Source organism: Nocardia sp. NPDC058705 (assembly GCF_042749305.1).
Classification (GTDB): domain Bacteria; phylum Actinomycetota; class Actinomycetes; order Mycobacteriales; family Mycobacteriaceae; genus Nocardia.
The window spans coordinates 1-55,995 of sequence record NZ_JBHYRN010000026.1 but is presented as its reverse complement, the minus strand read 5'-3'; the positions used below and the strand labels follow the sequence as shown (position 1 = coordinate 55,995).

56 protein-coding genes and 2 pseudogenes (1 of these 58 only partly in view) are annotated in these 55,995 nt (G+C 68.1%); 17 read left to right on the top strand and 41 right to left on the bottom strand.

What is annotated here, in order from left to right:
* Positions 1-507, top strand: partial view of a hypothetical protein gene (locus ACFW6D_RS25200; RefSeq protein WP_379331990.1) — the 3' portion only. The gene continues 15 nt to the left of window position 1, outside the view; 507 of the gene's 522 nt are visible here — the last part of the coding sequence; the start codon falls outside the window, past its left edge; the stop codon is at positions 505-507.
* A 63-nt stretch (positions 508-570) separates the two neighbouring features.
* On the opposite strand, the gene ACFW6D_RS25195 is transcribed toward ACFW6D_RS25200, so the two are convergent.
* From ACFW6D_RS25195 to ACFW6D_RS25165, 7 genes are all read right to left on the bottom strand, one after another.
* Entirely contained in the window at positions 571-783 is a 213-nt protein-coding gene (locus tag ACFW6D_RS25195) for a 4-oxalocrotonate tautomerase family protein (protein WP_379231975.1), read from the bottom strand.
* A gap of 96 nt (positions 784-879) precedes the next feature.
* Positions 880-1,620 (bottom strand): SDR family NAD(P)-dependent oxidoreductase, encoded by a 741-nt coding sequence (locus ACFW6D_RS25190; protein ID WP_379331988.1) that lies wholly within the window; start codon positions 1,618-1,620, stop codon positions 880-882.
* Between the two features lie 79 nt (positions 1,621-1,699).
* A complete protein-coding gene (locus ACFW6D_RS25185) occupies positions 1,700-2,290 on the bottom strand; it encodes a TetR family transcriptional regulator C-terminal domain-containing protein (RefSeq protein ID WP_379331986.1) in 591 nt (196 codons plus the stop codon).
* Between the two features lie 104 nt (positions 2,291-2,394).
* Entirely contained in the window at positions 2,395-2,997 is a 603-nt protein-coding gene (locus ACFW6D_RS25180) for an energy-coupling factor transporter transmembrane component T family protein (protein WP_379331985.1), read from the bottom strand.
* Positions 2,994-3,674 carry an energy-coupling factor ABC transporter ATP-binding protein gene (locus tag ACFW6D_RS25175; protein WP_379331983.1) on the bottom strand — a complete coding sequence of 227 codons (681 nt, stop codon included), beginning with the start codon at positions 3,672-3,674 and terminating at the stop codon, positions 2,994-2,996. Before ACFW6D_RS25175 ends, ACFW6D_RS25180 begins: the two co-directional genes overlap by 4 nt.
* Positions 3,671-4,273 (bottom strand): biotin transporter BioY, encoded by a 603-nt coding sequence (locus tag ACFW6D_RS25170; RefSeq protein WP_379331981.1) that lies wholly within the window; start codon positions 4,271-4,273, stop codon positions 3,671-3,673. The genes ACFW6D_RS25175 and ACFW6D_RS25170 overlap by 4 nt, the downstream gene beginning before the upstream one ends.
* A 135-nt stretch (positions 4,274-4,408) precedes the next feature.
* A complete protein-coding gene (locus tag ACFW6D_RS25165) occupies positions 4,409-5,317 on the bottom strand; it encodes a LysR substrate-binding domain-containing protein (protein WP_379331979.1) in 909 nt (302 codons plus the stop codon).
* 80 nt (positions 5,318-5,397) lie between these two features.
* Here ACFW6D_RS25165 and ACFW6D_RS25160 point away from each other — a divergent pair, with 80 nt between their 5' ends.
* From ACFW6D_RS25160 to ACFW6D_RS25150, 3 genes are all read left to right on the top strand, one after another.
* Positions 5,398-5,985, top strand: a complete 588-nt coding sequence (locus ACFW6D_RS25160; protein ID WP_378551676.1) for a peroxiredoxin — start codon at positions 5,398-5,400, stop codon at positions 5,983-5,985.
* Positions 5,986-6,029: 44 nt separating this feature from the next.
* Entirely contained in the window at positions 6,030-6,569 is a 540-nt protein-coding gene (locus ACFW6D_RS25155; RefSeq protein WP_378905620.1) for a carboxymuconolactone decarboxylase family protein, read from the top strand.
* Between the two features lie 112 nt (positions 6,570-6,681).
* Positions 6,682-7,383 (top strand): PhzF family phenazine biosynthesis protein, encoded by a 702-nt coding sequence (locus ACFW6D_RS25150; protein WP_379331977.1) that lies wholly within the window; start codon positions 6,682-6,684, stop codon positions 7,381-7,383.
* Here the strand turns inward: ACFW6D_RS25150 and ACFW6D_RS25145 are convergent.
* Both ACFW6D_RS25145 and ACFW6D_RS25140 read right to left on the bottom strand, forming a co-directional pair.
* A complete protein-coding gene (locus ACFW6D_RS25145; RefSeq protein WP_379331975.1) occupies positions 7,380-8,771 on the bottom strand; it encodes a hypothetical protein in 1,392 nt (463 codons plus the stop codon). The genes ACFW6D_RS25150 and ACFW6D_RS25145 overlap by 4 nt on opposite strands.
* A 58-nt stretch (positions 8,772-8,829) precedes the next feature.
* Complete coding sequence (locus ACFW6D_RS25140; protein ID WP_379331973.1) at positions 8,830-9,432, bottom strand: DUF5134 domain-containing protein; 603 nt, start codon at positions 9,430-9,432, stop codon at positions 8,830-8,832.
* A 141-nt stretch (positions 9,433-9,573) separates the two neighbouring features.
* Between ACFW6D_RS25140 and ACFW6D_RS25135 the strand changes: the two genes are divergently transcribed.
* The 3 genes from ACFW6D_RS25135 (at position 9,574) to ACFW6D_RS25125 (ending at position 11,799) form a co-directional block, all read left to right on the top strand.
* On the top strand, positions 9,574-10,071 hold the full coding sequence (locus ACFW6D_RS25135; RefSeq protein WP_379331971.1) for a GNAT family N-acetyltransferase: 498 nt from the start codon (positions 9,574-9,576) through the stop codon (positions 10,069-10,071).
* A 97-nt stretch (positions 10,072-10,168) separates the two neighbouring features.
* Positions 10,169-10,558: a YciI family protein gene (locus ACFW6D_RS25130; protein WP_379331969.1), complete on the top strand. Its 390-nt coding sequence runs from the start codon at positions 10,169-10,171 to the stop codon at positions 10,556-10,558.
* The gene (locus ACFW6D_RS25125) at positions 10,558-11,799 is read left to right on the top strand and encodes an RNA polymerase sigma factor (protein ID WP_379331967.1); all 1,242 of its coding nucleotides are present in this window, start codon (positions 10,558-10,560) and stop codon (positions 11,797-11,799) included. Before ACFW6D_RS25130 ends, ACFW6D_RS25125 begins: the two co-directional genes overlap by 1 nt.
* Before the next feature lie 15 nt (positions 11,800-11,814).
* On the opposite strand, the gene ACFW6D_RS25120 is transcribed toward ACFW6D_RS25125, so the two are convergent.
* The 4 genes from ACFW6D_RS25120 to ACFW6D_RS25105 form a co-directional block, all read right to left on the bottom strand.
* Positions 11,815-13,728 (bottom strand): hypothetical protein, encoded by a 1,914-nt coding sequence (locus tag ACFW6D_RS25120; RefSeq protein ID WP_379331965.1) that lies wholly within the window; start codon positions 13,726-13,728, stop codon positions 11,815-11,817.
* Positions 13,674-14,732 carry an AAA family ATPase gene (locus tag ACFW6D_RS25115; protein ID WP_379331963.1) on the bottom strand — a complete coding sequence of 353 codons (1,059 nt, stop codon included), beginning with the start codon at positions 14,730-14,732 and terminating at the stop codon, positions 13,674-13,676. Before ACFW6D_RS25115 ends, ACFW6D_RS25120 begins: the two co-directional genes overlap by 55 nt.
* 100 nt (positions 14,733-14,832) lie before the next feature.
* On the bottom strand, positions 14,833-16,056 hold the full coding sequence (locus ACFW6D_RS25110) for an aspartate aminotransferase family protein (RefSeq protein WP_379331961.1): 1,224 nt from the start codon (positions 16,054-16,056) through the stop codon (positions 14,833-14,835).
* 54 nt (positions 16,057-16,110) lie between these two features.
* Positions 16,111-16,752, bottom strand: coding sequence for a Pr6Pr family membrane protein (locus ACFW6D_RS25105; RefSeq protein WP_379331959.1), 642 nt, complete (start codon positions 16,750-16,752; stop codon positions 16,111-16,113).
* 308 nt (positions 16,753-17,060) lie between these two features.
* On the opposite strand from ACFW6D_RS25105, the gene hrpA reads away from it, so the two are divergent.
* The gene (gene hrpA, locus ACFW6D_RS25100) at positions 17,061-21,356 is read left to right on the top strand and encodes an ATP-dependent RNA helicase HrpA (RefSeq protein ID WP_379331957.1); all 4,296 of its coding nucleotides are present in this window, start codon (positions 17,061-17,063) and stop codon (positions 21,354-21,356) included.
* A gap of 90 nt (positions 21,357-21,446) precedes the next feature.
* Here hrpA and nrdR read toward each other — a convergent pair whose 3' ends face one another.
* The 3 genes from nrdR to ACFW6D_RS25085 form a co-directional block, all read right to left on the bottom strand.
* Complete coding sequence (gene nrdR, locus ACFW6D_RS25095; RefSeq protein ID WP_379331955.1) at positions 21,447-21,917, bottom strand: transcriptional regulator NrdR; 471 nt, start codon at positions 21,915-21,917, stop codon at positions 21,447-21,449.
* 57 nt (positions 21,918-21,974) lie between these two features.
* Positions 21,975-23,201, bottom strand: coding sequence for a hypothetical protein (locus ACFW6D_RS25090; RefSeq protein WP_379331953.1), 1,227 nt, complete (start codon positions 23,199-23,201; stop codon positions 21,975-21,977).
* A 155-nt stretch (positions 23,202-23,356) separates the two neighbouring features.
* Positions 23,357-24,034 carry a hypothetical protein gene (locus tag ACFW6D_RS25085; RefSeq protein WP_379331951.1) on the bottom strand — a complete coding sequence of 226 codons (678 nt, stop codon included), beginning with the start codon at positions 24,032-24,034 and terminating at the stop codon, positions 23,357-23,359.
* Positions 24,035-24,266: 232 nt separating this feature from the next.
* Between ACFW6D_RS25085 and lexA the strand changes: the two genes are divergently transcribed.
* Positions 24,267-24,977, top strand: coding sequence for a transcriptional repressor LexA (gene lexA, locus ACFW6D_RS25080; RefSeq protein WP_379331949.1), 711 nt, complete (start codon positions 24,267-24,269; stop codon positions 24,975-24,977).
* On the opposite strand, the gene ACFW6D_RS25075 is transcribed toward lexA, so the two are convergent.
* The 7 genes from ACFW6D_RS25075 to ACFW6D_RS25045 all read right to left on the bottom strand — a co-directional run bounded on the left by ACFW6D_RS25075 (position 24,974) and on the right by ACFW6D_RS25045 (position 31,871).
* Entirely contained in the window at positions 24,974-25,714 is a 741-nt protein-coding gene (locus ACFW6D_RS25075) for a pirin family protein (RefSeq protein WP_379331947.1), read from the bottom strand. The genes lexA and ACFW6D_RS25075 overlap by 4 nt on opposite strands.
* A 101-nt stretch (positions 25,715-25,815) precedes the next feature.
* Positions 25,816-26,709 (bottom strand): lysophospholipid acyltransferase family protein, encoded by an 894-nt coding sequence (locus ACFW6D_RS25070; protein ID WP_379331945.1) that lies wholly within the window; start codon positions 26,707-26,709, stop codon positions 25,816-25,818.
* 97 nt (positions 26,710-26,806) lie between these two features.
* Positions 26,807-28,240 (bottom strand): GTPase HflX, encoded by a 1,434-nt coding sequence (gene hflX, locus ACFW6D_RS25065; protein WP_379332054.1) that lies wholly within the window; start codon positions 28,238-28,240, stop codon positions 26,807-26,809.
* A gap of 172 nt (positions 28,241-28,412) precedes the next feature.
* Positions 28,413-29,294 (bottom strand): diaminopimelate epimerase, encoded by an 882-nt coding sequence (gene dapF / locus ACFW6D_RS25060; RefSeq protein WP_379332052.1) that lies wholly within the window; start codon positions 29,292-29,294, stop codon positions 28,413-28,415.
* Positions 29,295-29,338: 44 nt separating this feature from the next.
* Positions 29,339-30,175, bottom strand: coding sequence for a TrmH family RNA methyltransferase (locus ACFW6D_RS25055; protein ID WP_379231933.1), 837 nt, complete (start codon positions 30,173-30,175; stop codon positions 29,339-29,341).
* On the bottom strand, positions 30,172-31,110 hold the full coding sequence (gene miaA, locus ACFW6D_RS25050; RefSeq protein ID WP_379331943.1) for a tRNA (adenosine(37)-N6)-dimethylallyltransferase MiaA: 939 nt from the start codon (positions 31,108-31,110) through the stop codon (positions 30,172-30,174). The genes ACFW6D_RS25055 and miaA overlap by 4 nt, the downstream gene beginning before the upstream one ends.
* Complete coding sequence (locus tag ACFW6D_RS25045; RefSeq protein ID WP_379331941.1) at positions 31,107-31,871, bottom strand: hypothetical protein; 765 nt, start codon at positions 31,869-31,871, stop codon at positions 31,107-31,109. Before ACFW6D_RS25045 ends, miaA begins: the two co-directional genes overlap by 4 nt.
* Before the next feature lie 263 nt (positions 31,872-32,134).
* On the opposite strand from ACFW6D_RS25045, the gene ACFW6D_RS25040 reads away from it, so the two are divergent.
* Positions 32,135-33,505 (top strand): DUF349 domain-containing protein, encoded by a 1,371-nt coding sequence (locus tag ACFW6D_RS25040; protein WP_379331939.1) that lies wholly within the window; start codon positions 32,135-32,137, stop codon positions 33,503-33,505.
* Between the two features lie 129 nt (positions 33,506-33,634).
* On the opposite strand, the gene ACFW6D_RS25035 is transcribed toward ACFW6D_RS25040, so the two are convergent.
* Together ACFW6D_RS25035 and miaB are read right to left on the bottom strand one after the other, a co-directional pair.
* Entirely contained in the window at positions 33,635-34,246 is a 612-nt protein-coding gene (locus tag ACFW6D_RS25035; protein WP_379331937.1) for a hypothetical protein, read from the bottom strand.
* A 157-nt stretch (positions 34,247-34,403) separates the two neighbouring features.
* Entirely contained in the window at positions 34,404-35,942 is a 1,539-nt protein-coding gene (gene miaB, locus ACFW6D_RS25030) for a tRNA (N6-isopentenyl adenosine(37)-C2)-methylthiotransferase MiaB (RefSeq protein WP_379331935.1), read from the bottom strand.
* 242 nt (positions 35,943-36,184) lie between these two features.
* Between miaB and ACFW6D_RS25025 the strand changes: the two genes are divergently transcribed.
* From ACFW6D_RS25025 to ACFW6D_RS25010, 4 genes are all read left to right on the top strand, one after another.
* A complete protein-coding gene (locus ACFW6D_RS25025; protein WP_379232314.1) occupies positions 36,185-36,913 on the top strand; it encodes an amino acid ABC transporter ATP-binding protein in 729 nt (242 codons plus the stop codon).
* 37 nt (positions 36,914-36,950) lie between these two features.
* Positions 36,951-37,787, top strand: a complete 837-nt coding sequence (locus ACFW6D_RS25020; RefSeq protein ID WP_379331933.1) for a glutamate ABC transporter substrate-binding protein — start codon at positions 36,951-36,953, stop codon at positions 37,785-37,787.
* Between the two features lie 90 nt (positions 37,788-37,877).
* Positions 37,878-38,549 (top strand): amino acid ABC transporter permease, encoded by a 672-nt coding sequence (locus tag ACFW6D_RS25015; RefSeq protein WP_379331931.1) that lies wholly within the window; start codon positions 37,878-37,880, stop codon positions 38,547-38,549.
* Positions 38,546-39,436: an amino acid ABC transporter permease gene (locus ACFW6D_RS25010; protein ID WP_379331929.1), complete on the top strand. Its 891-nt coding sequence runs from the start codon at positions 38,546-38,548 to the stop codon at positions 39,434-39,436. The genes ACFW6D_RS25015 and ACFW6D_RS25010 overlap by 4 nt, the downstream gene beginning before the upstream one ends.
* A 249-nt stretch (positions 39,437-39,685) precedes the next feature.
* Here the strand turns inward: ACFW6D_RS25010 and ACFW6D_RS25005 are convergent, their stop codons facing one another.
* The 10 genes and pseudogenes from ACFW6D_RS25005 to ACFW6D_RS24960 form a co-directional block, all read right to left on the bottom strand.
* Positions 39,686-40,666, bottom strand: coding sequence for a glycine betaine ABC transporter substrate-binding protein (locus ACFW6D_RS25005; RefSeq protein ID WP_379331927.1), 981 nt, complete (start codon positions 40,664-40,666; stop codon positions 39,686-39,688).
* Positions 40,663-41,436, bottom strand: coding sequence for an ABC transporter permease (locus tag ACFW6D_RS25000; RefSeq protein ID WP_379332050.1), 774 nt, complete (start codon positions 41,434-41,436; stop codon positions 40,663-40,665). Before ACFW6D_RS25000 ends, ACFW6D_RS25005 begins: the two co-directional genes overlap by 4 nt.
* A gap of 97 nt (positions 41,437-41,533) precedes the next feature.
* Positions 41,534-42,703 carry an ABC transporter ATP-binding protein gene (locus ACFW6D_RS24995; RefSeq protein ID WP_379331925.1) on the bottom strand — a complete coding sequence of 390 codons (1,170 nt, stop codon included), beginning with the start codon at positions 42,701-42,703 and terminating at the stop codon, positions 41,534-41,536.
* Positions 42,696-43,346 carry an ABC transporter permease gene (locus ACFW6D_RS24990; protein ID WP_379332048.1) on the bottom strand — a complete coding sequence of 217 codons (651 nt, stop codon included), beginning with the start codon at positions 43,344-43,346 and terminating at the stop codon, positions 42,696-42,698. Before ACFW6D_RS24990 ends, ACFW6D_RS24995 begins: the two co-directional genes overlap by 8 nt.
* A gap of 174 nt (positions 43,347-43,520) precedes the next feature.
* Positions 43,521-43,679, bottom strand: a pseudogene (locus tag ACFW6D_RS24985) (recombination regulator RecX); the annotation flags it as partial.
* Between the two features lie 228 nt (positions 43,680-43,907).
* Positions 43,908-44,354, bottom strand: a pseudogene (locus ACFW6D_RS24980) (regulatory protein RecX); the annotation flags it as partial.
* A gap of 508 nt (positions 44,355-44,862) precedes the next feature.
* A complete protein-coding gene (recA, locus tag ACFW6D_RS24975; RefSeq protein WP_379331923.1) occupies positions 44,863-45,900 on the bottom strand; it encodes a recombinase RecA in 1,038 nt (345 codons plus the stop codon).
* Positions 45,901-46,072: 172 nt separating this feature from the next.
* A complete protein-coding gene (locus ACFW6D_RS24970; protein WP_379331921.1) occupies positions 46,073-46,522 on the bottom strand; it encodes a nuclear transport factor 2 family protein in 450 nt (149 codons plus the stop codon).
* Positions 46,523-46,544: 22 nt separating this feature from the next.
* The gene (locus ACFW6D_RS24965; protein WP_379331919.1) at positions 46,545-47,426 is read right to left on the bottom strand and encodes a pyridoxamine 5'-phosphate oxidase family protein; all 882 of its coding nucleotides are present in this window, start codon (positions 47,424-47,426) and stop codon (positions 46,545-46,547) included.
* Between the two features lie 41 nt (positions 47,427-47,467).
* Positions 47,468-47,929: a VOC family protein gene (locus tag ACFW6D_RS24960; RefSeq protein ID WP_379331917.1), complete on the bottom strand. Its 462-nt coding sequence runs from the start codon at positions 47,927-47,929 to the stop codon at positions 47,468-47,470.
* Between the two features lie 129 nt (positions 47,930-48,058).
* Here ACFW6D_RS24960 and ACFW6D_RS24955 point away from each other — a divergent pair, with 129 nt between their 5' ends.
* On the top strand, positions 48,059-48,574 hold the full coding sequence (locus ACFW6D_RS24955) for a CGNR zinc finger domain-containing protein (protein ID WP_379332046.1): 516 nt from the start codon (positions 48,059-48,061) through the stop codon (positions 48,572-48,574).
* An 81-nt stretch (positions 48,575-48,655) separates the two neighbouring features.
* Here ACFW6D_RS24955 and ACFW6D_RS24950 read toward each other — a convergent pair whose 3' ends face one another.
* From ACFW6D_RS24950 to ACFW6D_RS24930, 5 genes are all read right to left on the bottom strand, one after another.
* A complete protein-coding gene (locus tag ACFW6D_RS24950) occupies positions 48,656-49,891 on the bottom strand; it encodes a tetratricopeptide repeat protein (protein WP_379331915.1) in 1,236 nt (411 codons plus the stop codon).
* A gap of 7 nt (positions 49,892-49,898) precedes the next feature.
* Positions 49,899-50,090, bottom strand: coding sequence for a DUF3046 domain-containing protein (locus tag ACFW6D_RS24945; RefSeq protein WP_062988054.1), 192 nt, complete (start codon positions 50,088-50,090; stop codon positions 49,899-49,901).
* 239 nt (positions 50,091-50,329) lie between these two features.
* The gene (locus tag ACFW6D_RS24940) at positions 50,330-51,481 is read right to left on the bottom strand and encodes a glycosyltransferase (RefSeq protein WP_379331913.1); all 1,152 of its coding nucleotides are present in this window, start codon (positions 51,479-51,481) and stop codon (positions 50,330-50,332) included.
* Positions 51,482-51,580: 99 nt separating this feature from the next.
* Positions 51,581-52,291 carry a PIG-L deacetylase family protein gene (locus ACFW6D_RS24935; protein ID WP_379331911.1) on the bottom strand — a complete coding sequence of 237 codons (711 nt, stop codon included), beginning with the start codon at positions 52,289-52,291 and terminating at the stop codon, positions 51,581-51,583.
* A gap of 24 nt (positions 52,292-52,315) precedes the next feature.
* On the bottom strand, positions 52,316-52,483 hold the full coding sequence (locus ACFW6D_RS24930) for a hypothetical protein (RefSeq protein WP_358072878.1): 168 nt from the start codon (positions 52,481-52,483) through the stop codon (positions 52,316-52,318).
* 141 nt (positions 52,484-52,624) lie between these two features.
* On the opposite strand from ACFW6D_RS24930, the gene ACFW6D_RS24925 reads away from it, so the two are divergent.
* A complete protein-coding gene (locus ACFW6D_RS24925) occupies positions 52,625-53,320 on the top strand; it encodes a maleylpyruvate isomerase family mycothiol-dependent enzyme (RefSeq protein ID WP_379331909.1) in 696 nt (231 codons plus the stop codon).
* A gap of 65 nt (positions 53,321-53,385) precedes the next feature.
* Positions 53,386-54,879, top strand: coding sequence for a carboxylesterase/lipase family protein (locus tag ACFW6D_RS24920; protein ID WP_379331907.1), 1,494 nt, complete (start codon positions 53,386-53,388; stop codon positions 54,877-54,879).
* Between the two features lie 74 nt (positions 54,880-54,953).
* Here the strand turns inward: ACFW6D_RS24920 and ACFW6D_RS24915 are convergent, their stop codons facing one another.
* Positions 54,954-55,820 (bottom strand): hypothetical protein, encoded by an 867-nt coding sequence (locus tag ACFW6D_RS24915; RefSeq protein WP_379331905.1) that lies wholly within the window; start codon positions 55,818-55,820, stop codon positions 54,954-54,956.
* Positions 55,821-55,995: the final 175 nt, after the last annotated feature.

Sequence of the window (55,995 nt, the reverse complement as noted above, 5' to 3'; positions counted from 1 at the left end):
CCGTCCGCCCATCGCCCGCGCCTGGATGCGTTGTCCGCCGCCGGTATTCCCGCGCTCGCGGAGATGTTCACCGCCGCGCCGGAGACCGTCGACTTCACCCACCTGACCGGCGATCTGGTGATGCGGACGTTCCCGGTCCCCGGCACCCGGGTGCTCGGAGCGCTGATGAAACGCCCCGGATACTTCTGGATGGGCAAGTCATTTCGTCACGTGGACGGCGGGATGGCCTACGGGCACAATGTCTTACGTCTACTCGGCGGCATGCGAGCACTGAATTTCATTGCGACGGTGGGTGACTCCGAGTTCGACGGCCGGGCGGTGGTGCGCCTGGACTACGCCGATCCCCGCGTGGGCACGCCCGGACCCCTCCGCCGGGTCTATGACGAACTGCGCGAAATCGAACCAGGTCTGTGGCTGGGCCCCACCTACGCCAAACGGGGCGACAAACTGAAGTCAATGGGCTGGTTCGCCCTCGACGCCTCCGTCGAATTCGACGGTCCGCTCTGAGGTGACGCGCATTCGCCGGCTGCCGAGCCGCGGACGAACTGCCCACGGCTCGGCACCGGTGACTCAGCCCTGTGACGCGTGCTTGGCCCGATATTCGGCGACGTTGAGCCCACCCACACCCCAATCTGTCAGTGGCACTTCGTCGATCACCACGAAGGTGAGATTCGGGTCCTTACCGAGGACGTCGTAGAGCAGATCGGTCACGCCCTTGATGAGCTGTGCCTTCTGCTCGACGGTGACCCCTTCATCGGTGACCTTGATATTCACGAACGGCATGAGCGTGTCCTTTCGATGGGTGCAGCTCTCACAGGATGACCGGCGATCGGGCTGCTGCGGACCCGAATCCGTTGGGTATGACGACTTTTCGGTGCTTCAGGCCGCGCGGCCGGAAATGAAGCCGCCGTCGACGGGCAGGATGTGGCCGGTGACGAACTCCGCGTCGGCCAGATACAGCACGGCCGCGGTGGTCTCGGTGACCTCGCCCAGCCTCTCGAGCAGGGCGAACCCACCGAACACCTCGGCATTGGCATCCTGCAGGAGCGGTGTGCGCACGAAGCCGGGTGCGACAGCGTTGACACGGATCCGGTCGACGGCCAGTTCGGCCGCCAAACTGGTGGTCAGCGCGTGGATGGCGCCCTTGCTGGCCAGTGGCGCGGAGGCGGGAATCGCGGCGATCGGGTGGGTGACGAGCACCGTGCCGATATTGACGATGCTGCCGCCGCGACCCTGCGCACGCAGCTGACGAACCACCGCTTGGGTGGTGAAGTAGGTGCCCTTCAGGTTGCCGTCGAGGTAGCCGGTCAGTTCTTCCTCGGTAACCTCGGTGAACGGCGTCGCCGCGAACGTGCCCGCGTTGTTGACGAGCACATCCACCCCACCGAACCGCTCGACCGCGGCCGCGACCAACGCCGAACCCGTTGCGGGCGAACCGATATCGCCGACGACGGTCGCCGTGCGCTCCGGCGCGCCCAACTCCGCGGCCACCGCGGCGAGCTTGGCCTCGTCGCGCCCGTTGAGCACGACATTGTCGCCCCGTGCCACGACGGCACGGGCGACATCGCGCCCGATCCCGCTGGAGGATCCGGTCACGATGACCGTCTTGATGGTGGACATAATCGTCTTCCCTCTCATTTGATACGACCGGTCGTCTTGGAATGGGCAGCAGACGACCGGACGCTCCACCCGACCCGGATCAGGGCCGGAAGTAGTCGTCCAGCAGACGTTTCAAGCATTTGTGCAGCGGCTCGACGGTGCGCTGCAGTTTCATGCGGATCACAGCGCCCTCCCACGATTCGAGCAGCAGGTCGGCGAGGTCGACCGCGTCGATGTCGTCGCGCACCGACCCGGCGGCCTGCGCGGAGCGCAACGCCCCCGCGACACCGTCGCGCCAACCGGTCCAGGCGGTCGAAAGTTCTTCGCGCAGTACGTCACTGCCCTCGAGCTCGGCGGCGAGATTGGCGAGCAGGCAGCCGCCCGTGAAGTCGGTGCGCACGAACTCGGCGGTCTGGCGCTCGAAGAAGGTGCGCACGCCGACCAGCGGGTCGTCGGTGGAGCCGAAAGCGTCGGCGAGGTTGCGTTGGATGCACAGGGCGTGATGCTCGATCACGGATTGCGCGAACGTCTCTTTGCTGTCGAAGTAGTTGTAGAACGAGCCTTTCGGCACGCCGACCTTGTCGAGCACCTGCTTGATGCCGGTGCCGTGATAGCCGTTGGCCAGCAGGTCGGCCGCGCCCTCCTCGATGAGAAGTGCGCGAGTGTCATCGCTGCGCCGTGGTCGTGCCATGCGACGAACTATACGACCGGTCGTCTAGGAATTGCAAGGGGTTGAGCGAACCTCCGCCTCACACGCGGACGCCGAGCCTCGACATCGGCGCCTGCGTGCCGACGTCAGTCATCATCGACCCCGCGCGCCGCGAGCGCCTCGCCCATCGCGTCGGCCGTCCGCAGCGCTCGCACCAAGACCGGGGTGACCAACGCCGTCGCCGACCATGACACCCCGCGCGCTCGTCGCGCCTCGCCGACATCGTGGACGATCTGCGCCAGCAGCGGCACACACCGAATGGCAAGGGCGAGAAGCAGACTCACCCGTTCCGGGTTCACGCCGAGGCGACGTAGCGGGCCGAGGGCGCGGGTCAACGCGTCGAGCATGGCGGTCACCCGGGTGGTCACCGTGACCAGCGCCGCGAGTGCCACCGAGACGAGCAGCACTCCACAGACCACCACGGCTCGCGCGGGCGAGGTGGTGAGCAGCTGGAACACTCCGATGATCGCCGTCATCCACAGCACCGGGCGAATCTGCGCGAAGGCCACCCGCCAGGAAATGCGGGCGAGCGCGAACAAGCCCGCGACCAGGGCCGCGGCGATCAGCACGCCGAGCGGCCCACGCACGAACACGGTCATCGCGAGGATCGCGACCACCAACAGCGCCAGCTTCACCCCGGCCGGCATGCGGTGCAGCGGCGAGTCGCCGGGGCAGTACAGGCCGATCATTCGATCAATTGCCGATATGCGTCGATGGCGGGCACGGGCGGACCGTCGAAGACGACGGAACCGTTGTCCAGCACCACGACTCGATCGAAGCCGTCGAGCAATCCGAGCTGATGGGTCACCACGATCACCTGCTGATCGAGGGAGTTCAGCGCCTGCGACACCCGACGCGCGTTGCGCAGATCGAGCAGCGTGGTCGGTTCGTCGGCGACGATCACCTCGGGTTCACGGATCAGCGCGGAACCGATCGCGAGGAGTTGCTTCTGGCCGCCGGAGAGCAGGTGCGCGGGGTGGTCGGTGTGGGCGGCGAGGCCGAAGCGGTCGAGCATGCGCTGGACTCGTTCGGCGACCTCGGTTCTACTGAGCCCGCTGCGGCGCAGGGAGAAGGCGAGATCCTCGGCGACCGTCGGCATCACGATCTGGGTGTCGGGGTCGGTGAACACGAACCCGACCTTGCGCCGTACCTGCGCGCCTTTGCGGGCGACGTCGAGTCCGTCGACGGTGACCGCGCCCGTGGACGGCTTCAGCAGGCCGTTGAGCATGCGGGCCAGGGTCGATTTGCCGGACCCGTTGGCGCCGATGAACCCGACCCGACGTTCGGTGATCCGCAGATCGATCTCGCGCAGCACGGTGCGCTCACCGAAACGGTGACCGACCCCGCTGACGACGATCTCGCTCACGACGTCTTGGCGCCGATCAGTCCGGGGTACGCGCGGTGCACGCCCTTGGCGACGACGGTGGCGATCACGACCTTGGCCAGGTCGCCGGGCACGAACGCGAAGTTGGTCGACACCGCCGCCCACACCCCGAGATCGGTGCGCACCAGCAGGCCCGCAGTGCCGAACAGGTAGATGACTACGAGGCCACCGAGGGCATTGATCAGCAGACCGAACACCAGCGGATACTTGGGCAGGATCATGGCGGTCAGCAGACCGATGACCAGCGTCGCCGGAATCCAGCCGACCAGGTAGCCCGCCGTCGGCGAGGCCAGCGCGGTGAGTCCGGTGCGGCCACCGGAGAGCAGCGGCAGGCCGATCATGGTCAGCGCGATGAACACCGCCACCGCGGCTGTGCCCTTGCGGGCGCCCAGGATCGCGCCGGTGAGGATCACACCGAGGGTCTGCAGGGTGATGGGGACACCGCTGAAGCCGACGGTGATCGCACCGGGCAGGCCCAGGGCGGCGATCAGCGCCGCGAACACCGCGATCTGCGCCAGGTCCCTGGCGGCGAATCCGGTGGCCCGCTTCGGGGAGTTTTCGACTTCGGGCACGGCAGACATCCTTCACAGCAGAATTGAACGACGTTCAAAATAACAGGCGAGCTGCGCGGTCGCGCGGACGGAACGGCGACGTGCGCGCACGTGCGGCACCTTCGCGCGGGCACCGACGACACCCACCTCGGCTCGGGTGCGGCGTCAGAAGGGACGTTTGGAGCGGATGACGGCCGCCAGGAACTCATAATCGGCGGCACGTGCCGACGACGCGCGGAATGCCAGCCCGATCGTGCGGCCGGGCGCGGGGTCGGCGAAACGCGCGGTGTCGAGGGTGCCGCGCGCGGTCTCCGACGGCACCGCCATCTCCGGGATGAGTGTCACGCCGAGTCCGCCCGCCACGCACTGCACGACCGTGGTGAGCGAGGCGGCGCGGGTGTCGCCGACCGAGCCGGGGTGGATATCGGCCGAGCGGCACAGGTCGAGGGTCTGATCGCGCAGGCAGTGACCTTCGTCCAGGAGTAGCAGCGGCAGCTCTGCCAGCGCCGGCGCGGTCAGGTCCGTTCGCCCGGCCAGTTCGTGACCGCGCGGGGTGACCAACACGAATTCCTCACTATAGAGCGGTATTTCGACCAATCCGCTCGCTTCGGTCGGCAGCGCGAGCACCGCCACGTCGAGCACACCGGTGCGCAATCCGTCGAGCAGGCGCGAGGTCTGGTCCTCGACCACCTGCGGCACCACCCCGGGTAATTTCCGACTCAGTTCGGGCAGCAGCTCGGGCAGCACGTAGGGCGCGACCGTCGGAATGATGCCGAGGCGCAGCGTGCCGCCGAGGGTGTCGCCGGTGGCCGAGGCGACGAATCGGTCGGCCGCTTCCAGGGTCGCCATAGCTTGCGGAAGCAGCCGCATTCCGGCCGCGGTGACCAGCACGCGGCGGGTGCTGCGCTCGATCAACTGCAGTCCGAGTCCGTTTTCCAGTGATGCCAGCGCCTGCGATAACGTGGGTTGACTCACAGTCAAACGCGCTGCGGCGGTGCCGAAATGCCGGTATTCGGCGACGGCCACGAACGCACGCAGCTGCGACAGGGTTGGCTGATAAGTCTGATCACTCACACCTATCAGTCTACGGGCAGCAATCGGCTTTACCTTTCAGTAGGCTGACACCAACCACACCACCAATGAGGAGACGAAGCATGGCTCTGCTGACCATCGGCGACCAGTTCCCGGCATACAACCTCAAGGCCGTCATCGGAGGCGATCTCTCCAAGGTCGACGCACAGCAGCCCGACGACTACTTCACCCAGATCACCAGCGACGACTACGCGGGCAAGTGGCGCGTCGTGTTCTTCTGGCCCAAGGACTTCACCTTCGTGTGCCCGACCGAGATCGCCGCGTTCGGCAAGCTGAACGACGAGTTCGCCGACCGCGACACCCAGGTGCTCGGCGCCTCGGTGGACAACGAGTTCGTGCACTTCCAGTGGCGCGCCCAGCACGAGGATCTCAAGACCCTCCCGTTCCCGATGCTGTCGGACCTCAAGCGTGAACTGGCCACCGCCACCGGCGTTCTCAACGCCGACGGCGTCGCCGATCGCGCCACCTTCATCGTCGACCCGAACAACGAGGTGCAGTTCGTCTCGGTGACCGCCGGTTCGGTCGGCCGCAATGTCGACGAGGTGCTGCGCGTGCTCGACGCCCTGCAGTCCGACGAGCTGTGCGCCTGCAACTGGAAGAAGGGCGACCCGACCATCGACGCGGGCGAACTCCTTTCCGCCAGCGTCTGATTCACCACTTCCCCACCGAAACACCCCAGAGGAGCCCCACTGTCATGAGCATCGAGAACCTGAAGAACTCTCTTCCCGAGTACGCCAAGGACCTCAAGCTCAATCTGTCCTCGCTGGCACGCACCACGGTGCTCAACGAGCAGCAACTGTGGGGCACCCTTCTTGCCTCGGCCGCCGCCACCCGTTCGGCCACCACCCTGCGCGAGATCGCCGAAGAGGCAGCCGACGTGCTGTCCGCGGAGGCGTACGACGCCGCGCTGGGTGCCGCGTCGATCATGGGCATGAACAATGTGTTCTACCGCGGTAAGGCGTTCCTGGACGGTCGTTACGACGACCTGCGCGCGGGTCTGCGGATGAACATCATCGGCAACCCGGGCGTCGACAAGGCCGATTTCGAGCTGTGGTCGTTCGCGGTCTCCTCGATCAACGGTTGCGCGCACTGCCTCGAGGCGCACGAGAAGACGCTGCGCGAGGCCGGTGTGTCGCGCGAGGTGATCTTCGAGTCGCTGCGCGCGGCCGCGATCGTCGCCGGCGTCGGCCAGGCGGTGGCGTCGACCGAGGCGCTGGCCTCGGCGGCTGTCTGATATTTCGCCGTAAAGCGGCCCCGATCCGGATCTTCCGGGTCGGGGCCGCTTTCGTCGCCGGAGTCGCTGCAGGGTTGCCCCGTGCCACTGGACGGCCGGTAGGCTCGCGATCATGAATGCACATGATGTGCCCGATGCCCCGGATATCCAGGTCGAGGTCGTCCGAGTGTTCACCGATCCGGCCGGAAATTTCGGCAATGCGCTGGGGGTCGCCCGCGCGGGCGATGTCGTCGCTCTCGACAAACAGGAACTGGCCGCGCGACTCGGTTTCAGCGAGACCACGGTGGTCTCCGATCCCGTGGACGGCGTGGCCGATGTCCGCATCTACACACCCGCCGTCGAACTGCCCTTCGCCGGGCATCCCACCGTCGGCACCGCGTGGTGGCTGGACCTGCAGCGCACGCCGGTACACACACTGAACGTGCCAGCGGGGCCGGTGGCCGTCACCCAGACCGACGGTCTGACCTGGATCACCGCGCGTGCCGAGTGGGCGCCGAAATTCGACTTCCAGCAGGTGGGTTCGGTCGATGAACTCACCGCGCTCACACCTGGCGACTTCACCGAGGGTCAGCACTATTTCTGGGCCTGGGTCGACGAAACGCGCGGCACGGTGCGTTCGCGGATGTTCGCGCCCGCGATGGGCATCGCCGAGGACGAGGCGACCGGGGCGGCCGCGGTCGCGCTCACCGCGCAGTTGCGGCGCGGACTGATCATCACGCAGGGGCAGGGCTCACAGCTCTACACCGAATGGGACTCCGACGGCTGGGTCCGCCTCGGCGGGCGGGTCGCCGAAGACCACGTGGTGGTGCTCTAACTCTCCGTCCCACTGCCGAAGCGGCGCAGCCAGGGCGGTCTCGTCGTCCAGTGGCCGCGCCGCGGCGGTGCGGCGCCCAGGTCGGCGAGGATGCGGGTTTCGAGGTTGCGGGGCGGGGTGTGCTGGTCGTCGGCGGCCAGCTGGGCCAGCATTTCGTGCACACCCCGCACGCGAGAGGCGAACTGCGACAGGCTGTTCGGTGTGGTGGCGGTGAGCTTGTTCTCGATGTGGTGGTGTTCGAGTTCGGCGACCGCGTCGAGGGCGTAGGCGTCGGCCAGGGACAGGACCGAGCCGGGCGGGCACCACGACTGTCTGGCCGTCCACCGGTCGATCCGCTGTTCGGCGAGGCGTTCGATGCTCTCGGCCAGCAGTCTGGTGACCATCGGCACGCGCAGGCCGAGTTCGCGGCCGATGGCGCGGTAGGTGCGGCCACCGTAGTAGGCGAGGACGAAGATTTCGCAGCGGCTGTCGAGGGGGTCGTCGAAGCCGAGTCGGGCCGCGGCCGCCAGCCATGGCATGTCGTCGCCGCCGCGGCGGTCCAGGCGGAGGCGCTGAACGGCGAGGCGGTGGATCTGGGCGAGTAGCCAGGATTGGTCGGGGGTGAATGCCGGGGTGTCGGGGCCGATCCGGGCAGAAGGTGCGCCGGGGTGGTTCGTTCCGGGAAGTTCCGTGCCGGGCCCACCCGCACTCGACCACTGCGCACCGAGGGGGCCGAAGCCCGGCGTGGCCTGGCCAGGGAGGTCTGCCCGAATGTTGCCGTGGTCAGCGTGGGGAGCGGCGGTTTCGATCTGATCTGGGCGGGAAAAGCCAGGGTCGGCGGGGATTCGGTGGTGGGGACCGGGATGTATGTCGATGCCCTCGTGCCGAAACTCCGGGTAGTCGGCGCCGAGATCCGGTCCATGGGCACGCGAGTCTGCATCGCCGTGGTCGGTGCTCGCACGGTCGGACAGGCGGGCGCCGTCGTGGGTATAGACGACACCGCGACCGAATGCGATGTCCATCGAACCGTAGGTGTGGGGTGCCAGGTCGGACCGCTTTTCGGTGGCGACGAATGCCGAACGGCCCCATGGGGTCCCGAGATCGGGGCCGTGCTGTGGTACCTGGTCCTGTGCGTTGTCCGTCGCGAATTCCGGCGAGTGGGAGTCGGATTCACGGTCGTCTTCGTCGACGATCCACTGCGCGGCTCGCGCACGCCGGTATCCCTCGCGGACAACGTCTTCGGCTGCGCCGCGACGGTGCAGTACCCGCAGCGCCAGGCCGAACGCGGCGGCACCGGTGGCGCGGTAGAGCGCGCGCATCTCCTCGCGATCGTCGGCGCCGATGTCGGGTGCGCGTGAGGCCGCACCGCGAGCTCCCGGTGTCGATCCGGGACCGCGCTGCCCGCTCATCGTCGAATTCCTGCCCGCACTAATGGAATTCGCAGCGCGAGCGGTTGTGGATCGGTATTCACCGGCCGATCGCGGCGATCAGCATGAACGCCGTCCCGATATCCATCACCACATGGGGCACCAGGGCCGAGGTCAGCGGGTGTGCGCCGGCCGGGTGGACGAAGCGGTGCCAGCCCGGTCCGTGACCGACGGTACCGAGCGCGAGCAGCGCGTCGAGGCCGAACAGTACCGCCAGCGCGACGGCGGGCCAGGTCGCCACGCCTTCTCCGTGTACCGCTCCGTGCCCGGTCATCGCGTAGAGCATCGCCGCGGCGGCGAGGGTGTGATAGCCCAGCGCGAGCACACCGTCGGGTCCGCTACGCCACTGCACGGCCCGTTCGACGAGCAGGACGGCGAACGCGACGGTGAGGCCGGTGAGCAGCCCGCGCATCGCGTGCGGGTCGACGGCCGCGGGAAACACCAGCATGGCCAGCATCACCAGGCACATGAGCAGGTGCGCACCCTCGGACGCCGCATCGACCCGCAAGGCGGGCGGTGGCCGCCTGGTCAGCCGGGTCGCCACGATCAGCGACGCCAGCACGAACGCGGCAACCACCGGCCACCGCACGAACGCATACTGCTCCACGAAATCGGCCACACCCCACCACTTCCGAGTCGACACCCGCTCGACCATGCTCGCACCCCCGCGTTGCCCACGGGTTGCTTTTCCGCGGTCGGACGTGCCCGCTGACGTTCGCAAAGTCACACTGTCGGGGGTCGACCCGAGTCGCCGAACATCGCTACCGACCCGCAAACTGGACTTATGACCGATAACCGAACCGTCGCGGTCGACCAGCTCCGCGTGGTGGCCGATGACCTCTCCGGCGCGCAGGTCCGTGCCCTGCTGGCCGCCCACCACGCCGAAATGGCGAGCACCTCCCCCGCCGAGAGCATGCACGCCCTCGACCTCACCGCGTTGCGCGATCCGGCGGTGACCGTGTGGAGCGCGTGGTCCGGCGAAGACCTCGTCGGGTGCGGTGCGCTGAAAGAACTCGACCCCGAACACGCCGAGATCAAGTCCATGCGCACCGCCGACGGGCACACCGGCCGTGGCGTCGCCGCCACCGTGCTCGCCCACCTGATCGCGGTCGGCCGAGAACGCGGCTATCGGCGACTGAGCCTGGAGACCGGCACCCAGGATCTGTTCGCCCCGGCCCGCCGCCTCTACCTGCGCCACGGCTTCACCGAATGCGAACCCTTCGGCAGCTACTCCCTCGACCCGCTGAGCCAGTTCTTCACCCTGCCACTGGATCGTTGCTGACTCCTCGCGACATGATGTCGACATGGCCTCGCCGACTCCGACGTACCGGGTAAGGATGGGTCGACGGGACGCATCCGCGACGCTGTAGGGAGTCACGATGAAGTACGTGATCATGATCCATTCCAATCCGCAGCCGTGGGGTCACCCGACCGGTGACTACCTGCCCGAATTCCAGGCGTTGCCCGCCGAGCAGCGTGATCGGCTGAACGCGGACTTCGAGGCCTTGCTCGGCGAGCTGCACGAGCGGGGCGAGTTGCTGGGTGGTGAGGCGCTCGGTGCGCCGGAGTCGTCGCGGTTGTATCGGTGGAACGATGCGAAGCCCCTCGTCACCGACGGGCCCTATTCCGAGGCCAAGGAGCATCTGGCCGGGTTCTTCCTCATCGATGTCGAGAGCCGCGCGCGGGCCGAGGAGATCGCCGCGCAGTTCATCGGACCGGGCGAAACCGTGGAACTGCGCCCGACCATGCAGCTGAGCGAACACGACTGATGGACTCGCGAGCGGTCGAGGACGTGTGGCGGCAGGAGGCGCCGCACGTCCTGGCCGCTCTCCTGCGCAGGCACGGCGACCTGGGCGACTGCGAGGACGCGGCCCAGGAAGCGGTGGCCGCGGCGGCTACACAGTGGGCTCGAGACGGGTTGCCCGACAGCCCACGCGGCTGGCTCATCACGGTGGCCTCGCGACGACTGATCGACCGCGCCCGCGCCGACCACGCCCGCGCGGAACGCGAACAGGCAGTCGCGCTCGCCCAGCCCGCCGACACCTACGTCGCGGCCGCCGCCGACGCAGCATCCGACGACGGCGACGACACCCTGCGGCTGTTGCTCCTGTGCTGCCATCCCAGCCTGAGCCGCTCCTCCCAGGTCGCCTTGACCTTGCACGCCGTCGCCGGGCTGAGCACCGCCCAGATCGCCGCCGCCTACCTCGTCCCCGATCGGACGATGACCCAGCGATTGACCAGGGCTCGTTCGACATTGTGTTCGGCCGGTGCGGTTTTCGAGCTACCCGCTGACGCCGATTTACCTGCCCGGATCGCCGCCGTCCTCGATGTCTGCCACCTGATGTTCGCCGAGGGGCACACCCGCTCGGCCGGTGGCACGCTGGTCGAGGAGACCATGGCGGCCGAAGCCATCCGGCTGACCCGCCAACTCCACGCGGCGATTCCCGATCACGACGAAGTCGCCGGCGCCCTGGCGCTGATGCTGCTCACCCATGCCCGCTCCGCGTCCCGGATGCGCGACGGCGATCTGGTGCCACTGGCCGAACAGGACCGCACGCGCTGGGATCAATCGATGATCGCCGAGGGGGTTGGTCTGCTCGAACGTGTCCTGCCTCGCGGTCACGTCGGCCGGTTCCAATTGCAGGCGGCGATCGCGGCGGTCCACGCGGAGGCTCCCACCTGGGCGAGCACCGACTGGCGTCAGATCACGATCCTCTATGCCATGCTCGACCGCGTTGCCCCCAGCCCGATCGTCACCCTCAACCGCGCGGTCGCGGTCGGTACCGCGTTCGGTCCGAAAGAAGGCCTGGCACTGGCGGATCCGCTACTCGACGACCCGGTGATGGTCCGCCACCATCGCACCCACGCGGTCCGCGCCCATCTGCTCGAACTGATCGGCGACAAACCCGCTGCCCTCGAAAGCTACCGCCGTGCAGCACAACTCACGGCCAGCATTCCCGAACAGCGCTACCTCAACACCCGCATCCGCCGCCTCACCGACACCACCTGAACCCTCGCGGCACGCTCAGCGCAGGCGGAAAACCGGGCCCTTCGGGGTGAACGGGAGCGAAGCGTTCGCAGGGACGAGGAAGGCGTGTTCGCGGCGGATTCGTAGTGCGTCGCATTGGCCGTCGGTGATCACCAGGATCGGGCCCTCGGCGGGGAAATCGTCAGCGCGTTCGAGCAGGCGGATGCCGGGCTGCAGGACCGTGCCGCCGCGCCCGCGGACCCGCACACCGGCGGCGATTTCTTCCACCGGGAGGTAACCGGCGTCGTAGGCGGCGGCGTCGCAGTAGACGACCCTGGCTCGCGGCACGTCTCTGGCCAGCGCGTACGAGGCGATGGCACCGAGCCCTTTGCCTAGCAAGGTCACGTCCATGGAGCCCGAAGTATCGAGGACCACACCGAAAGTCGGTAGGCGCACGTTCTCTTCGGGCCGCACCCATGCCGGGCGCGGGATGTCGGGTGTCGAGGCCTGGCGGCGGGAGGCGCGCGCGTAACTGCGCCGTTTGTCGACGGTGGGGACGTGTTCGTCGAACCATTGGGCCAGTTGCGCGTCCCACGGCAGTGGGGGCTGGTCGAGGGCGCGGATCGCCTGTTCCAGGGCGGCGGGGACGTATCCGCGGCCGCTGTCGGTGTGGTACGCGAGCCCGGTCATCAGCGCGCTGCGGTAGTACTCGTCGAGGTCGATATAGCGGCCCGCGCTGCCGGGGTGTGGCAGCGGTTCGTCGAGGACATCGCCGAGGCCACGGCCGCGCAGGGTGGCGAGTTTGCGCAGTCGGCGCAGGTCGACGGCGATGCGGTCGTAGATCTCCTCGGCCGAACACCCTTTCAGCGCCGGGTCGTAGAGCAATCCTTCGGGCATCTCGCCCACACCCATCTCGACCAACCAACCGTTGACGACGTAGTCGCAGGCGATGTTGAACAGATAGTGGTCACGCCACTGCGCGCGTTCGCCGTGTCGCAGTGCGGCGTGCAGCATTTCGTGTGCGAGGACGAATCGCCACTGTTCCTCGCCGAGGCGGAGCAGCGGATTGACGTAGATCTCGGCGGCTTCGGCATTCACTGCGGCGACCGAAATGTCCCAGCTGCGTGCGAGATCGGCGTCCGCGACCACCGTCATGCCAGCGGCGAGGGCTCCGAGCAGCGGAAACGAGGACACGAACCAGCCGAGCGCGCTGTCCCACGGCCCACGGTGACGCAGCACACCGTCGGCGCCGCGTTCCCCGCCCGCGGTGGCCAGTGCCGCGCGGGCGGCGTCGGCGATGCCCTTCGCGAATCGGGCGGGCGCATCCACACGTTTCGCCGTCTCGGGCGAGGTGAGCAGGAAATCGGCGATCCCCGCGCGCGCGAACGCGTCCGGCACCGCGGTGTCGCGCCACCGGGCGGCAGCGGCGTGCTCGTCGGTCAGCGCAGGCGTCGGCGGGAAAGCGTCGGGCCTGGTGCCGATCTTCATCGTCGCCAGGTAGGTGTCGACGGCGGCACAACAGGCGGCTCGATAGGCCGGATGTGGTGCGCGCGCCTCGGGCGAGTTCTCGGTGTCGCTGGAATCGAGGTCGATGATGTTGTCGGGCACCGTGTTTCGCGGGTCGAGGTGGCCGAACCCGGCGTGCAGTAGGCAGTGCGCGAACGCCCACGCCCATTCCTGCGCGCTCGCACGACGTTTCGGGTGATAGTGCATGCCGGAGCCGGTCAGGCGCGCCCACACCTCGCGCGGGGTCCGCTCGTCGAGTCGGTACAGATAGGTGGTCACCGGCCCTGTGTTCGACGACCCGGTGATCAGTGGCTGCAATGCCGGATGGTCGCGCACCGACTTCCACCCGTCATCGATCGCCTGCTCCCACGGATCCACGGCCGTACGACGCTTGCGGGTGGAGGCCATGGTCAGCGCCGCGCTGCCAGGCGCGGGAGGTCCCGCGAGACCTCGACGAGAAACCACGACGGCAACAGTGGCACCCCGTCGGTGTCCGAGGCGATCACCAGTTGCGCACACTCCACCGAGATCTCGGCGAGTTCTATCAGCAGGGACTTGACGCGCAGCACGAAGCGCTGCACCGCGGGCGAGGTGTGCGCACGGTCGCCAGGGAGTTCCTTGATCAGCCGGGCGCGCATCGTTTCGGACAGGAAGTACAGCAGGTCACGGTCGGCCGGGTCGCGCGGCCATGAGGCATCACCCTTGATGACCGCGTCCAGGTCGTAGGCGTGGCGGATCGTTTTCACGAACGCCCGGAAACCGGAGCTGTGGCCGAGGGTGAGGGTGCCCGCGGAGAGGACCTGCAGGGTCGTGTCGTCGATGTCGTCGCCGCAGGAGTGCAAGGCGTCGGAGAGCATGTGCCAGCCGCGAGGCGTGGAGAACGGGGCCTCGGTTTTGGGTGGGGCCGACCACAGGTGGTCGGGGCGCTGGGTGAGGTAGCGGATGATCCAGGGGTGAATGTCGTTGGTGGCGGCCCACTTCAGCCAGTCGTCGACATCGGCGCGCAGGTGCAGATGCACCATGCGGTTGACCAGTGCGGAGGCCATCGGCCGGGCGAGAGCGTTGTCGGTGGCGCGATTGCCCGCGCCGATCACGACCGAGCCCGCGGGCAGTTCGTAGGTGCCGATCCGGCGATCCAGGATCAGCGAGTAGAACGACTTCTGCACCTCCGGCGAGGCGGCATTGAGTTCGTCGAGGAACAGACAATACGGTTCTGGCCGCGCGATCATCTCCGGCGGAGCGAACCGGCTGCGATCATCGACGATCTGCGGGACCCCGATCAGATCCTCGGGGGCGAGCTGGGTGCCGAGCAGGGTGACACAGTCGAGACCGAGCGATTCGGCGAAGGTCCGTACCAGGGAGCTCTTGCCGATTCCCGGTGCGCCCCACAGGAATACCGGTCGCACCACCGCGACATGCAGCAGCAACTCCGGTAGTTGATCCGGTGTCACGGTCACCGATGATTGCACGCAGGTCCTCCCCCTGTTCGATCAGAACAGAGCCGAGGCTAGCCCGCACGGCATCGGGCCCGCCAGCGAGTTTCGCCGACGGGCCCGATGGTGTGGCGAATCAGCCCAGGGCGCGGGCGAATCCTTCGGCCAGTTCGGCGACCTGCGCGTCGGTCATCACGAACGACGGCGAGATCTGCATGGCGCCCGCACCGGCGGCGCGGCCCGAGATGCCGTGTCCGCGAAGGGTTTTCACCAGCGCGGGCCCCTCGGACGGGTCGGCGAGCTGCACGGCTGCGACTGCACCGAGACCGCTGCGAACCTCCGCGACGCGGGGGTGGTCAGCCAGCGGGGCCAGAGCGGTGTGGAGCGTGGACTCGAGGCGAGCGGCTTCCTCGAGGAGGCCTTCGCGTTCGACGATGGCGAGGTTGGCCAGGGCCGCGGCGGCCGCACCGGCGTGGCCGCCGTAGGTGTAGCCGTGGCGGAACCAGGTGCCGCCCGCGTAGAAGGGTTCGGCGATGTGGGGGGCGATGAAAACCGCGCCCATCGGGAGGTAGCCGGAGGTGAGGCCCTTGGCGGTGGTCATCAGGTCGGGCTGCAGGTCGAAGCGGGTGGAGGCGAACCAGGAGCCGCCGATGCGCCCGAAACCGGTGACGACCTCGTCGGCGACGAACAGGATGTCGTGGTCGCGGCAGATCTGGCGGACCTCGGCCAGGTAACCCTGCGGCGGCAGGTACACCCCGCCCGCGCCGATGATCGGTTCGCAGAAGAACGCGGCGATCTTCTCGGCACCGACCTCTTCGATGAGGGCGAGCAGCGACTTGGCGTCGTTCCATTCGACGGTGCGGGTGTCCTCGACCAGCACGCCGTAGCCCTCTTTGTTCGGCGTCAGACCGCCGAGCGCGGTGCTCGCGTAGTGCATGCCGTGGTAGGCCAGTCGGCGTCCGACCAGGATCTTCTTGTCGGGGCGGCCCTGTTCGTGCCAGTAGCGCCGGGCCAGCTTGGCCGCGGTTTCCACCGAGTCCGAACCACCGGAGGTGAAGAAGATCTTGCTGCCGGGAACGGGCGCGATCGACGACAGTTTCTCGGCGAGTTCCTGGGTGGGGGCTTCGGTGAGATCGCCGAAGTTGGAGTAGTGCGCGATGGTGCGCAGCTGGTCGGCGACCGCGTCGGCGATCTCGCCGCGACCGTGGCCGACATTGGCGAACCACAGCCCGGCGGTGGCGTCGAGGTACCGCTTACCCGCGGTGTCGAAGACGTAGGCGCCCTCGCCGCGAGCCACAACGAACGCACCGTCACGATTGACGGCACCCATATCGGCGAATCCATGCCAGAGCGCATTCATGGGTCCACATTTACCCCACTCGGCTACCGCGCGCGCACCTGGCCCACCGCTGTCTCAGTCCTCGGACTTGCGTTCACGCCATCGGGCGGGCAGGTCGCCCAGCGAGGCCATCGCCACCGCGAGCACGACGAACACCACCAGCAACACCACCAGACCGATGGTCAGCGACACATAGCCCTGGGTGCGTGGGTCGATGAAGGGATACGGATACCAGTCGACGATCGGGCCGCGGATCAGGCTGTAGACGCCGTAGGCGACCGGGAAGATCAGCCACAGGCCGACCAGTTCGAGGGTGGGTCGCAGGCGTTTCGTCATGGCGACGAACAGCCAGTCCAGGAGCAGGACCAGCGGGACGATGCGGTGCAGGACGTCGTTGATCCACTTGTCGGTGAGCATCACGTCGACGTCGGCCAGCAGGATGGCGTATACGACCATCGTGATCAGCATGTAGAGGGTGACGGCGCCGCGAAACGTCTGCCAGCGTTGACTTTGTGGGGCGAGGCCGCCGCCGACGAGGAGCACGATCACCGACAGCACGTTGGATTCGATGGTGAAGTAGCTCAGATAGTTGGTGAGCGAGAACGTCGCCGAGTCGATATTGCGCAACGGGATCCACACCAGGGCGAGGACCCCGAGCAACCCGAACGCGATCCGGTACGCCCTGATCCACCACGCCGTTCGTACCGGTGTGCTCATGCGGTGTCCTTTCCGAACACTCGGACGTCAGGTGAAGTGGCTCCTGTGCGTGTCGACCCCGCCGGCCGATTCGGCATGCCGAGCCCGCTGCACGCTTCCGTACGCTGGCGGCTCATGCCGGGATCTTCGCATGACCCGACCCCGCTGACCGGGAGTTCGGACTCGCGTACCTGTCGCGTCACGGACAGGTGTGCGGACTCGCGGACCTCGACGGCCACACGACACGGTGTGTCCTTGGTCTCCGCGAGGGTGCGCGCAGCCGACGCGCGGGAAATTCGGTGGCGCCCTTCGCTAGGCTGGTAGCCGCAATGACCAGGACATCCAGCGCCGAAACCCGCGCGCTTCGCAATCGCCTGGCGGAAGTCTCGCTACGCGACGAACACCGGCTCCGACGCTCGCTGGACCGTGCCCGTCCCGACGACCTACCCGCCGTCGAGGCCGAGATCGCCACCGCCGAGACCCGCGTGGCCAACCGCCGTGCGGCGCTTCCGCAGATCACCTACCCGGAACAACTCCCCGTTTCCGCGCGCCGCGACGACATCGCCGCCGCCATCGCCGCCAACCAGGTCGTGATCGTGGCCGGTGAGACCGGTTCGGGCAAGACCACCCAGATCCCGAAGATCTGCCTCGAACTCGGTCGCGGCATCCGCGGCACCATCGGCCACACCCAGCCGCGCAGGCTCGCCGCGCGCACGGTGGCCGAGCGCATCGCCGAGGAACTGGGCACCGAACTGGGTGACGTGGTCGGCTATACGGTTCGCTTCACCGATCAGGCTTCGGACCGCACGCTGGTCAAGCTCATGACCGACGGCATTCTGCTCGCCGAGATCCAGCGCGACCGGATGCTGCGGCGCTACGACACGATCGTCATCGACGAGGCGCACGAACGCAGCCTCAATATCGACTTCCTGCTCGGCTATCTGAAGCAGTTGCTGCCGCGACGGCCCGATCTGAAGGTGATCATCACCTCGGCCACGATCGACCCGGAGCTGTTCGCCCGCCATTTCGCTGATGCGCAGGGCACTCCGGCGCCGATCGTGGAGGTGTCGGGGCGGTCGTATCCGGTGGAGTTGCGGTATCGGCCGCTGTCGCTGGAACTACCGGGGGTCGACGAGGACGAGGACACACGGGTCGTCGACCGCGATCCCACCGACGCCATCGCCGACGGTGTCGTGGAACTGTTCGCCGAGGGCGACGGTGACGTGCTGGTGTTCCTGTCGGGTGAACGCGAGATCCGCGATACCGCTGACGCGCTGCGTGACCTGAAACTGCCCCGCACCGAGATCGTGCCGCTGTACGCGCGACTGTCGGCGGCCGAGCAGCACAAGGTGTTCGCGCCGCATACCGGTCGCCGGGTGGTGCTGGCCACCAATGTCGCCGAGACCTCGCTGACCGTGCCCGGCATCCGCTATGTCATCGACCCTGGTACGGCACGTATTTCACGTTATTCGATGCGCACCAAAGTGCAGCGGCTACCGATCGAGGAGGTTTCGCAGGCCTCCGCGCGGCAGAGGTCCGGGCGCTGTGGTCGTGTCGCGGACGGTATCTGTATCCGGCTGTATTCCGAGGATGATTTCGAGGCGCGGCCCGCGTTCACCGAACCGGAGATCCTGCGCACCAACCTCGCCGCGGTCATTCTGCAGATGACGGCGCTGGGGCTGGGCGATATCGAGAGTTTCCCGTTCGTGGAGGCCCCCGATCGTCGCGCGATTCGCGACGGCATCGCACTGCTCGAGGAACTCGGTGCGCTGGCGCACGGGAGTTCGAAAACCATTGACGCCGAAGCGGATTCGGGTGGTCATCTCACGCTGACCCCGATCGGCCGGGAGATGGCCCAGCTGCCGGTGGATCCGCGGATGGCGCGGATGCTGGTGGAAGCGCAGCGCAACGGGTGTCTCGACGAGGTGCTGATCATTGTGGCGGCGCTGTCGATTCAGGATGTGCGCGAACGGCCCGTCGAGCATCAGCAGGCTGCCGATGCCCAGCATGCTCGCTTCGTGGTCGAGGGCTCGGATTTCCTGGCGTATCTGCGGCTGTGGGATTATCTGACCGAGCAGCGGAAGTCACTGTCTTCCAACCAGTTCCGGCGGATGTGTCGGGACGAGTTCCTGCACTATCTGCGGATCAGGGAGTGGCAGGACCTGCACGGCCAGTTACGCACGATCGCGCGCGGGATGGGCTGGAACGACGCGGGTGCGGGTCGCGGACAAGCGAATTCCGAGACCACTGGGCTCAGTGAGTCGGTCGGTTCCCGGCGCACCGGCGCTACCGACCGCTCGGCCGACGGTATCGGCGGCAATCGCGGACGCCGCGGTCGTGGACGCGGCAATTCCGCACGCCCGGCGGCCGCGTCGAGTACGGACTCGGTTGACATCCACAGCGCATCCGACGTGACGAACGCCGAGGACACCGGCTCGCACCAGACGCCCGACCGCTCTCGACGCAACGGCGGCAACGGCGGCAACGGCGGCAACGGCAAGCGTGGACAGCACGCGGCGGTTGCGAAAGCTGGTGGCGGGTCGCCGGATTCGGCTGACGACGACGCTATGCCGCGGCCGAGCACGCAGATCCACCAGTCGCTGCTGGCAGGCATGCTCTCGCATATCGGTGTGCGCGAGGCGGAGTCTCGCGAGTTCCTCGGGGCACGCAATGCGAAGTTCATGATCTTCCCTGGGTCGTCGCTGGCCAAGAAGGCGCCGCGCTGGGTGATGGCGGCGGAGCTGGTGGAGACCTCGCGGTTGTGGGGGCGGATCGCGGCGAAGGTGGAGCCGGAGTGGGCCGAGCGGCTTGCCGGTGACCTGGTGAAACGTACGTATTCGGAACCGCATTGGTCGGCCAAGCGCGGTTCGGCGCGGGCCTATGAGCGGGCCACGCTGTACGGGGTGCCGTTGGTGACCGGGCGGCCGGTGGACTTCGGACGGATCGACCCGGAGCTGTCGCGGGAGCTGTTCATCCGCCACGCCCTGGTCCAGGGGGAATGGCAGACGCGGCACGGGTTCTTCGCCCGCAACCGCGCCCTGATCGACGATGTCGCCGACCTCGAGCATCGCGCCCGACGGCGCGACATCCTCGTCGATGACGAAGTGCTGTTCGAGTTCTACGACAAGCGTGTGCCCGCCGACATCGTGTCGGTGCGCCATTTCGACAGCTGGTGGCGCAAAGCCGAACGCAAAGACCCTGCCCTGCTGGACTTCTCGACCGAGACCGTGGTCAATGCCGGTGTCGCCGCACTCGACCCGACCGACTTCCCCGACGCCTGGCGTCAGGGTGAACTCAGCTTCCCGCTGACCTACCAGTTCGAGCCGGGCCAGGACGACGACGGCGTCACCGCGCGCATCCCGGTGGAGCAACTCGCGCATGTGCGGGCGGTCGGCTTCGACTGGCTGGTGCCGGGCATGCGCGAGGAACTAGCGGCCGCGTTCATCAAGACCCTCCCGAAAACGTTGCGGCGCGCGGTCGTTCCCGCTCCCGACTTCGCGGCGGCTGCCCTGCGCGCGCTGACTCCGCGCGCCGAACCTCTTCGCACGGGCCTCTCGCGAGAACTTTCGCGGCTGGGGTCGGTCACCATCACCGCCGACGATCTTCCCGCCACCGCGCTGCCGGACCACTTGCGGATGACCTTCGCCGCAGTCGATCAGCAGGGCAAGGTGCTCGCCAAGAGCAAGAGTCTACAGCAGCTGAAAGCGCTACTGGCCGACCAGGTTTCGGCCTCGGTCGCGCGGGCCACCGCTGGTGCCGAGCGCGCGCCCGCGACGGTGTGGACCTCGGAATCGCTCGGCTCGGTCGCACCGACGGTGAGTCGCGAGGTCGCCGGACAAACGGTGACCGGCTACCCGGCACTGGTGCCCGAGGGCGAAGGTGTGGCGGTGCGCGTGCTCAGCTCACCCGCCGAGCAGGCGGCTGCGATGCGCGCGGGCGTGCGCACGCTGCTACTCGCCGCGATCCCCACCTCGACCCGCGCGGTCACCGCCGGGCTGCCCGCCCGCGATCGGCTGGCCCTGAGCCAGAACCCCGATGGCTCCCTGGACAAGCTGGTCGAGGACTGCCGGGTCGCCGCCGCCGACGAACTCATCGCCAGGGCAGGCGGCCCCGTCCGCACGCCCGCGGAGTTCGACAAACTGGTCGCGGCCGTTCGCCCGCAACTGTCCACGGTGGTCGTCGCGCTGATCCGGGCGGTCGTGCCGGTCCTCGCCGCAGCACAGCAGGCACGTTCGGCGCTGTCGGACACCCTCGAAACAGATATCGCCGACGATGTCCGCCAGCAGCTCGACGACCTGCTGTTCCCCGGCTTCGTCGCCGAATGGGGGCGGGTGCGGTTGCGTGAATTCCCCCGTTACCTGCTCGCCGCGGCGCAGCGCCTGGAATCGCTGCCCGGCTCGGCGGTACGTGACCGGCAGGCGATGGTCGAGGTGGACCGGATGCTGTCCGCCTACGACAAGCTCGTCACCGCGCTACCGCCCGGCCGCAAGAATGCCCGCGACGTCACCGAGATCTGGTGGATGATCGAGGAACTGCGCGTCAGCCTGTTCGCCCAGAAGCTGGGCACGCCCTACCCGGTGTCTGCCAAGCGCATCGAAAAGGCCATCAGCTCGATCCGACGCTGAAACCGCCGCCGCGCGTTGGAGAGCCGATGTGTCGCAGCGCAATCGGTCGCGGCGACGGCGGCCGACCGGTGCGGAGAGCTGCGTCGCGGCTCAGTCGGTCGCGACGACCGCGGCCGCGCGAGCCGCTCGCATCTCGGTGATCTCGCGTTCGAAATCGGCTGCGCTGGTGAAGGATCGGTAGACCGAGGCGAAGCGCAGGTAGGCCACCTCGTCGAGGTCACGCAGCGGGCCGAGGATGGCGAGGCCGACCTCGTGGCTCGGAACCTCGGGAGAACCCTTGGCGCGCACCGCGTCTTCGACCTGCTGGGCCAGGAGGTTCAGGGCGTCGTCGTCGACTTCGCGGCCCTGGCAGGCGCGGCGCACACCGACGATCACCTTTTCCCGGCTGAACGGCTCGGTCACGCCACTGCGCTTGACCACCGACAGGATCGCGGTCTCGACCGTGGTGAACCGGCGCCCACAGCTCGGGCAGGAACGACGGCGACGGATCGCGGTGCCCTCCTCGGCTTCCCGCGAGTCGACGACGCGCGAGTCGGGGTGTCGGCAGTACGGGCAATGCATCCGAGGATTCCTTCGTCGATGCGCATTTCTATTCCATGGCTCTTGACAGGATACCGCTCAGGATGACACAACCTGCCACTGCGTAGTCAGGTCCGCGAGGACGGCGGGCAACCGGGTCAGCAGTCGGCCGCGGTCGAGCTTGGCGGCGAACGGCTCGCGATACACCGTCGCCGACCGCGCGGTATCGGCGGCGAGCGCGAGGTGGCGGGGCAGCAGGTCGGCGGCGAGGTAGTCCCAGCGGGTGTCGCGGTCGGCCCAGTTGAACGCGGGCAGCGGCATCCGTAACCCCAGCGGGCGGCCGGCGGCGACCGGCGACCACACCGTGACCGGGGCGTACACGCCGGGCGCGCGGGTGCCGGGAACGGCGGGTTTGCCCGCGACCGTTGTGACATAGGTGAGCACCCGGCCCATCCCGTCGCGACCGTTCGCGGTCACATCCCACTGGTCGGCGACGATCTCGTTCTGCTCCCGATCGGCCATGGCGGTCAGCGCGTCGACGCGGCCCGCTTCGGTACCGCCGTCGATCCCCCGCCATGCCGCCCGCATGCGGTCGCCGATCACGCCGGCCGCGTACATCTCGTCGATGGCTGCCATGCCCTCGGCGAGGTAGGCCTCGTGCATCGAGACCAGGTCGGTGAAGATGTGCTTTTGCATGGTGATCAGCCGCGTCTGATACCAGGCCAGATCGGCGGCGGTCAGGCGTGGGCCGAGGGTAGCCAGGGCGGTGATGTCGGCGGGGACACCGGTGAGCAGTTCGGGCGGGGTGGCGCGGAGCAGGTCGGCGACCGTGTTGCCGAGTTGGTGGATGCCACCGACCGTGACGATGTCGCCGACATCGCCGACGTCGAAGAAGCCCGCGGCGAAGGAGGCGCCCGCGATGCCTGCCATGCCTGCCCAGTAGAGGTCGGAGCGGGTGGCGGCGAGGCGGAAGTAGTTCACGTACACCTGGTTGAAGGTGGCGGAGTTGGCGGCGGCGCCGCGCTCGGGCACCCACGCTTCGAGGTCGATGGCGGCGTTGTCCGTGGCCACGACGAGCCAATACTGGTGCAGCAGGGTCGCGTACCGCGTCGGGTCGATGTCGGCGGCGCGCGCCTGGGTGAGTGCGTCGAGCAGGGGTGGCTGTGTCGAGGGAAGATCCGGGTGTAGCCCGCCGCCGTATTCGCCGTCACTGTTGAGCGCGGGCAGGTCGAGGTATTCGGTATACGCGGGAATCGCGTGCGCGGCGGGTGTCAGCAGACCGCCGAGCACCACGCAGAGCAGTAGTGCGATCGAGCTGCGGCGCACCGAGACCTCGCCTCCGGGGGTTCGGTCGAGGCCCCCGCCCCGACTTTCGCCACCGTAGCAACGTGTTCTAGTTTCGGGGTGCGATTCGTCGATACCGGCCACTGCGCACGCCGACCGACAGTTCCCGAAAATGTTTGTGCACAACTATTTTCGGCTCATCGGCCGGGTTCGAACTGGGGGCCGGACGGGAGACCCGCCTGCTCCGAGATTGCGGGGACGGTCGAGTCGACATGGTCGACGAAACTGCCCGCGCGTACATGCGCGAGCCCGAGGAAAGCGACGACGATCAGCGCGGTCACCAGCGCCGTCACAGCTAAAGCGGCGAACCCGACCTTGGCCTGTTCGACCCGGTGCAGCGGATGCACACCCTGCGCACGGCCGGCGCGCACGGGACCTCGGGCGTAGAGCGAGAGTTCACTGTGCGGCGTGCGGTACTGCGGGCCGCGATCGGCCGACGGGCGAACGACCTCACGGGTTCGGCGCGCCGGTTCACTGCGGGGCACAGTCGCGAAAGCGAGATCGAGCTCGGCGTCGGTGAGTTCGATCCGCCGGGCGACGCGCACGATCTCGGCAGGTTCGGCGGCGGGCAGGCCGGGGGCGCTCAGCACGCCGGATCGGACGATACTGCGCGTCACATCCGCGGTTCGGCGGGACGAATCAGGGCTTGCGACGGGTGGTGTTTCGACCGCCTTCTGTTCGACGGCCGCGGGCTGAGAAGTCGGCCGGACCAAGGCGAAAGGCCGTGGGGCGCGGGCGGTCCGGCGTCGGCGGAGCAGCGGCTCAGGGGCCGCGGTGGGGTCGAAGGAACGCAGGGCGCTGGTTGCTGTGCTCATCGGAAGAACCTCCGGGGTGGTGTGCTCCGCTGCTGCGAGAAAGTACTGGTGAGGCGACTGCGCCTCTCGTTGTTCGAACACCTGTGCGACGAACTGATGTTCGATTTCTACCAGATTCCAGCGCGACTGTCAGCACGAAACGCCCGACATGCTCGAACAGATGTTTGATAGTTCGGCGTGGCCCGACTAGCCTCGAGATGGCGAATTCGACAACTCAGAAGGGCGGGACACGGTGACCCACACAGACGACACGGGTGACGAAAGCGGCACCGGCACCGTCACATCGGGATCCGGAACGGATCTCACCGTGCGTCAACGCACGGTCCTCGATGTCATCCGGTCCTCGGTGACCGAACGGGGCTATCCGCCCAGCATCCGCGAGATCGGCGACGCGGTCGGTCTCACCTCCACCTCCTCGGTGGCCCATCAGCTGCGCGCCCTCGAACGCAAGGGGTATCTACGCCGCGATCCGAATCGACCGCGCGCGGTGAATGTCCGCGGGCTCGACGAGGCGGTGCGTTCGGTCACGACACTGCCCCAGCCCGACGAGGCCGACCCGAGTCGCCCGACACCGACCTTCGTGCCGGTCCTGGGCCGGATCGCCGCCGGTGGCCCGATCCTGGCCGAACAGGCCGTGGAGGACGTGTTCCCGTTGCCGCGCGAGCTCGTCGGCGAGGGTTCGCTGTTCCTGCTCAAGGTCGTGGGCCAGTCGATGGTCGACGCGGCCATCTGCGACGGCGACTTCGTGGTGGTGCGTCAGCAGAACGTCGCCGAGGGTGGTGACATCGTCGCCGCGATGATCGACGGCGAAGCCACGGTGAAGACCTTCAAGCGCACCGGCAAGGACGTGTGGCTGATGCCGCACAACCCGCACTTCGAGCCGATCCCCGGCAACGACGCGCAAATCCTGGGCAAGGTCGTCACCGTCATCCGCAAGATCTAGCGGCGCACGGTCGCGGTCATCTCCCAGATCAGCAGCTCGGCGGCGGTCACGGCGGTTACGCGGTGGCCGCCGGTCGCGGTCAGGCGCACGGCGTCGCCCTGCTCCAGGGTGCCGTAGCCCTCGTAGTCAACCGTGCCACGAGCGAGGAAGACGTGACCATAGGGTGCGTCGGGAACCGTGATCGACTGACCGGGATCCAGTCGCGCGACGTGGAAGGCAGCATGACGGTTGCCGATGCCGATCGCCGCCTCGCCGCGATGACGTGACATACCGGACGCCACCGGGACCAGCGTGTTGCGGGCGAGTTCGCCCTCGATGTCGAGTTCCTGGTAACTCGGGGTCGCCCCCGTGGCGTCCGGCGGGATCCACATCTGCACCACGTGCAGGCGCTCGCGCTCCCGATAACCCGCACCGTTGCGCTCCGAATGCAGAATGCCCGTCCCCGCGCTCATCCGCTGGGCTAGCCCGGGACGGATCAATCCTGCGTGACCGACCGAATCCTGGTGCACCACAGTACCTTCCAGTACCCAGGTGAGAATCTCGGTATCGCGATGCTGATGGGTGTCGAACCCTTCGCCGGGGTCGACGATGTCCTCGTTGTGCACGAGCAGCAGTCCGTGCGCGTAATCCTCGAGCACGAAATTGCCGGTGACCGGGAACGACTGGCGCGAGTCGAGCCATTCGTTGCGCCAGCGCCTGCGGTCGGCGCCGGGCACGACCTGGACCTGTCCTGTCATCGTCACCCTTCCATCATCCGGACCTCGGTCCGTATAACTGGGTAACGGAATCGGCGTCGCGGGCATTCCACGGCGCCGATCCAGCCGTCAGCGAGTTCGGGTCACCAGGGCAGCGCTTTGCGCAGGCGGCCGACCAGGGTGCGGCCGGTATCGCGTTCGCGCTCGTTGAACAGGAACTGCAGTTCTTCCTCGAGGCCCTTGCGCACCACGTCGCGCAGGTCGGCGGCGGCGCCGTCGAGGTCGTCGGCTTCCATCCACGGGGTGGGGTCGATGGGGGTGCCCGCCGAGAAGTAGAAGCGTTCCGGGCGGGGTAGCGGGGTCGGGCCGACGCCCTTGACCAACGGCGGGCTCAGTTCGGGGTTGATGCCGAGCAGGCGGCAGGTCCAGCGCAACGGGGACATCACCGCGTGCTGGCCGTCGAAGACGATGTCGTAGGCGTCGTCGATGCCGATCATCGCCAGCGGCACGATCGGGACGCCCGCCTGGATCGCCATCCGCGCGAAACCGGTGCGGCCCTCCCACTTGAGTTCGTACTTCTCGCCCTTGCGGCGGATCGCCTCACGGCCACCGCCGGGGAAAACCACCACCGCTTCCCCGCGTTCGAGCAGCGCCAGGCAGTTCGAACGGGTGCCGCGGACGGCGCCGAAGTGGTGCAGGAAGTCCCGCACGACGGGCACCATCAGCACGTGTTCGGCCAGACCGCGCACCAGCCTGCCGCGCTCACGCAGGATCTCCGGCATGATCAGCGGGGCGTCGATCCCGCCGAGCAGATTGTGGTTGGCCACGATCAGCACCGGACCGTCGGCCGGAATGTTGTCCAGGCCGTAGAACTTCGGGCTGGTCCACGCCCGCAGCGGCGCGAGCACCGCCTCGAAGGCGCGGATGTCCCATTCGCTGGGCGCCGGGTTCAACGGCGCACCATCGGACAGAACAGGGCCGCCCTCCGCGACCCTGTTCTCCGTCACATTTTCCGTACGTTGATGGTCGTTCGACATAACACCCTCCTGCTGTCGATATTCGACCATAGCGTCCGAAAATGCCTGTGTCGCATCAACATTTATCCGCTATCGGCGGGCAAATCAGCAGAAAAGATCAGCTGTGCGCCGGTTCGGCCGGACCGGAGTGGGCGTATTCGGACAGGGCCGCCGCCAAGGCGTGCGGCACCCGCGCGCGCACCCGGGTTCCACCCTCCTCGTGATCGGCGGTGACGATCCGGCCGTCGGCGTGGATGCGGGCCAGCAGGTCGCCGCGGCTGTAGGGCAGCAGCACGCTGATGTCGACATCGAGTCCGCCGAGCACCTCGGACAGCCGCTCGCGCAGTTCCTCCACGCCCGCACCGGTGTGCGCGGAGACGAAGGCCGCGTTGGGCAGCATGCCGCGCAACCGGGTGAGCTCGTTCGGGTCGGCGGCGTCGATCTTGTTGACCACCAGCAGTTCCGGCGGCGCCTGCGTGCCCTGCTCCTTGATCACGTCGGTGATCACCTCGCGCACCGCCCTGATCTGCTCGAGCGGCAGCGGGTCGGCACCGTCGACGACATGCAGCAGCAGGTCGGCGCCGGTCACCTCTTCCAGGGTGGAGCGGAAGGCCTCGACCAGCTGGGTCGGCAGGTGGCGGACGAAGCCGACGGTGTCGGTGAACACCATCTCGCGACCGTCGTCGAGGGCGGCCCGGCGGGTGGTCGGGTCGAGGGTGGCGAACAGCGCGTCCTGCACGAGCAGGCCCGCGCCGGTGAGCGAGTTCATCAGGCTGGACTTGCCCGCGTTGGTGTAGCCGACGATCGCGATCGAGGGCACACCGCTTTCGCTGCGGCGTGCGCGCATGGTGTCGCGAGCGGTCTTCATCTCCCGGATCTCGCGGCGCAGCTTGGCCATCCGCTCGCGGATGCGGCGACGGTCGGTTTCGATCTTGGTCTCACCGGGACCACGCGTACCGACACCGCCACCGGCGCCGCCCGCGCGACCACCGGCCTGACGCGACATCGACTCACCCCAACCACGCAGGCGCGGCAGCATGTATTCCATCTGCGCCAGCGCGACCTGGGCCTTGCCCTCGCGGGAGGTGGCGTGCTGGGCGAAGATGTCGAGGATCAGCGCGGTGCGGTCGATGACCTTCACCTTCACGACCTTCTCCAGCGCGGTGAGCTGCGCGGGGGTGAGTTCACCGTCGCAGATCACGGTGTCGGCACCGGTGTCGAGGACGATGGTGCGCAGCTCCTCGGCCTTACCCGAGCCGATGTAGGTGGCCGAGTCGGGCTTGTCGCGGCGCTGGATCAGCGCTTCGAGGACTTCCGAGCCCGCCGTCTCGGCGAGTGCGGCCAGCTCGACCATGCTCGCGTCGGCCTGGGCGGAGCTGCCGGTGGTCCAGACACCGACCAGCACCACGCGCTCGAGGCGCAGCTGGCGGTACTCGACCTCGGTGATGTCGGTGAGCTCGGTGGACAGCCCGGCGACGCGGCGCAGCGAGGAGCGCTCGTCGAGCTGCATCTCACCCTTGGTCGGTTCGGCCGCCCAACCGGGCTGTTTCATGCGGGCCGCGTGGCGGGCCAGCGCATCGTCGACGTCACCGCGCTCGGCGGCGACGTCGGGATCGGCCGCGTGATTCTGCTCGGCCGATGTGGATTCTGTGGGTTCTACTGGTTTCGTCATACGTTCTCCATGCTGCCACGTCGGGGTGACAGCGTGCACGCGGTTATCGGTCCTACTGCGCGTCCCACCAGTCCCGCGACAGTGTTCCCGAGGCCAACAGCACCGAGGGACCACGCATCCAAGCCCTGCCCTGCACGATCGTGACGCGGACCTGACCGCCCGGCACCCGCACGGTGACCTCGCCGGTTTCGGTGGCGACCGACACACCCGCGGCAGTGAGTGCGGCGGCTGCGGCGGCGACGGTTCCGGTGCCGCAGGAACGGGTTTCGCCGACGCCGCGTTCGTAGACGCGCATGTCGACGGCGTTGTCGGCGTCGAGCGGAGTGAGGATTTCCACGTTCACGCCGTGCGGGAAGAGGTCGGGATCGAAGCCGGGTGACACGGTGAGGTCGAGTTTGGCGAGCGCCTCGGCGGTCAGACTCTCATCGACGCAGGCCAGGTGCGGATTGCCGACATCGATGCCGACACCGGCCAGTGCCCAGCCTGCCAGGGTGGCGGTGGAGGGGCCGAGTTCGCGAACGATGCCCATGTCCACGGTGACTTCGCCGGCGGTCCGGCCAGCCGCGTGCACGACCACCGGCCGGGCGCCCGCGCGGCTGCCGATGACGTACTCGGTGCGCGTTTCCAGGCCGTTGGCGTTGAGGTAGTGCGCAAAGACCCGGATGCCGTTGCCGCACATCTCGGCGATCGACCCGTCGGCGTTGCGGTAGTCCATGAACCAGTCATCGGCGCCGACACCGTCGGGCAGCACCTCGAGAACACCGGCGGCCAGCAGCGCACCCGCCTTCGCGACGCGCAGCACACCGTCGGCGCCGAGGCCACGCTGCCGGTCGCACAGTGCAGCGACGCGGTCGGCGGACAGATCGAGGCGCACCTCGAGGTCGGGCAGCACCACGAAGTCGTTCTGCGTGCCGTGGCCCTTGCTGAATTCGATGTCGGACACGCTCACCATTGTCCTCTGCGCCGCAGTCGGGTCCACTACCGGGCGAACGTGCGTCGCTGCCGGGCGATCTCGTAGAGGCTGATCGCCCCCGCCGAGGGCGCGCCGAGCGAGCTGGCGGTGCCGCCCATCGGGATGGTGACCAGGTCGTCGCAGGCCTCGGCCCAGGCCGAGCTCATGCCGGTGGTCTCGTTGCCGACGACCAGGATGGTGGCCTCGGTGAAGTCGTGGTCGTAGATGGTGCTCGGCGCGTGTTCGTCGGTGCCGACGATGCGGGTGGGGATGCCACGTGCCACCTGGCGGTCCCGGAATTCCAGGACCTGACCGGGGCCCGCCGCGCGCAGCACCGGCATGGCGAACAGGGAACCGGTGGAGGCGCGCACGGCTTGCGGGTCGAACTGGTCGGCGCCGTGACCGGTGACGATCACCCCGGACGCACCGAACGCGTCGGCCGAGCGGATCAGGGTGCCGAGGTTGCCGGGCGAGTTCGGGCGGTCGAACACGACGACGACCGGTGCGTCCTCCCCCGGTTCGCCGGGCTCGTAATCGGCCAGATCCGGCTGTTGCGACACCGCGACTGCCACGATCTCCGGCGCGCTCGCCGTCTTCTCCCCCAGCTCGGCCATGAGCTCGGGCACGAGACCGACCTGCGGCACGTCGGCGGTGTCGAGGATCTCGCGTGCCCAACTCGACAGTTCGGGGCCGCCGAGCCGGTAGAGCAACGTTTCCAGGGGCCAGTCGTTGGCGACCGCCTGGGTGATCGGGCGCACGCCCTGCACGAGGAACCGGCCGTCACGAGACCGTTTGCTCCGGTTGTTGAGGTAGGCCTCCCACACCTGGACCGAGGCGTTGCGGGTACTCACTCGTCGCGTCACTGCGCTGTTGATCCTGTCTGTTCGGTGTTCGCTTCGCGGAGCTTGCCGAGCGCGGTCGCGGCGAGCGCGGGATCGGCGCCGTCGACCCAGGTCACCCGGGGATCGCGGCGGAACCACGACCGCTGTCTGCGCACGTAGCGGCGGGTGCCGATCAGCGTGCGTTCGCGGGCGTGGTCGAGGTCGTATTCATTGTCGAGGTAGGCCAGGACTTGGGCGTAACCGATTGCGCGGCGGGCGGTTTGGCCCTCGCGTAGGCCTACGGCCAGGAGTCCGCGGACCTCGTCGACCAGGCCGGTGTCGAACATGAGCGCGGTGCGCAGTTCGATGCGGGCGTCCAGGGCGGCGGTCTCGCGGTCGACGCCGAGGATCGCGGTGTTCCAGCGAGGGGTGCCGATGGTCGGGGCCGAAGCGGCGAACGGGCGTCCCGTCAGTTCGACGACCTCGAGCGCGCGCACCATGCGCCGTCCGTCGGTGGGCAGGATGGTGGCAGCGGCGACCGGGTCGGCTTTTTGCAGTGCCGCATGCAGTGCGCCCACGCCGCTTTCGTCGAGGAGTGCTTCCCAGCGGGCACGGACCTCGGGATCGGTGGCGGGGAAATCCCACTCGTCGAGCAGGGCCTGCACGTACATCATCGAGCCACCCACGATGACCGGGGTTTTCCCGCGCGCCATGATGTCCTCGACGATGGTGCGGGCCGAGTTCTGATAGGCGGCGACGGTGGCGGTCTCGGTGACATCCAGGACGTCGAGAAGATGGTGGGCGATGCCGCGACGCTGGTCGGGCGGCAGTTTCGCGGTGCCGACATCCATCCCGCGATAGAGCTGCATCGCATCGATATTGACGATCTCGCCGTCGAGTTCCTGCGCCAGATCGAGCGCGAGATCGGACTTTCCGGTGGCGGTGGGACCGACGACCGCGATCGGTCTGGGAATCACTGGTCACCGTCCTCGGGTTGCCACACGCTCACGTCATAACCGACGCCATAGGGTGCGCCTTGGTACAGCGTACGTACCAGTGGATCGGTCGAATCCGTCGCGAACAGCCCGCCGAGCACCTGGTAGGCGGCTCGTCCGTCTACGAGCAGTTCCGCACACAGGTGCGGATCGAGCGCGGCCAAACCGCCCCGCGAACCCGCGCGCAAGGCGATGTCGAGTTCCTGCTGAACCGCGGGGGCCCGCTCGTCGAGATAGCCGGGCGCCTTGACCGTCAACGTGGCGGCGCCGTCCGCGACGACGAGCACCCCGCACGGATCCTGCGCACTGTCGAGTTCGGCTCGCAGCGCCGCACCCGCGTCGGCGCACGCGGCGGCCGACGTATCGGCCGCGTACAGCCGCGCCTGCACCGAAATCCCCGGCGCGACCCGCTCCCGCAACCATCCGGCGACCAGTACCGGAAGGGGAAGCTGGGCGTCTGCTGGACCGGGATCGTCGCCCACCGGACCGAGCCCGACGACAACATCGGCACCGAACCCACGAAACGTCCCCCGGGTCCCGGAACCGTAGATCCGGTCATGGCTGTCGACCCCGATGATGATCCACCGGTCGGCGGACGCGGCAAGGGTGGCCGCGGCGTCGAGAGCGGCCGCGCGCAGCACCACGATCGGATCGTCGGGATCGCTGCCGGACACCGGGACTCGCCCACACAGTTCGGGCACCAGCATCGGCGGCGACGGGACCAGGGCCGCTATCGAGAACACGCGGTAACCGTAGCGGCAGCGCGGGTACGCGCCGCATCCGGCGCGGCGCGGGCGTGCGGGGAGTCTGCGAGTGTCCGGCGTCGGGATGCTCGCCGAGATTGCTAGTGTTTTCAGGTGCGACTACCCACGTCGTCCGGGACGAAATCCCAGGAAATCCGCTCTTCGATCCACCGGATCGATGGTTTCCGCGGCTCGAACCGGGTTCAATGGGATGTGCTAGGGCGTAACCAGGCAGCCGTGACGCGCGGCAGGGACGGAGAGCAATGACCGACAGCAACGGAACCGCGAAGCCCACCCCAGGTCCGGCTCCGCGACCGTCCGGTACCCCCAAGCCCGGCGGGAAAGCTCCGAAACCGCATGCCGTGAAACCGGCGCCGGGCCCCGATCAACCGCATCCGCACGCCGTGGTCGTGCCCGCCGTCACCGACCCCAGCAAGTGGGGTCGCGTCGACGAAGACGGCACCGCCTGGGTGCGCACCGCCGAGGGCGAACGCGTCGTCGGCTCCTGGCAGGCAGGCGACGTCACCGAGGGCCTCGCCCACTTCGGCCGCCGCTTCGACGATCTCGCGACCGAGGTCGCCCTGCTCGAAGCCAGGCTGGCCGCGGGCGCCGACGCCCGCAAGACCAAGGCCGCCGCGCTGGCCCTGGCCGAGACGCTGCCGACCGCAGCTGTCATCGGCGACCTCGACGGTCTCGCGACCCGCCTGCAGGCGATCACCGAGCATTCCGAGGAAGCCGCCGCGCACGCCAAGGAGGAGAAGGACCGCGCCCGGCACGAGCACACCGAGCGCAAGGAAGCCCTCGCCGCCGAGGCCGAGCAGATCGCCGCCGAGTCCACCCAGTGGAAGGCCGCGGGCGACCGGCTGCGCGAGATTCTCGACGAGTGGAAGTCGATCCGCGGGGTGGACCGCAAGGTCGACGACGCCCTGTGGAAGCGCTACTCCAAGGCCCGCGAGGCGTTCAACCGCCGCCGCGGCGCCCACTTCGCCGACCTCGACCGCGAACGCGCCACGGCCAAAACGCGCAAGGAAGAGCTGTGCGTGCGCGCCGAGGAACTGGCCGACTCCACCGACTGGACCGGCACCGCCGCGGTGTTCCGCGACCTGCTCTCGGAGTGGAAGGCCGCGGGCCGGGCACCGCGCGAGGCCGACGAGTCGCTGTGGCGGCGGTTCAAGAGCGCCCAGGACGTGTTCTTCGCCGCCCGCAACGCCGCCGTCTCCGAACGCGACGCCGAGTTCGATCAGAACGCCGCCGCCAAGCTGGAACTTCTCGCGGCCTACGAGCACATCGACCCGGCCAACGGCATGGACGCCGCCCGCAACGCCCTGCGTGAGCTGCAGGACAAGTGGGACGCCATTGGCAAGGTCCCGCGCGAGCGCATGCAGGAACTGGAAGCCAAGCTGCGCGCCATCGAGAAGCGGGTCCGCGACGCCGCCGATCAGCAGTGGCGCCGCTCCGACCCCGAGGCCGTCGCGCGGGCCGCGCAGTTCCGTGAGCGGGTCGCCCAGTTCGAGGAGCAGGCCGCCAAGGCCACCGCGGCGGGCAAGAAGCGTGATGCGGAGAAGGCCATGGAACAGGCTCAGCAGTGGCGCGAATGGGCCGAGGCCGCGGAAGGCGCCGTCAGCAATTTGTAATGCGAATCCCGACCCACGACAACTGGTTTCGCTAGAACATCGGTAACTCACCGGGTACGCCCAGAACTTACGTGGCAACCCCGGTGAGACCGGCGGCCGAGCCAGCCGCCTCCCTACGACCGGCAAAAGTCACGGGGAGGCGGGAGGGTCGGTGAGACGCTTGCGGTCGCGGTCCTCGGCTTCGCGGGCGGCATTCCGGCGCTGTTCTTCGGCGGCGAGCTGCACGGCGGTGCGGCTCCAGACGACGCGGACCCAGTGGAACGTGAGGACCATGATCGCGACGGTGCCCAGGATCAGGCCGATGCCGGGGCCCGCGCCCACGTAGTTGCCGAGGCCGGGGGTCTGGCGGTGCCAGATCGACAGGACGCCGAACACGGAGCCGACAGCCGAGCCCGCGCAGGCGATCCAGGCCAGCACCCAGCGGCGAGTGGTCAGGGCCAGCAGCGAGAAGCCGACGCCGAAGATGATGACCATCCACACGAAGATGCGCGACGGCAGACCGATGTGTTCGACACCCGCGGCTTCGGTGTTGAGCAGCACGTCGAAGCCGCGCGCGGAGCCCGCGGTCGGGAGGACGAGGGAGATCAGCAGCGCGAAGACCGCGCCCGCCACCACCAGCGCTCGCGCGCCGGGGTCGATCTCACCGGCGATGCGGCGTTCCACCGCATCGAGTTCACCGCGGAATTGTTCGAAATCCTGGTCGTTGCGCGCCGGGTTCACCGCGTGTCCGCTCCTGTCCACAGGCTGGTCGTTGGCGGGTCCTACTGTGCCATCACCGTTCGCGTCGTCCGCATCCGACCCACTACGACCGGTAGTAGAGCCACTCACGCTATCTCCACGGTCCTGCTCAGGCGGCCCGCGTGGTCACGCTCCGCTACCGCCTCCGGCCACTGACTGCTCACGACGAGCAGCCCGTCGAACAGCCGCTCTCGACCGTTTCGACGACCGGAGCGCCGATGCGCGGCAGGCCGAGCCCGACGCCGATCGGCGCGGTCTTGGGCGTGATGCCACGTTCGTGCGCGTCACCGGCGGCGGTCCGGCGATGCGACTTCACCGCGCTGTCGGCGATGAGGTGGTGCGGCGCCGCCTCGGTGATGTCGACGGTGACGATGTCGCCAGGTCGAATGCCCGTCACGTCACCGGGACGGAAATGCACCAGCCGACCGTCGCGCGCCCGTCCGCTCATCCGCGCGGTCACTGCGTTCTTCTTGCCCGCGCCGTCGGCGACGAGCAGTTCCACCTCGGTCCCGATGAGCGCCTGATTGTTCTCCCACGACACCTGGTCCTGCAGCGCGATCAGCCGTTCGAACCGTTCCTGCACGACCGCTTTGGGCAGCTGATCGGGCAGTTCGGCGGCCGGTGTGCCGGGACGCTTGGAGTACTGGAAGGTGTAGGCGCTGGTGAAGCGGGCGCGGCGGACCACGTCGAGGGTTTCGAGGAAGTCCTCCTCGGTCTCGCCGGGGAAGCCCACGATGATGTCGGTGGTGATCGAGGCGTGCGGCATCGCGGCGCGCACCTTGTCGATGATGCCGAGGAAGCGTTCCTTGCGGTAGGAGCGGCGCATCGCCTTGAGCACCCGATCCGATCCCGACTGCAGCGGCATGTGCAGCTGCGGGCAGACGTTCGGGGTGGCTGCCATCGCCTCGATGACGTCGTCGGTGAATTCCGCGGGGTGCGGGGAGGTGAAGCGCACGCGTTCGAGGCCGTCGATCTGTCCGGTCGCGCGCAGCAGTTGGGCGAAGGCGCCCCGGTCGCGCGGCTGGTCGGGGTCGACGAAGTTCACGCCGTAGGAGTTCACGTTCTGACCGAGCAGCGTCACCTCGAGGACACCCTGGTCGACCAGGGCCTGCACCTCGGCGAGCACGTCACCGGGACGGCGGTCCACTTCCTTGCCGCGCAGGGCGGGCACGATGCAGAACGTGCAGGTGTTGTTGCAGCCCACCGAGATCGACACCCAACCCGCGTAGGCGGACTCCCGCTTGGCGGGCAGTGTCGACGGGAACGCCTCGAGCGATTCGAGGATCTCGACCTGGGCTTCGTCGTTGTGGCGGGCCCGCTCGAGCAGCACCGGCAGCGAACCGATGTTGTGGGTGCCGAACACCACGTCGACCCACGGCGCCTTGCGCACCACGGTCTCGCGGTCCTTCTGCGCGAGACAGCCGCCGACGGCGATCTGCATGCCGGGGCGTCCCTGCTTGACCGGGACGAGCTGGCCGAGGGTGCCGTAGAGCTTGTTGTCGGCGTTCTCGCGCACCGCGCAGGTGTTGAACACCATCAGATCAGGAGTCTCACCGGCCGCGGCCTTCGTGTAGCCGGCGTCCTCGAGCAATCCGGACAGTCGTTCGGAGTCGTGCACGTTCATCTGGCAGCCGAATGTGCGAACCTCGTAGCTGCGCGTAGCCGCGTTCTCCGTCGCGTTCTGAACCGTCGAATCCACCCGTCCAGGGTACGGCCAGCCCCTACCGTGACGCGCATCACGGTTGCATTCGGGTAATAATACGCAAAGGTAACCGACTACCGCTGGGTTACCAGCAGGTGTCGTTTCGGCGTGCCGTCATGCACGTGTCGCCGAAAGCCGGGCAATTCTCCAGATTGGACATAAGGTTTCTCACCATGACCGACGACGCCGCACCCGCGATGGGGAAAGCCGACGCCGCAGCCGCGACCGCTGCTGTGCCGATGATCTCGATGCGCAACGTGGAAAAGCACTTCGGTGATCTCCACGTCCTGCGCGATATCCACCTCGAAGTGCCCCGTGGGCAGGTAGTGATCGTCCTGGGCCCGTCGGGTTCGGGTAAATCGACCCTGTGCCGCACCATCAACCGCCTCGAACCGATCGACTCCGGTGACATCGCCATCGACGGCGTCGCACTGCCCGACGAGGGCAAAGCTCTCGCCGCGCTGCGCGCCGAGGTGGGCATGGTGTTCCAGTCGTTCAACCTGTTCGCGCACAAGACCATCCTCGAAAACGTCATGCTGGCGCCGACGAAGGTCCGCGGCAAGAAGAAGGACGAGGCCCGCAAGCACGCCCTCGCCCTGCTCGAGCGGGTCGGCATCGCCAACCAGGCCGACAAGTACCCGGCCCAGCTCTCCGGCGGTCAGCAGCAGCGCGTGGCCATCGCCCGCTCGCTGGCGATGGACCCCAAGGTGATGCTGTTCGACGAGCCCACCTCGGCGCTGGACCCGGAGATGGTCAACGAGGTGCTCGACGTCATGGTGGCACTCGCCAAGGAGGGCATGACCATGCTCGTGGTCACCCACGAGATGGGTTTCGCGCGCCGGGCAGGCGATCGCGTGCTGTTCATGGCCGACGGCGAGATCGTCGAAGACGCCGCACCCGAAGCATTCTTCACCGCACCGAAGTCCGAACGCGCCAGGGATTTCCTCGGCAAAATTCTCAGTCACTGACTCTTCGAGCATCATCGTCACAAGGAGAAGGAAACCCATGAGGATCAATCGTGCGTTGCGCGTCGGAATCGGCGCTGCTGCACTGGCATTGGCTGCCACTGTCACCGCGGGTTGTGGTGGCGGCAGCGACAAGTCGGCCCTTGACAACGCCAAGGACGGCAAGCTGACCATCGGCATCAAGTTCGACCAGCCCGGCCTCGGCCTGCGCAACACCGACGGCACCTACAGCGGCTTCGATGTCGACGTCGCCAAGTACGTGGCCGACAAGCTCGGCGTGAAGCCGGAGAACGTGACGTTCAAGGAAGCGCCGTCGGCGCAGCGCGAGACGCTGATCGAGAACGGCCAGGTCGACCTCGTCGTGGCCACCTACTCGATCAACGACAAGCGCAAGGAGAAGGTCGATTTCGCGGGCCCGTACTACATCGCGGGCCAGGACCTGCTGGTCCCGGCGGCCAACACCGACATCACCGGCCCCGATTCGCTCGCGGGCAAGAAGGTCTGCTCGGTGAAGGGCTCCACCCCGGCCCAGAACATCGAGAAGAACTACACCCAGGCGCAGCTGCAGACCTACGACACCTACTCGCTGTGCATCGAGGCGATGCGCAGCGGTGCGATCGACGCGGTCACCACCGACAACGTCATCCTCGCCGGTTACGCGGCGCAGTCGCCGGGCACCTTCAAGCTGGTGAACAAGACCTTCACCACAGAGAAGTACGGCGTCGGCCTGAAAAAGGGCGACTCGGAGCTGCGCACCAAGGTCAACGACGCCATCCAGGCGATGATCGATGACGGTTCGTGGAAGGCCGCGCAGGAGAAGAACTTCGCGGGCACCGGTTTCGCGGTTCCGGCACCGCCGACCGTCGACCGCTACTGATCAACCACGTTTCGGTGGCCCGGGGACACCCCGGGTCACCGAAACGGTGATGTCCTGCTGGCCTCAACACCGATCGGAGGACGCGCGTCCGTGTTCGACCTGATCTCGAGGTATCACTCCGAAATCCTCGATGCGTTCTGGGTAACAATCAAACTCACCTTCTTCTCGGCGATCGGTGCGCTCGTCATCGGCACCGTCGTCGCCGGCATGCGCGTGTCCCCGATCCCGGTCGCGCGCTGGGTCGGCGCGGCGTATGTAGCTATCTTCCGCAACACCCCGCTCACGCTGATCCTGGTATTCACCTCGCTCGGCCTGTACAGCACCCTCCAGTGGAAACTCGGCAGTGACGACCTCAAAGTCATCAACTACCGCTGGGCAATCATCGGGCTGAGCGTCTACACCGCAGCCTTCGTCTGCGAATCGCTGCGCTCGGGTATCAATACCGTCGCACTCGGCCAGTCCGAAGCGGGCCGTTCGCTGGGCTTCGGGTTTGCCCAGAACCTCCGGTTGATCGTGCTGCCCCAAGCCTTTCGGGCCGTCATCGCACCGCTGGGCAGTGTGCTGATCGCGCTGACCAAGAACTCAACGGTCGCCTCGATGATCGGCGTGGCCGAAGCGGCGGCGCTGATGGGCGGAATGATCGAGAACGAAGCTGCCATTCTGGCTATCGGTGCGATCTTCGCGCTCGGCTTCGTCATCCTCACCCTGCCGACCGGCCTGTTCTTCGGCTGGCTGGCCAAGCGATACGAGGTGGCACGATGAGCGGCGCTTCGGTTCTGTTCGACGCCCCCGGGCCCCGCGCGCGGCTGCGTCACAACCTGTATTCGGTCCTCGTCGTCGTCATCGTCATCGCGGCGGGCTGGTGGCTCTACGACGCGTTCGCCGAAAAGGGGCAGTTCACCGCGGCCAAGTGGGAACCCTTCCTCGAGGCCGAGGTCTGGGAGACCTATCTCTTGCCCGGTTTGGAAGGCACGCTCACCGCAGCGGTCCTCTCGATCATCGGCTCGGTGTTCTTCGGCATGCTCTTCGGCATCCTGCGCCTGTCGGACCACGGGTCAATTCGCTGGACGGCGGGTGCGATCGTCGAACTCGCTCGGGCGATCCCGGTGCTCATCCTGATGATCTTCCTGTTCTCATTCTTCGCCGACTACAAGGTGTTCCCGTCCGATCAGCTGGCACTGGCGGCAGTGGTCATCGCGCTGATCATCTACAACTCGGCGGTCATCGCAGAGATCGTGCGCGCGGGCATCAAGTCCCTGCCCAAGGGACAGACCGAAGCCGCTGTGGCGCTCGGTCTGCGCAAGAACCAGCTCATGCGGCTGATCCTCCTGCCACAGGCCGTCACCGCGATGCTGCCTGCCCTGGTCTCGCAGATGGTCGTCGTCCTCAAGGACACCGCGCTGGGCTACCAGATCACCTATGTGGAGCTGGTGCGGTCCGGTCAGCAAGAAGGCGCATCGATGCAGAACACGATCCCCGCGTTGATCGTCATCGCGCTGATCATGATCTCGCTCAACATGGCGCTGAGCTTCCTGGCCACCACGCTCGAGAAGCGGTTGCGGTCGCGCAAGAAGAGCGGCGGTGCGGTATTGGCCGCCGATTCGATCCTCACCGACGGTGCGCCGGGCGTCGACATCACCAAGAAGTAGACACCCCGACAGAACGAGGCCCGATCCGATGCGGATCGGGCCTCGTTCTGTTCTCGGACTACTGGTCGTAGCGGTAGAACCCCTCGCCGGTGGCGGCGCCGAGCTTGCCCTTGTCGATGTAGTTGTCCTTCAGCCACGCCGCAGCTGGACGCGGGACCCCCACCGCGCCTCGGTTTCCGGTTGTCCTACCGCGTCCATCATGGAGCGCGCAACCGAGGCAGCGGTGCGTGACCAACCAGTTCCGGCGGATCAGCCTGCGGTGACCAGCCCTTCGGCGACCATCCAATCGCGGGCGACGTCGGCGGGTTCGCGGCCGTCGATGTCGACCTGGCGGTTGAGTTCGGTGATCACCTCGTTGGTGAGGCGGGCCGAGATCGGGGCCATGACCTCGGCGACCTTCGGGTGGGCGTCGGCGAAGTCGCGGTGCATGACCAAGGCGGCGTTGTACTTCGGGAAGAAGGCTTTGTCGTCTTCGAGGAGTACCAGTTCGAGGGCGGGGATGCGGCCGTCGGTGGCGGCGACCGAGCCGAAACGGCACTGCTTGGCGTCGGCGGTGGCCTGGTACACGAGCGCGTCCTGGACGATCTGGCGCTGCGACTTGCCGAGGTCTATCCCGTAGGCGGCGGCCAATCCGGGATAGCCGTCGGGGCGGACATTGAACTCGGTGCCGACGCAGGTGGCCGCGGCGCCAGGGTCTTTCGCGAGCAGGGCCGCATAGTCCGACAATGTGCGGACTCCGGTTTCCTCGGCGGTGCGTTTGCTCGTGACGAGGGCATAGGTGTTGTTCATCGGCGCCATCGCCGCCCACACCATGCCGTGCTCGGCGAGGTCGGCGTCGCGGACCGCGTCGAACTGCGCCTGCTCGGTCGGGATCGGCTTCTCCTTGCCGAGGTAGTTGATCCAGCCGGTGCCGGTGTAGTCGTAGGCGATGTCGATCTGGCCGTGCAACTGGGCGTCGCGCAGGCTGTTGGAACCCTGGATGTTGGTCAGGTCGCGCACGTTCGCACCGGCGGCGGTGAGCGCGAATTCGATCATGTAGCCCAGGATGTTGGCTTCGGTGAAGTCCTTGGAGCCCACCGTCACCGCGACGCCGTCGAGTTCGGGTACCGGTTGGATACTGGCAGGACCGACGGGAAGCGGTACCGAACCGCCCGACTGCAGTCCGCAGCTCGCGAGGACCAGCGCGCTCAGTACGGGGGCAATCCAGCGCAATCTTGCGGTGAACCTCAACGCAACCCCCTCGGGCCGAGGAACTGTTCGGCCAGCGCGCCGAGCCAGTCGACGAACAGCGCCAGCGCCACCGCGAGCACCGCGCCGAGGGTCAGAGTGACGGTGTCGCGCAGCTTGTAGCCGGTGTCGATGAGGATGCCGAGTCCGCCCGCGCTCACCATGAACGACAGGGTGGCGGTGCCGACGGCCAATACCAGCGAGGTGCGCAGCCCGGCCAGGATGTAGGGCACTGCGAGGGGAAACTCGATGCGGCGCAAAACAAGTCCCTGCGACATGCCCTGTCCCCTACCGGCGTCGATCAGGGCGGGGTCGACCTGCTGGTAGCCCAGGATCGTATTGCGCAGCACGGGCAGCAGCGAACAGAACGCGATCGGCGCGACCCCCACCCAGAACCCGGTGGTGCGGGTGACCAAGTAGCACAGCACGATCAGGCCGATCGCAGGCGCCGATGCACCGATATTGGCGATGCCGACGAAAAATGGTGCGAGACGGCGGAATCCTGGCCGGGTGAGCAAGGTCCCGAGCGGCACGGCGAGCGCGACGACGATGAGTACCACCGCCGCCGTGATCAGGATGTGCTGCCAGGTCACCTCGGCGATATTGCCCACCGTGATGGTGGCCTGCTGGGTGACGGTGAGATCGCGCCGGAACGCCCAGACGAGCACGCCGACAGTGAGAATCACAACGATCACCGGTTGGGCGAGCAGTCGGAGGTATTCGGCGCGCCGCTGGGTTGCGGGGGCAGCGGTCGCGGCGGGCACGTCGACGATCGAACGTGGCTTAGCGGAAACAATATTCGTCACGGTGCTGCCCTCCGTTCACGCGCGGGCAGCACGGGTTCGGCGGTGCTGCGATACAACGGGGCCGTCATGCCGTTGCCGTTTCGGTCGCGGCGAGGTGGCCGATGAGGGTGTCGACGGTGACCGTTCCCGCGTAGGTGCCGGTGTTGTCGACGACGACGGCGGAGGCGGTGCGTTCGGTGAGCAGCGCGGCCAGTGCGTCCTGGAGGGTCGCGTCGGCGGGGAGGGAGGTGCCGATCGGGGTGCCGAGGTCGCGCAGTGAATCCGCGTGGGCGAGTTCGGCTGTCGAGACTCGGCGAAGGGGGCGACGCTGCGGGTCGAGGACTATGCCCCAGGTGCGGTCCGCGTCGCGCAAGGCGGCGGTCAGGGTTGCCGGGGCAGCGTCCTCGGCGACGGTGACACCCTGGTCGAGGTCCATGTCCGCGAGGACTGCCAGTCCGAGGCGGTCGATGGTGGCGGTGGCGCCGACGAATCCGGCGACCGTCTCGTCGGCGGGGGCCGCCAGGATCGCGGCGGGGGTGTCGTACTGCAGGATGCGGGAGCGGTTGCCGAGGACGGCGATGCGGTCGCCCAGCTTCACCGCCTCACCGAAGTCGTGGGTGACGAACACGATGGTCTTGCCCAGTTCGCTTTGCAGACGGAGCAATTCGTCCTGCAGCAGGGCACGGGTGATCGGGTCGACGGCGCCGAACGGCTCGTCCATCAGCAGGACCGGCGGGTCGGCCGCCAGCGCCCTCGCCACCCCGACGCGCTGCTGCTGGCCGCCGGAGAGCTGGCGGGGGTAGCGGTTGCGGTAGGTGTCGGGGTCGAGGCCGACGAGGGTGAGCATCTCGTCGGTGCGTTCGGAGATGCGGCGGCGGTCCCAGCCGAGCAGGCCGGGGACCGTGGCGATGTTCTTGGCGACGGTCATGTGCGGGAACAGTCCGGCCTGCTGGATCGAATAGCCGATGCCGCGCCGCAATTCGTCGGAGTCCATCGCACCCGCATCTCGGCCGCCGATGGTGACGGTGCCGGAGGTGGGTTCGATCAGGCGGTTGATCATCCGCATGGTGGTGGTCTTGCCACAGCCCGAGGGGCCGACCAGCACCACGATCTCCCCGGCCGGGATGGTCATGGAGACCTCTTCGACCGCGGGTTCGGGCTGTTCGGGATAGCGCTTGGTGACCCGGTCGAGGACGATCTCCTCCCCGGAGACCGCGGACGCGGTTGTCGCCTTGGTGATTTCGATGTCAGTCACGAATTCCCCTCGGAATAGTGAGCCGTCCGAGCAGAACAAGGACGCCGTCGAGTGCGAGCGCGAGCACGACGATGAGAACGGTGCCGGTGAGCGCCTGTGGGATCGCGTTCGGACTACCGAGACGCCCGAGCCCGGAGATGATCAGATTGCCGAGACCCGGCCCCTTCGCATAGGCCGCCAGCGCCAGGATGCCCATGATCATCTGGGTGCTGACCCGCATGCCGGTGAGAATGGACGGCCAGGCAAGGGGCAGTTCGATCTTGGTCAGCAGCCGCAACCGGTTCATCCCGACACCGCGCGCGGCATCGGTCACCGCCGGATCCACCGACGACAACCCGAGCACGGTATTACGCAGAATCGGCAGCAGCGCGTACAGCACCAGCGCGACGATCGTCGGCGCGACACCCAGCCCGAGGAACGGAATCAGCAGCCCGAGCAGCGCGAACGACGGCACGGTGAGAATCGCCCCCGCCGTAGCGGTGGCAGCAGCGGATCCGAGCGGACTCCGATACACCAGCACCCCGAGCGCCACCGCGATCACCGTCGCAACCACCAGCGACTGCACCACCGCCGACACATGCAGATAAGAATCGACCAGCAGCTGTTCTCGCCGGTTCACCACGAACGACCACAACGCGTCCAGGATGCCCTCCCCCGTCGTTCGACGGCCACCTACGGCCCTGCTCCCCGAAGTTCCCACCCCGACCCGGGGCGAAACATCGAAACCATCTGTGCGAAACCATGTTTCACCAGCGCGATCATCCTACGCCGCGCGAAGACCCCTCGCGCGGAATCGGACAATGCCGACCGCGAGGCCCTATCGATCAGCCTGCGACAGCTCGTCTTTCACTACCGCGAAGGCCACAGACGGGCTGTACCCGCGGCGGGCCAGCATGTCGACCAGCCGGCGGGTGGCCTTGGTGCGATCCAGGTCGGCGGGCATGGAACGGAGTTTGCGGCGAACCAAGTCGATGGCGGCTTGTTCGTCGCCAGGAGTCGGACGCCCGGCCGAACGGCGACCCGTCTCTGGTTCGGCTGTAGCGCCGAAGGTTTCGCCGGTGTCCGCTGAATCGGCGTCCGACGCACCGCGCGACGGCGAGCGGCGTGTCCGCCACTGACTGTCTACCTCGTCGGAATTCGGTCGCGCTGCTTGCTCGCTCGCACCGACCGGGCGGGCAACGCTGCGTTCGAAGCATGCTTCGTCCAGTTCGGCGGTGACGACGGCGAAGGCGGTGGATTGGTCGTAGCCGCGGCGGGCGAGCATGCCGACGAGGCGGCGGACTGCTTTGTCGCGGTCCATGGCTGCGGGCAGGGTGCGGAGTTTGCGGCGGACCAGGTCGGCGGCGCGGGTGTGTTCGGCGTCGTCGGTGATCATCGACAGTGCCTGTTCGGCATCGCCGGGGGCGACGCCCTTTTCGCGCAGCTCACGTTGGAGTGCCTTTTTGCCACGGCCGGAATAGGTGTGACGTTCGTGCACCCACTGTTCGGCGAAGGAGGCGTCGTTGATCAGGCCGACTTCGGTGAATCGTTCGAGCGCGGCCTCGATCACCTCGAGGCGGAACCCCTTCTCGCCGAGGCGCTTGGCCAGTTCGGCGCGGCTGCGCGCACGCACTGAGAGCAGGCGCAGGCACGCGTCCTTGGCCTGTTCCAGGGTCGCATCGGGACGGTCGCCCGGGGCGAGCCGGCGTGTGCCGGCCCGCCTGTCGGGCTCTCCCGGCTGGGATCCGGCCGCCACCGGATCCGCCTGCCGTCCGTCGTCACCACCGACGACGGGCGACAGGGAGACTTCGTCGCGCCGCGCGGACTTGCGTTCGCGTCGAGCGCCGCGGGGTCGTCGCCGACCCGCACTCCCCCACTCTTCATGATCATCACCAACCCGCGCAGCGAAATGCGGTGGTTTGTCACCATCGGTGAATCCGGTCGGGTGCGCGCGCTGCGGATCGCCCGCACCCGACCGAATCCCCTCCGCTTCCGGGTCGGCCCGTTTGGCGCGAGCCGACCGGACGAGTCCATCGGCCGTGCCCCTACCGCGTCCCGCTACGGGCGCCGTGATCGGCTCCGGCTCGACCTCGATCCCGAGGCGAGCCAGTTGCCTGCGCATCTGTTCGACCGGGTCGGCCGAATCGTGGTGGCCGCCGGGGCTCGGCGTGGTCATCGGGTCAGAAGTCGGCGGGTGCGTCGGCCTCGGCGGTCAGTACGGCGCCGATGCCCAGCTTCTCCTTGATCTTCTTCTCGATCTCGTCGCACACATCCTTGTTCTCCAGCAGGAACTTGCGGGCGTTCTCCTTGCCCTGGCCCAGCTGGTCGCCCTCGTAGGTGTACCAGGAGCCGGACTTGCGAACGAAGCCGTGCTCAACGCCCATGTCGATGAGCGAGCCCTCCCTGGAGATGCCGTGGCCGTAGAGGATGTCGAACTCGGCCTGCTTGAACGGCGGGGCGACCTTGTTCTTGACGACCTTCACGCGGGTGCGGTTGCCGACCGCGTCGCTGCCGTCCTTGAGGGTTTCGATGCGGCGCACATCCAGGCGGACCGAGGCGTAGAACTTCAGCGCCTTACCACCGGTGGTGGTCTCGGGCGAGCCGAACATGACGCCGATCTTCTCGCGCAGCTGGTTGATGAAGATGGCGGTGGTGCCGGAGTTGCTGAGCGCACCGGTCATCTTGCGCAGCGCCTGGCTCATGAGGCGGGCCTGCAGGCCGACGTGGCTGTCGCCCATCTCGCCTTCGATTTCCGCGCGCGGCACCAGGGCGGCGACGGAGTCGATGACGAGGATGTCGATGGCGCCGGAGCGCACCAGCATGTCGGCGATCTCCAGTGCCTGCTCACCGGTGTCGGGCTGGGAAACCAGCAGCGCGTCGGTGTCGACGCCCAGCTTGCGGGCGTAGTCGGGGTCGAGGGCGTGCTCGGCGTCGATGAAGGCGGCGACACCGCCCGCGGCCTGGGCATTGGCGACGGCGTGCAGCGCGACGGTGGTCTTACCCGAGGATTCCGGGCCGTAGATCTCCACGACGCGACCGCGCGGCAACCCGCCGATTCCGAGCGCGACGTCGAGTGCGATGGACCCCGTGGGGATGACGGCGATCGGCTGACGGGTCTCTTCGCCAAGGCGCATGACCGCGCCCTTGCCGAAGCTCTTCTCCACCTGCGCCAGTGCCAGTTCCAGCGCTTTGTCGCGATCGTAGGCCTGCGGTGCCATGATGTGTGCCCCTTCTCGAGGTGAGTGTCTCTCTGGTTGGCGCCCACAGTAGAGGCCGGCACCGACAAGTTCTGGCGCCCAGGTTAGTCGAACACCCATTCGAGTCAAGCGACGCGCCCACCAACACGCGAAGCGGCCGCTCAGACCGGCAATCCGGCAGCGAAGCGGCGCGTCAGTGCTGCGGCAGCACCGAGTCGTCACCCTCGGCGCGCGGCCCGAGGATCCGCCGCTGCGATTCCTCGATGCGCACATCGTTGATGCTCGCCTCGCGTCGCGACATCCGACCGTCGGCCGCGAACTCCCACTGTTCGTTGCCGTAGCTGCGCCACCACTGCCCCGACTCGTCGTGCCATTCGTACTGGAACCGCACGGCGATGCGGTTGTCGTGGAAGGCCCACAGATCCTTGCGCAGCGCGTAGCCGTTCTCGGCCGACCACTTGCGGGTCAGGAACTCGACGATCGCGGCGCGACCGGTGAAGAACTCGTCGCGGTTACGCCACACCGAATCCTCGGTGTACGCGGCGGCTACCCGCTCGGGATCCCTGGTGTTCCAGGCATTTTCGGCAGCGAGCACCTTCGCGCGCGCGGAATCGAGATCGAAGGGAGGCAGTGGAGGTCGCATGGGACAAGCCTTTCGAGTCAGATCAAGGATTGTTCGGGGAGAGTTCGGGCGGTCCCCAGCGCACCGCGAGCGCGCCGGGGCGTTCGATCACTTCTTCGACAGTGAAGTCGACGGCGCACTGCGCTCCGGCGGTGAATGCTGCCGAATCCCACACCAATTCGGCCCGGCCGGTGAGCTGGAGCAGCGCACCGGACGACCAGTCGGCGACGAGCAACCCGCAGCGCGGTTGCACCACGAGATTGCCCAGCGTCATGAACATCGAATTGCCACGATAGTCCGGCCAGCGCAGGCGCGTCGGCGAAAGCACCTGCAGGAAACCGGGATTGCCACCGCGATGGGAGGCGTCGGCGTGCCCGTCGGCGTCGGCGGTGGCGATGAAGAAGGCATCGGCGGCACCGATCATCTCGACCGCCGTGGCGCCGAGCGCGGCACCACGGCGCACCGGGCCGGGCGAATCGAGCGCGGACACCTCCCGAATCTGCCTGCGCGAGATGTACTTCGGGCAGTTCGCGTACACCTGTTCGGTGGTGATGCGCAACCCGCCGTCGCGCATCGCCGAGGTGCCGTTGACACGCATCCGACGCCGCCGCTGCGGTTGCAGGGCGATCAGCCCGACCGCCGCATCGCCCGCCAGCGCCACCGACAGCGGGTCGGCGTCGTCGGGCCGCGTGTCGATATCGATGGTCGCGGCACCGACGGCATGCACGAACCCGACGGGGCCGGTGAGCGGACCGGCCCACAGGCGGCCCGCCGGATCGGCTGCGCCGAGCACCACCATCGGCTGCTCGGCCAGGAAGGACGCGGCAACCGCCGGAATCTCGGCACGGATCGACCGGCCGACACGGACAGCCACCTCGGCCTGCCCCATGCGTTGCTGTACCGCCCGTTCTCCGGAGTGAAACATCTTCGCGCCTTCCTGGTCGATCACGGGAAATCAGCTGTGAATCAGAAGAATCCGCACGTCGGGGCAGGCCCGGCCGGTGCAGGCGCGGCGTCGGCGCCCAACGGGGCGAAGACCTCGAGCCGGATGCCGTCGGGGTCGGCGAAGAAGATGCCACCGGAAGACGCGCCCTCACCGTGCGCGACCACACCATCGTGGAAGAACTCGGCCGTGAGCGCCCGCAGCGCCGACTCGACGACGCGCACCGTCGCGACATCGTCGACCTGGAACGACAGGTGATGCAGACCCGGTGTGCTGGTGGAGAATTCGCCGCTGCTCTGCTGCCACAGCGTGAGCACCAGCGCACCGTCGCGACCGAGGAAAGCCCAGCGGCGGTCGCCGTCGGCGCCGGTGCCGAGCTGTTCGAAGCCGAGGCCTCGGCGGTAGAAGTCGACGGAGCGGTCGAGGTCGGCGACATTGAGTCCGATGTGACCGGTGGTGAGCACGGGTGCGGCGACGGTGGTCATGGGTTCCTCCCGGAATGTTTAACTGCCTATCGGTTGTTGAACAGTTAGAACATAGAATGAGCTCACCACCTTCGTCAACCCTTGAAAGACTTTTAGACAGTTAGGAGGATCGTGTTGGTAACCTCGGGCATGCGCGATCCCCGTCCGCACACCGGCGAACCCCCCGCTCTGGACCTGCTCAACACCCGGTGGGCGGGCGCCGAACCCGGTGATCTGCTCGCCGATCTCGACGGGTTGCGCACGTGGCTGGAACTCCTCGGGCTCGCCGAGCGCGTACCCGTCGACGAGCACGCCCTCACCGCGCTGCACACCGCGCGCGATGCCGTGCACGACGCCGTCACCCGCGCCGACCACCGCGCCCTGAATCGGGTGCTCGACCACGGCAGGATCCGCCGCGAACTCACCGACGAGGGGCCGCGCGAGATCCCCGAGGTCGACGACCCGGCGTGGTTACCCGGCTGGCTCGCCGCCGACAATCTGCTGAATTTGATCGCGCAGGCACCCCAGCGGATCCGCCAGTGCGCACACCCCGACTGCGTGCTGTTCTTCTACGACACGTCCAAGAACGGCACCCGCCGCTGGCATTCGATGGCGACGTGCGGCAATCGCACGAAGGCCGCGCGCCACTACGCCAAGACCACCTGAGACGCGCAGCTCGACGGCGTCAGCGACCCGGCGGCCGCCGAGCTCAGCGTGAACGCGCGGCGCCGCCGGAGGTGCTCGGCGTCAGAACAATTCGTCCAGCAGCCGGTAGTAGTCGAGCTTCGTGCGATCGGGTTCGGGCAGGCCGTAAGCGGCGTAAAAGGCCTCGACCGCCTCGGTGCCGAAGTCTTCGGCCAGATCGCGTTCGGCGAGTGCCAGGTCGCGATAGCGGTCACCGCGGCCCAGTGCCGCGACATCGATCAGCAGGCCGCCGGTGAGCACATTGCCCGGGGTGAAATCACCGTGCGTGACCACCAGGTCCTCGTCGACCGGACGCCGCTCCCGCAGGTGCGCGAGCACTTCGGCGGGCGAGAGGTGGCGGTGGTCGTCGTCGAAATCGGCGGTGTCGACGAACCCTTCGACCACATTGCGGTAGGCCCTGGCCAGGGTCACGTCGAGACAGGCGTCGAAGGGGCAGTCCGCCACCGGGAGATCGTGCAGCGCACGCAGCGCCCTGCCCATCTGCGTGCCGGTCTCGATCGGCTCCGCCTGGCCGGCCAGCGAGTTGCCCGCATCGGCGAGAACGAGGACATCCTCGTCGAACGCGGCCACCGCGGGCACCTCTATCGAGTTGTCGCGCAACCAGGTCAGTCGCGCGTGCTCGGCCACCGCGCGCGGTCCCCGCTTGATCCAGAACCCGCCCGACCGCACCAGGTTTCCCTCGCGGCCCTCGTGATCGTCGGACCACACGGGCACCGGTCCGAGCAGCTGCTCGATCTCCGGCGGCACCGGCAGGGCCAGCTCGTCGAGGTGATCCAGCGCCGCGCGGGTGGATTCGATGAGTTCGGATTCGCCGTCGGCCACCCGCAGCCGCATGGCCTCGTTGAGCAGTTGGCGTGCCTCGGCAGGCCGGTGCTGTTCGGCAAGGGATTTGCCCAGGTGGTGGGCAGCGAAGGAGACGAGGTCGGGGTCGAGCGCGCGGCTGGCTTCCAGGGCCCGGCGGTAGAGGATCTCGGCGCGCGCCGGTTCGCCCTGATACCGGTAGACATCGGCCAGGTTGATCCAGACGGTGATGCGGCGGCGCTCGGTATCGGCCAGTTCCAGAGCCTGATCGAGGCGGTCGAGGGCCTCGTCGTGGCGTCCGAGCAGCATCAACGCGATGCCGAGCCTGCGCAGGCCGGGAAAGTCGTGAGGGTCGGCGAGGGCAACCCGGACCGCGAGAGTCTCCGGGTCTACCGGGATCATCCGTAGTCGCTCGTCGAACCGATACGGTCGCAGCTCTGAGTGTTGTAACTCGGGGTTCTGCGCTGTCACGGCCATGGCCTGGTCACCACCGATTCGGGGGTACGTCGAAGTCGGCACACAATGCCCGCCACACGTCGCGTGGGTCGACGCCGTTATCGATCGCCACCGCCCCCGTGCGCCCCAGCTGGGGTATCACGTGATCGGTCAGCATGGCGTCGGCGCGCGCCACGCCGAACTCGGTGTGCATCAGCTCCTGGAATTCGGTCAATCGCACGTTGCCCAAGATACTCGCGCTAGGTCACAGCCGACAGAGCCCCGGTCGCAGCCCGATCTCCGCAGCACCCGGCAATGCCCACGATTGTCCGAGGCCCGTGCTCGACAACACGTGATGGGTCCGGGTGGTCCACCGGAGCGACGCCCAGAGGCAGCCTGCCGCGACGGATCATCCCTGGCGGCGTCGTGACGGACCTGGACCAGGCCCGAACCTCCGCCAGACCGGCCGATCCGCGACGGCTACCGCTTCGCGGCGTCGTGACAGATCTGGACCGGGTCCTCGACCTCGGCCAGACCGGCGGCGGCGTGACGAGCGGCTTCGGTGTAGACGGGGTCGTCCAGGACCTGCCGCACCGCCGCGCCGACCGCCTCCGGTGTGAGTGGTCGCACCAGCACCGAACTACCCTGTCGCACCGCACGATTGGCGAGTTCCCACTGGTCGCCGCCGCCGGGGACGGTCACCACCGGTACGCCCGCGGACAGGGATTTGGCGAGCAGGCCGTGTCCGCCACCGCCGACGACGACCGCGGCGTGGGTGAGCAGTTCGTCCTGACGGCCCAGGCCCGCGGTGGCCCACTCCGGCAGGTCCACGGGTGGGGTATCCAGGGTCGAAATGGCCGCGCGCACACCGAGTCCGGCCAAACCGGACAGGACCACGTCGACCATGTCGGCGACGCCGGTGTGCGCGGTCGACGGCGCCACCATCACCAGCGGGGCGTCGCCGGGCGGCAGCGGGAGGACAGCGTCGGTGGGCTCCCACAGCAGCGGTCCGACGACGTGGGTGTCGGCGGGCCAGTCGGGGCGGTCCATCTCCAGCGCGGGCAGGGTGGCGACCAGGCGTGCGGTGGGCCCGGGGTCCTCGGCGGGCAGGCCGATGGTTTCGCGGGCGGCGGAGCGCTGCCGGTGACCGTTGCGGACCGCGCGCGCGGTCATCGTGCGCAGGACCCCGTCGCGCATGCGGCCGCGCACGCCCTCCCCCGGCGCCAGACCACTGCCGATCGGCGGCAACGCTTTCGAGGGCAGGTAGAGCGGGTGCGGTGACAATTCCACCCACGGCAGTCCCAGCCGTTCAGCCGCCATGCCGCCGCCCGCCGTGAGCACGTCCGAGACGATCAGGTCCGGGAGCATCGCGCTCAGTTCGGGCAGGTTCTCGGTGGCGATGTGGGCGGCGCGGTCGTGGATCCGAGCGCCCGCGTCGGTGTCGTCGTCGGTCGGCCGCGGCGCGAGGCCCTTGAGTTTGCGCACGCTGATCCCCGCCGAACGCGCCTGGTCGAGCCATCTCGGTCCCGTGAACAACACGGGCTCGTCCCCTGCCGCCAGCAATCGCAGACACAACGCGATCGCGGGAAACGCGTGCCCTGGGTCGGGGCCGGCCACCACAGCTATTCGCATCCGCCCAGCCTGCCATATCCCCAGGCCGGGCAGCGTTTCCCCCATGCCACTCGCATGATCGACGTCGACTCCGCAGCGAAAGGGCTGTGCGCCGGCCGATCAGCCGGCGAAGGTGAACAGTTCGAAGCCGACCGCGTGCGCGGCGGGGAACCCTTCCTTGGGACCGGTGGCGAACGTGACGATTTCGCGCACCTGCTCCTCCACCGGCACCGAACTCAGCACCTGCAGATACCGCCGATGCGCCGACAGCGACGCACGCGCCTGCTCGAGGTGAGCACTCACGTCGACGGCGTGGGTGGCAACCGGGCCGACGACGGCCGCCCAGCGCGCCGACCACGGTGGCAGATCAGCGATTTCGGGGAAGATCCACTCGTTGCCCGCGTCGGAGATCGCGTCCATCGCCGATCGCCCGACTGCCCGGTGATCAGCACTGTTGACGATGCCCGGCGCCCAGGTGTCGCCGAAGTTGAACAGCACCACCATTTCCGGGCGATGCCTGCGCAACGCGGCGGCCAGTTCCCGGCGCAGGGTGAGACCTTCCTCGATGCGGCCGTCGGGGTGGTCGAGGAATTCGACGGTGTGTACCCCGACTTCGCGGGCGCCCGAGATCTCCTCGATCTCGCGCAACGGCGCGGCCTGCGCGGGCGGCATCCCGGCGATCCCCGCCTCGCCGCGCGTGACGAGCAGATAGCGAATGTCCTTGCCCTGCCCCGTCCATCGCGCCACCGCCGCCGCGGCGCCGTATTCGATGTCGTCGGGGTGCGCGACGATCACCAGGCCGCGCTGCCAGTCCTCGGGTACCTGTTCCACACCGCCATGCTAACCACACCCCGACTAACTGATCGGGGTCTTGTCACTGCCCGACACCGCCTTGTACAGCAGGTACACGCCGGTGCCGATCGCCCCGATCACCAGGATGGGCATCAGCGCCTCGATCAGCGCGCCGAGAATCCAGAACGCGATCACCGCGACCACCACGATGCCGATGACTTTCAAGACCATGATGACTCCTCGTCTCCTCGGCCGCCGTCCAGCGATCCGACACCTTCGATGCTCCCACTCCGCACGCGGTAAATCACCAGGTCAGCACCGATATCCGGGTATAGATCAGGGTTCACCCCTAGACCGGGCTACCGTGATCGCATGGACTACCTGGCGTTGCTCTGCGCGAAGCTCACCGCGTTCGGCGAACTCATCACGGCCGACACCGATCTCACCGCGCCGGTACCTTCCTGCGGCGACTGGACCTTCTACGACCTGGTCGATCACGTCGGCCGCGGCAACACCTGGGTGGTCACCGCGGTGGCCGAACTGCGCGGCGACGACGAAGGCCAGGCCGCACCGAAGGATCCCGTAGCCCTGCGGGAGTGGTACGAATCGACCGCCGACGCGCTGGCGACCTCGCTGTCGGCCGACGAGAACCAGGAGGCCTGGACCTTCACCAAGGCCATGCCGCGCACCGTCGGCTTCTGGCGTCGCCGCCGCGCCCACGAGACCCTCATGCATCTGTGGGACGGCCAGAACGCCCTCGGCAAGGCCGACCCGTTCGACCCCGATCTCGCCGTCGACGGCATCGACGAGGTATTCGAACTGTTCGCACCCCGGATGATCCACCGCGGTCTCGCGGTCGAACCGGACGTGGCGCTGCGGATCCGCGCTACCGACACCGGCAACACCTGGACCTACGGGCCGGGCGAACCGGTCGCCGAACTCGCGGGCACCGCCTCGGACCTGCTGTTGACCCTGTGGGCACGCAAATCCGGTGCCGACCCGGAGCTCGTCTGGGACGGCGACCGTACCGCCGGCGAGCGGGTGCTGGCCGGGCCGCTCGTTCCGTAGGCAAACGACTGACGGCGAGCCGGACAAGCGTCCATAATCGGGGCTCACTGCGTAGGAGGACTTTCATGGAACCCATCGTCACGATCGCGAGCGGCGCCATCCGTGGCCGCACCGAAGCCGGCGTCACCCGCTTTCTCGGAGTGCCGTTCGCGGCGGCGCCGATCGGTCCGAAACGGTTCCAACTTCCCGAGCCCGCTCCGGCGTGGGTCGGGGTGCGCGACGCGACCGAGAACGGCGCGACCTGCGCGCAGACGCCGTACCCCGCGCCGATTCACGCGCTGATCGGCAGCGACGGCATCCCCGGCGACGAGTACCTCAACGCGAATGTGTGGACGCCCGATCCCGGCGCAGAGGGGCTACCGGTGCTGGTGTGGATCCACGGCGGCGCGTTCGTGCGCGGGTCCAACGCGCGGGCGATCTACGACGGGACCGCGTTCGCGCGCGACGGCGTGGTCATGGTGGGGATCAACTACCGCCTGGGGATCTCCGGCTTCGCCGAACTGGAGGGCGCACCGTCCAATCGTGGTCTGCACGACCAGATCTTCGCGTTGCGGTGGGTGCGCGAGAACATCGCCGCGTTCGGTGGCGACCCCGACAATGTGACGATCTTCGGCGAGTCCGCGGGCGCGATGAGTGTGGCGTCGTTGATCGCCGCGCCGCAGACGGCCGGGCTGTTCCGTCGGGCGATCATGCAGAGCGGCAACGGTGCGGTCGCCGCTGATGCCGACGATGCCCGCAAGGTGTCGGCCGAGCTGGCCGCGGCACTCGGGATCTCGCCTACCGCAGAGGATTTCGGCAAGCTCGGCCCCGACGAGTTGCGCACCGCGCAGAACGCCGTCGCGCTGGCCTTGATGCAGGATCCCGACCCGCAGCGGTGGGGTGCGTCGGTGATACAGAAGGGCGGCGGCCTGATGAGCCTGTTCCCGGTGATCGACAACGACATCGTCGAGGGCCCACCGACCGAGATCCTGCGCGCGCATCCCGACCGCGCGGTTCCCCTGATCGCGGGCACCACCGCCGACGAGTTCCGGTTCTTCACCGTTCCCGCCGGCCTCGCCGCCGCGATCACCGCCGAAGCACTGACCTTCGTGTTGACCCGCTATGGCATCGATCCCGCTGTGGCGCAGACATATTCGACACAGCGCCCCGACGCCACCCCGGCCGAGGTCTTCAACGCGATCATGACCGACCTGACCTTCCGCGCGGGCACCTTCGACTTCGCCGCGGCCAACGCCACCACCGAACCCACCCACGTCTACGAATTCGCCTGGCCGACAGACCTTCCCGGTCTCGGCGCCTGCCACGTGCTGGAAGTCCCCTTCGTCTTCGACGCGCTCGCACACGCCCACTCCATCACCGGCCCCACGCCGCCCCAGTCCCTCGCCGACGAAATCCACGCCGCCTGGGTCGGTTTCGCCACCGACGGCACTTCGGGGTGGCCGCAGTTCACCGAGGCGGAGAAGAACGTCCGGATCTTCGATGCCCCCGAATCCACCACGGTCGCCGATCCCCGCGCCGACGAGCTGGCGGCACTGCGCCGGTCCTTCACCCGCGCCTGACGAAGTTCGGTCGGCACGCTGCTACCGGCGTGCCGACCGTACCCGGCGCGCAGAGAAGGTCACCGCGAGAAGGATCAGCGGGTCGAATCTGTTGGGCCGGAGAACAATTCGGTCCCGGGGTCGACCAGTTCGGTGAGGGCTTGGGCCCAGCCGTCGAGGCGGTCGGCCGCCTCACGCAAGTCCGCGACGATGCCGTTGAACTGATAGGCGACCACATTGTCCTCGGGAACGGCGAGAATCCGAGCCGCGGCGGCGACGAGTTGTTCGTATTCGACGACGCCGGTCTCCAAGCGCGTGAGTACACCGACGACGGTGGTCTTCAGCGCCGCGACCGTGTCGGGATTCGCGCGGCCGACGGTGTCGGCAGCCTGTTCCATGGCGACCACATCGGCGGCGAGGGCGTGCAGCGCCCCCGCGCCCGAGCGGGCCGTTTCCAGAAGGTCGCGCAGTTCGTCTTCGGGGAGCCGACGCGTGCGCCCGATCTGGGCGCCGAGGTCGTAGAGCGCCCGTTCTGCGCGGATCAGGCGCTGGATGGGCGCACGTGCGGCCGAACGCAGGCCGGGCGATTTGCGAGCGACGAAGGCCGCCTGGGGCAGCGGTTTGTTGCGCAACTCCAGATAGCGGCGCGCACTGAGCGCGGTCCCGGTGACGAAGGCGATGGCCCCACCACCGATCACGACGACCGCCCAGGCGGGCGCCGAGATCACCGCCAGGCCGACCGCACCGACCGTCGTGATACCGGAGGCGGTCCCGAGCTGAAAACTGCGCCTACGCGCCCTTCGGCGCCGCCGCAGCTCACGCTCACGCGGGTCGGCCCAGCGCCGCACCGCGACGAGCGCCTGCTCACCGACCCCACGCAGGGTCGCGGGCACCGAGCCGGTCTGCGCCATCGTCGCCGGATCCACGATCTCGGCCCGTACGCGCCGCCTGTTGACGTTCATCCCTCATCCTTCCGGCGCACAAGCACCAGGGGTGCCGATGCCAGCATTCCCAGCCCGCACGACCCGACCTCGAGGAGGGTCCCGCCGCGAAGCGGCGGGTTCGCGGCCGTCCCGTCAACGACGGCGGGTTCTGGATCATCGCGAAGTACTTCAACATGACGGTGAAGCAGACGCT

What these genes read in the sequence shown, in the direction of transcription:
- ACFW6D_RS25155 (WP_378905620.1), top strand. Translation starts at nt 6,030, where the DNA reads ATGAGCATCGAGAACCTGAAGAACTCTCTTCCCGAGTACGCCAAGGAC.
- ACFW6D_RS25190 (WP_379331988.1), bottom strand. Translation starts at nt 1,620, where the DNA reads ATGTCCACCATCAAGACGGTCATCGTGACCGGATCCTCCAGCGGGATC.
- ACFW6D_RS25085 (WP_379331951.1), bottom strand. Translation starts at nt 24,034, where the DNA reads ATGAGCACAGCAACCAGCGCCCTGCGTTCCTTCGACCCCACCGCGGCC.
- ACFW6D_RS25105 (WP_379331959.1), bottom strand. Translation starts at nt 16,752, where the DNA reads ATGAGCACACCGGTACGAACGGCGTGGTGGATCAGGGCGTACCGGATC.
- ACFW6D_RS25070 (WP_379331945.1), bottom strand. Translation starts at nt 26,709, where the DNA reads ATGTCGAACGACCATCAACGTACGGAAAATGTGACGGAGAACAGGGTC.
- ACFW6D_RS25130 (WP_379331969.1), top strand. Translation starts at nt 10,169, where the DNA reads ATGAAGTACGTGATCATGATCCATTCCAATCCGCAGCCGTGGGGTCAC.
- ACFW6D_RS25180 (WP_379331985.1), bottom strand. Translation starts at nt 2,997, where the DNA reads ATGATCGGCCTGTACTGCCCCGGCGACTCGCCGCTGCACCGCATGCCG.
- ACFW6D_RS25040 (WP_379331939.1), top strand. Translation starts at nt 32,135, where the DNA reads ATGACCGACAGCAACGGAACCGCGAAGCCCACCCCAGGTCCGGCTCCG.
- ACFW6D_RS25160 (WP_378551676.1), top strand. Translation starts at nt 5,398, where the DNA reads ATGGCTCTGCTGACCATCGGCGACCAGTTCCCGGCATACAACCTCAAG.
- ACFW6D_RS24920 (WP_379331907.1), top strand. Translation starts at nt 53,386, where the DNA reads ATGGAACCCATCGTCACGATCGCGAGCGGCGCCATCCGTGGCCGCACC.
- ACFW6D_RS25150 (WP_379331977.1), top strand. Translation starts at nt 6,682, where the DNA reads ATGAATGCACATGATGTGCCCGATGCCCCGGATATCCAGGTCGAGGTC.
- ACFW6D_RS25135 (WP_379331971.1), top strand. Translation starts at nt 9,574, where the DNA reads ATGACCGATAACCGAACCGTCGCGGTCGACCAGCTCCGCGTGGTGGCC.
- ACFW6D_RS25020 (WP_379331933.1), top strand. Translation starts at nt 36,951, where the DNA reads ATGAGGATCAATCGTGCGTTGCGCGTCGGAATCGGCGCTGCTGCACTG.
- ACFW6D_RS25075 (WP_379331947.1), bottom strand. Translation starts at nt 25,714, where the DNA reads ATGACAGGACAGGTCCAGGTCGTGCCCGGCGCCGACCGCAGGCGCTGG.
- hflX (WP_379332054.1), bottom strand. Translation starts at nt 28,240, where the DNA reads ATGAAACAGCCCGGTTGGGCGGCCGAACCGACCAAGGGTGAGATGCAG.
- ACFW6D_RS25170 (WP_379331981.1), bottom strand. Translation starts at nt 4,273, where the DNA reads ATGTCTGCCGTGCCCGAAGTCGAAAACTCCCCGAAGCGGGCCACCGGA.
- ACFW6D_RS25195 (WP_379231975.1), bottom strand. Translation starts at nt 783, where the DNA reads ATGCCGTTCGTGAATATCAAGGTCACCGATGAAGGGGTCACCGTCGAG.
- ACFW6D_RS24925 (WP_379331909.1), top strand. Translation starts at nt 52,625, where the DNA reads ATGGACTACCTGGCGTTGCTCTGCGCGAAGCTCACCGCGTTCGGCGAA.
- ACFW6D_RS25010 (WP_379331929.1), top strand. Translation starts at nt 38,546, where the DNA reads ATGAGCGGCGCTTCGGTTCTGTTCGACGCCCCCGGGCCCCGCGCGCGG.
- ACFW6D_RS24940 (WP_379331913.1), bottom strand. Translation starts at nt 51,481, where the DNA reads ATGCGAATAGCTGTGGTGGCCGGCCCCGACCCAGGGCACGCGTTTCCC.
- hrpA (WP_379331957.1), top strand. Translation starts at nt 17,061, where the DNA reads ATGACCAGGACATCCAGCGCCGAAACCCGCGCGCTTCGCAATCGCCTG.
- nrdR (WP_379331955.1), bottom strand. Translation starts at nt 21,917, where the DNA reads ATGCATTGCCCGTACTGCCGACACCCCGACTCGCGCGTCGTCGACTCG.
- ACFW6D_RS24930 (WP_358072878.1), bottom strand. Translation starts at nt 52,483, where the DNA reads ATGGTCTTGAAAGTCATCGGCATCGTGGTGGTCGCGGTGATCGCGTTC.
- ACFW6D_RS25185 (WP_379331986.1), bottom strand. Translation starts at nt 2,290, where the DNA reads ATGGCACGACCACGGCGCAGCGATGACACTCGCGCACTTCTCATCGAG.
- recA (WP_379331923.1), bottom strand. Translation starts at nt 45,900, where the DNA reads ATGGCACCGCAGGCCTACGATCGCGACAAAGCGCTGGAACTGGCACTG.
- ACFW6D_RS24960 (WP_379331917.1), bottom strand. Translation starts at nt 47,929, where the DNA reads ATGACCACCGTCGCCGCACCCGTGCTCACCACCGGTCACATCGGACTC.
- ACFW6D_RS25110 (WP_379331961.1), bottom strand. Translation starts at nt 16,056, where the DNA reads ATGAATGCGCTCTGGCATGGATTCGCCGATATGGGTGCCGTCAATCGT.
- ACFW6D_RS24970 (WP_379331921.1), bottom strand. Translation starts at nt 46,522, where the DNA reads ATGCGACCTCCACTGCCTCCCTTCGATCTCGATTCCGCGCGCGCGAAG.
- ACFW6D_RS24955 (WP_379332046.1), top strand. Translation starts at nt 48,059, where the DNA reads ATGCGCGATCCCCGTCCGCACACCGGCGAACCCCCCGCTCTGGACCTG.
- ACFW6D_RS25125 (WP_379331967.1), top strand. Translation starts at nt 10,558, where the DNA reads ATGGACTCGCGAGCGGTCGAGGACGTGTGGCGGCAGGAGGCGCCGCAC.
- ACFW6D_RS24965 (WP_379331919.1), bottom strand. Translation starts at nt 47,426, where the DNA reads ATGTTTCACTCCGGAGAACGGGCGGTACAGCAACGCATGGGGCAGGCC.
- ACFW6D_RS25145 (WP_379331975.1), bottom strand. Translation starts at nt 8,771, where the DNA reads ATGAGCGGGCAGCGCGGTCCCGGATCGACACCGGGAGCTCGCGGTGCG.
- ACFW6D_RS24915 (WP_379331905.1), bottom strand. Translation starts at nt 55,820, where the DNA reads ATGAACGTCAACAGGCGGCGCGTACGGGCCGAGATCGTGGATCCGGCG.
- ACFW6D_RS25025 (WP_379232314.1), top strand. Translation starts at nt 36,185, where the DNA reads ATGATCTCGATGCGCAACGTGGAAAAGCACTTCGGTGATCTCCACGTC.
- ACFW6D_RS24950 (WP_379331915.1), bottom strand. Translation starts at nt 49,891, where the DNA reads ATGGCCGTGACAGCGCAGAACCCCGAGTTACAACACTCAGAGCTGCGA.